Source organism: Ilumatobacter nonamiensis YM16-303, assembly GCF_000350145.1.
Classification (GTDB): Bacteria; Actinomycetota; Acidimicrobiia; order Acidimicrobiales; family Ilumatobacteraceae; genus Ilumatobacter_A; species Ilumatobacter_A nonamiensis.
This window is the reverse complement of the sequence record NZ_BAOL01000080.1, coordinates 1-44,138: the sequence shown is the minus strand read 5'-3', so window position 1 is coordinate 44,138 and position 44,138 is coordinate 1. Positions and strand designations below refer to the sequence as shown.

41 protein-coding genes are annotated in these 44,138 nt (G+C 66.5%); 19 read left to right on the top strand and 22 right to left on the bottom strand.

Annotated elements, in window-relative coordinates; all coding sequences use genetic code 11:
• Positions 1 to 58 precede the first annotated feature (58 nt).
• Positions 59 to 1,321, bottom strand: a complete 1,263-nt coding sequence (locus tag ON45_RS22645; RefSeq protein WP_040493413.1) for an aromatic ring-hydroxylating oxygenase subunit alpha — start codon at positions 1,319 to 1,321, stop codon at positions 59 to 61.
• Between the two features lie 175 nt (positions 1,322 to 1,496).
• On the opposite strand from ON45_RS22645, the gene ON45_RS09510 reads away from it, so the two are divergent.
• The 10 genes from ON45_RS09510 to ON45_RS09465 all read left to right on the top strand — a co-directional run bounded on the left by ON45_RS09510 (position 1,497) and on the right by ON45_RS09465 (position 13,593).
• Positions 1,497 to 3,254 (top strand): PEP-utilizing enzyme, encoded by a 1,758-nt coding sequence (locus tag ON45_RS09510; RefSeq protein WP_051062809.1) that lies wholly within the window; start codon positions 1,497 to 1,499, stop codon positions 3,252 to 3,254.
• The gene (locus ON45_RS09505; RefSeq protein ID WP_083914688.1) at positions 3,251 to 4,024 is read left to right on the top strand and encodes an SDR family NAD(P)-dependent oxidoreductase; all 774 of its coding nucleotides are present in this window, start codon (positions 3,251 to 3,253) and stop codon (positions 4,022 to 4,024) included. The genes ON45_RS09510 and ON45_RS09505 overlap by 4 nt, the downstream gene beginning before the upstream one ends.
• 23 nt (positions 4,025 to 4,047) lie before the next feature.
• The gene (locus ON45_RS21340) at positions 4,048 to 4,470 is read left to right on the top strand and encodes a pyridoxamine 5'-phosphate oxidase family protein (RefSeq protein ID WP_148288612.1); all 423 of its coding nucleotides are present in this window, start codon (positions 4,048 to 4,050) and stop codon (positions 4,468 to 4,470) included.
• Between the two features lie 472 nt (positions 4,471 to 4,942).
• Entirely contained in the window at positions 4,943 to 6,313 is a 1,371-nt protein-coding gene (locus ON45_RS09495) for a sugar transferase (RefSeq protein WP_083914694.1), read from the top strand.
• A 199-nt stretch (positions 6,314 to 6,512) separates the two neighbouring features.
• Positions 6,513 to 7,673: a hypothetical protein gene (locus ON45_RS09490; protein ID WP_148288611.1), complete on the top strand. Its 1,161-nt coding sequence runs from the start codon at positions 6,513 to 6,515 to the stop codon at positions 7,671 to 7,673.
• 14 nt (positions 7,674 to 7,687) lie between these two features.
• Complete coding sequence (locus ON45_RS09485; RefSeq protein WP_040493412.1) at positions 7,688 to 8,896, top strand: hypothetical protein; 1,209 nt, start codon at positions 7,688 to 7,690, stop codon at positions 8,894 to 8,896.
• Positions 8,897 to 8,908: 12 nt separating this feature from the next.
• On the top strand, positions 8,909 to 10,294 hold the full coding sequence (locus ON45_RS09480; protein ID WP_158412320.1) for an O-antigen ligase family protein: 1,386 nt from the start codon (positions 8,909 to 8,911) through the stop codon (positions 10,292 to 10,294).
• Positions 10,291 to 11,214 carry a glycosyltransferase family 2 protein gene (locus ON45_RS09475; RefSeq protein WP_158412318.1) on the top strand — a complete coding sequence of 308 codons (924 nt, stop codon included), beginning with the start codon at positions 10,291 to 10,293 and terminating at the stop codon, positions 11,212 to 11,214. The genes ON45_RS09480 and ON45_RS09475 overlap by 4 nt, the downstream gene beginning before the upstream one ends.
• Before the next feature lie 38 nt (positions 11,215 to 11,252).
• Positions 11,253 to 12,362: a glycosyltransferase family 4 protein gene (locus tag ON45_RS09470; RefSeq protein ID WP_148288609.1), complete on the top strand. Its 1,110-nt coding sequence runs from the start codon at positions 11,253 to 11,255 to the stop codon at positions 12,360 to 12,362.
• The gene (locus ON45_RS09465) at positions 12,334 to 13,593 is read left to right on the top strand and encodes a glycosyltransferase (RefSeq protein ID WP_051062805.1); all 1,260 of its coding nucleotides are present in this window, start codon (positions 12,334 to 12,336) and stop codon (positions 13,591 to 13,593) included. The genes ON45_RS09470 and ON45_RS09465 overlap by 29 nt, the downstream gene beginning before the upstream one ends.
• Positions 13,594 to 13,619: 26 nt before the next feature.
• Here the strand turns inward: ON45_RS09465 and ON45_RS09460 are convergent, their stop codons facing one another.
• Complete coding sequence (locus tag ON45_RS09460) at positions 13,620 to 14,240, bottom strand: sulfotransferase family 2 domain-containing protein (RefSeq protein ID WP_040493408.1); 621 nt, start codon at positions 14,238 to 14,240, stop codon at positions 13,620 to 13,622.
• Between the two features lie 137 nt (positions 14,241 to 14,377).
• Here ON45_RS09460 and ON45_RS09455 point away from each other — a divergent pair, with 137 nt between their 5' ends.
• Complete coding sequence (locus tag ON45_RS09455) at positions 14,378 to 15,745, top strand: lipopolysaccharide biosynthesis protein (RefSeq protein ID WP_040493407.1); 1,368 nt, start codon at positions 14,378 to 14,380, stop codon at positions 15,743 to 15,745.
• Positions 15,746 to 15,802: 57 nt separating this feature from the next.
• On the opposite strand, the gene ON45_RS09450 is transcribed toward ON45_RS09455, so the two are convergent.
• From ON45_RS09450 to ON45_RS23055, 16 genes are all read right to left on the bottom strand, one after another.
• A complete protein-coding gene (locus ON45_RS09450) occupies positions 15,803 to 16,753 on the bottom strand; it encodes a glycosyltransferase family 2 protein (RefSeq protein ID WP_040493406.1) in 951 nt (316 codons plus the stop codon).
• The gene (locus ON45_RS23060; RefSeq protein WP_040493405.1) at positions 16,750 to 18,465 is read right to left on the bottom strand and encodes an alkaline phosphatase family protein; all 1,716 of its coding nucleotides are present in this window, start codon (positions 18,463 to 18,465) and stop codon (positions 16,750 to 16,752) included. The genes ON45_RS09450 and ON45_RS23060 overlap by 4 nt, the downstream gene beginning before the upstream one ends.
• A 38-nt stretch (positions 18,466 to 18,503) precedes the next feature.
• On the bottom strand, positions 18,504 to 19,454 hold the full coding sequence (locus ON45_RS09440) for a sulfotransferase (RefSeq protein WP_040493404.1): 951 nt from the start codon (positions 19,452 to 19,454) through the stop codon (positions 18,504 to 18,506).
• A gap of 74 nt (positions 19,455 to 19,528) precedes the next feature.
• Positions 19,529 to 19,741 carry a hypothetical protein gene (locus ON45_RS09435; RefSeq protein ID WP_040493403.1) on the bottom strand — a complete coding sequence of 71 codons (213 nt, stop codon included), beginning with the start codon at positions 19,739 to 19,741 and terminating at the stop codon, positions 19,529 to 19,531.
• A gap of 110 nt (positions 19,742 to 19,851) precedes the next feature.
• Positions 19,852 to 20,328 (bottom strand): VOC family protein, encoded by a 477-nt coding sequence (locus ON45_RS09430; RefSeq protein ID WP_040493402.1) that lies wholly within the window; start codon positions 20,326 to 20,328, stop codon positions 19,852 to 19,854.
• 15 nt (positions 20,329 to 20,343) lie between these two features.
• Complete coding sequence (locus tag ON45_RS09425) at positions 20,344 to 21,780, bottom strand: dihydrolipoamide acetyltransferase family protein (protein ID WP_040493401.1); 1,437 nt, start codon at positions 21,778 to 21,780, stop codon at positions 20,344 to 20,346.
• Positions 21,770 to 22,846 (bottom strand): NAD(+)/NADH kinase, encoded by a 1,077-nt coding sequence (locus ON45_RS09420; RefSeq protein WP_051062804.1) that lies wholly within the window; start codon positions 22,844 to 22,846, stop codon positions 21,770 to 21,772. The genes ON45_RS09425 and ON45_RS09420 overlap by 11 nt, the downstream gene beginning before the upstream one ends.
• A 4-nt stretch (positions 22,847 to 22,850) precedes the next feature.
• The gene (locus ON45_RS09415) at positions 22,851 to 23,840 is read right to left on the bottom strand and encodes an alpha-ketoacid dehydrogenase subunit beta (RefSeq protein WP_040493400.1); all 990 of its coding nucleotides are present in this window, start codon (positions 23,838 to 23,840) and stop codon (positions 22,851 to 22,853) included.
• Between the two features lie 79 nt (positions 23,841 to 23,919).
• Complete coding sequence (locus ON45_RS09410; RefSeq protein ID WP_040493399.1) at positions 23,920 to 24,909, bottom strand: thiamine pyrophosphate-dependent dehydrogenase E1 component subunit alpha; 990 nt, start codon at positions 24,907 to 24,909, stop codon at positions 23,920 to 23,922.
• A gap of 111 nt (positions 24,910 to 25,020) precedes the next feature.
• Positions 25,021 to 26,160 carry a thiolase family protein gene (locus ON45_RS09405; RefSeq protein WP_040493398.1) on the bottom strand — a complete coding sequence of 380 codons (1,140 nt, stop codon included), beginning with the start codon at positions 26,158 to 26,160 and terminating at the stop codon, positions 25,021 to 25,023.
• On the bottom strand, positions 26,157 to 26,600 hold the full coding sequence (locus ON45_RS09400; protein WP_040493397.1) for a Zn-ribbon domain-containing OB-fold protein: 444 nt from the start codon (positions 26,598 to 26,600) through the stop codon (positions 26,157 to 26,159). The genes ON45_RS09405 and ON45_RS09400 overlap by 4 nt, the downstream gene beginning before the upstream one ends.
• Positions 26,601 to 26,740: 140 nt before the next feature.
• Positions 26,741 to 27,343 (bottom strand): TetR/AcrR family transcriptional regulator, encoded by a 603-nt coding sequence (locus ON45_RS21335; protein WP_083914674.1) that lies wholly within the window; start codon positions 27,341 to 27,343, stop codon positions 26,741 to 26,743.
• Positions 27,344 to 27,415: 72 nt separating this feature from the next.
• Entirely contained in the window at positions 27,416 to 28,186 is a 771-nt protein-coding gene (locus tag ON45_RS09390) for a ThuA domain-containing protein (protein WP_040493396.1), read from the bottom strand.
• A 22-nt stretch (positions 28,187 to 28,208) separates the two neighbouring features.
• Positions 28,209 to 28,964: an SDR family NAD(P)-dependent oxidoreductase gene (locus ON45_RS09385; RefSeq protein WP_040493395.1), complete on the bottom strand. Its 756-nt coding sequence runs from the start codon at positions 28,962 to 28,964 to the stop codon at positions 28,209 to 28,211.
• 143 nt (positions 28,965 to 29,107) lie between these two features.
• On the bottom strand, positions 29,108 to 30,280 hold the full coding sequence (locus ON45_RS09380; RefSeq protein ID WP_040493394.1) for an ABC transporter permease: 1,173 nt from the start codon (positions 30,278 to 30,280) through the stop codon (positions 29,108 to 29,110).
• Positions 30,277 to 31,797, bottom strand: a complete 1,521-nt coding sequence (locus ON45_RS23055) for a sugar ABC transporter ATP-binding protein (RefSeq protein WP_040493393.1) — start codon at positions 31,795 to 31,797, stop codon at positions 30,277 to 30,279. The genes ON45_RS09380 and ON45_RS23055 overlap by 4 nt, the downstream gene beginning before the upstream one ends.
• Before the next feature lie 108 nt (positions 31,798 to 31,905).
• On the opposite strand from ON45_RS23055, the gene ON45_RS09370 reads away from it, so the two are divergent.
• The 3 genes from ON45_RS09370 (at position 31,906) to ON45_RS09360 (ending at position 34,932) form a co-directional block, all read left to right on the top strand.
• Positions 31,906 to 33,204, top strand: a complete 1,299-nt coding sequence (locus ON45_RS09370) for a sugar ABC transporter substrate-binding protein (protein ID WP_148288608.1) — start codon at positions 31,906 to 31,908, stop codon at positions 33,202 to 33,204.
• Positions 33,205 to 33,342: 138 nt separating this feature from the next.
• Positions 33,343 to 34,122 carry an SDR family NAD(P)-dependent oxidoreductase gene (locus tag ON45_RS09365; RefSeq protein ID WP_040493391.1) on the top strand — a complete coding sequence of 260 codons (780 nt, stop codon included), beginning with the start codon at positions 33,343 to 33,345 and terminating at the stop codon, positions 34,120 to 34,122.
• A gap of 27 nt (positions 34,123 to 34,149) precedes the next feature.
• A complete protein-coding gene (locus tag ON45_RS09360) occupies positions 34,150 to 34,932 on the top strand; it encodes an SDR family NAD(P)-dependent oxidoreductase (protein WP_040493390.1) in 783 nt (260 codons plus the stop codon).
• Positions 34,933 to 35,054: 122 nt separating this feature from the next.
• Here ON45_RS09360 and ON45_RS09355 read toward each other — a convergent pair whose 3' ends face one another.
• Positions 35,055 to 36,098: an alanine racemase gene (locus ON45_RS09355; RefSeq protein WP_051062802.1), complete on the bottom strand. Its 1,044-nt coding sequence runs from the start codon at positions 36,096 to 36,098 to the stop codon at positions 35,055 to 35,057.
• Between the two features lie 153 nt (positions 36,099 to 36,251).
• Here ON45_RS09355 and ON45_RS09350 point away from each other — a divergent pair, with 153 nt between their 5' ends.
• Both ON45_RS09350 and ON45_RS09345 read left to right on the top strand, forming a co-directional pair.
• Complete coding sequence (locus ON45_RS09350) at positions 36,252 to 36,788, top strand: pyridoxamine 5'-phosphate oxidase family protein (protein ID WP_158412311.1); 537 nt, start codon at positions 36,252 to 36,254, stop codon at positions 36,786 to 36,788.
• Entirely contained in the window at positions 36,785 to 37,438 is a 654-nt protein-coding gene (locus ON45_RS09345; RefSeq protein WP_040493389.1) for a nitroreductase family protein, read from the top strand. Before ON45_RS09350 ends, ON45_RS09345 begins: the two co-directional genes overlap by 4 nt.
• Before the next feature lie 34 nt (positions 37,439 to 37,472).
• Here ON45_RS09345 and ON45_RS09340 read toward each other — a convergent pair whose 3' ends face one another.
• From ON45_RS09340 to ON45_RS09330, 3 genes are all read right to left on the bottom strand, one after another.
• Positions 37,473 to 37,685 (bottom strand): hypothetical protein, encoded by a 213-nt coding sequence (locus ON45_RS09340; protein ID WP_040493388.1) that lies wholly within the window; start codon positions 37,683 to 37,685, stop codon positions 37,473 to 37,475.
• Complete coding sequence (locus ON45_RS09335; protein ID WP_051062800.1) at positions 37,682 to 39,097, bottom strand: aromatic ring-hydroxylating oxygenase subunit alpha; 1,416 nt, start codon at positions 39,095 to 39,097, stop codon at positions 37,682 to 37,684. The genes ON45_RS09340 and ON45_RS09335 overlap by 4 nt, the downstream gene beginning before the upstream one ends.
• An 83-nt stretch (positions 39,098 to 39,180) precedes the next feature.
• A complete protein-coding gene (locus ON45_RS09330) occupies positions 39,181 to 39,528 on the bottom strand; it encodes a putative quinol monooxygenase (protein ID WP_040493387.1) in 348 nt (115 codons plus the stop codon).
• Between the two features lie 97 nt (positions 39,529 to 39,625).
• Between ON45_RS09330 and ON45_RS09325 the strand changes: the two genes are divergently transcribed.
• The 3 genes from ON45_RS09325 to ON45_RS09315 all read left to right on the top strand — a co-directional run.
• Entirely contained in the window at positions 39,626 to 40,660 is a 1,035-nt protein-coding gene (locus tag ON45_RS09325) for a zinc-dependent alcohol dehydrogenase (RefSeq protein WP_040493386.1), read from the top strand.
• 161 nt (positions 40,661 to 40,821) lie between these two features.
• Entirely contained in the window at positions 40,822 to 42,330 is a 1,509-nt protein-coding gene (locus ON45_RS09320; protein ID WP_083914670.1) for an ABC transporter substrate-binding protein, read from the top strand.
• 149 nt (positions 42,331 to 42,479) lie between these two features.
• Positions 42,480 to 44,138: ABC transporter permease subunit (locus tag ON45_RS09315; RefSeq protein ID WP_040493384.1), on the top strand; the 1,659-nt coding region annotated here is incomplete at its 3' end.

Sequence of the window (44,138 nt, the reverse complement as noted above, 5' to 3'; positions counted from 1 at the left end):
CCATCCGGTGTCAGACACCGGATGGCACCGCAGACACCGGATGGCACCGCAGCCCGGGTCAACGCTCGACGTACGGATCGAGCAACGGCTCCATGCGGAGGTGCTCGGGGATGTTCTCGGTGCCGATGATCCGGTCGATCTCCTCGTGGAGGTGCCAGATCCGACGTTCCTGGTAGTTGATCGGGATGCCGGTCAGGGCCGGCGACTCCATCGATCGCTGCATCGGAGCCATGTTCATCTCGTCTTCGGCCATGATCTGGTTGTAGACGGAACGACGCGACTTCCAGTCGTCGCTGAGTTCGTCGGGGAACCGGTCCTCGCCTCCGGGCGGGAGTGCGTAGTAGATCCAATCCAGTCGGGTGGTGTTCTTGTCGACGGGCCAGAAGATGTTGATCGGAAACCCGATCCGCCCGAGCGGAATGATCGTGTTCGGGAAGATGCTGACGGCCGAGCTGGTGCAGTCGACCATCGCCGGAACCGTGTCGATCGTGCGCATTCCGGGTTGATCGACGTACTTCCAGTCGTCCCACGCCGCCATGCCGGAGCGCTCCACGTTCTGCTTCGAGTACGGCGTGATCATCCGGCTGTGGCCATGCGGGTACAGGCCCATTGCCGCCCCTCGGTTGTCGAGCACGCTGACGCCGTTGTGGGAGTGGATGTGGCGGAAGTGGTACACCTCGAGGAACGCCTCGGCGGTCACCTTCCAGTTGCACGGCACGATGCGCGACTCGCGGTAGACCTCGCGGAGCGCCGTCGTCTGGAACGGATCGAGCATCGGTCGGAGCGGTGCGATCCAGTCGCCGAGCGGTGTCGCGTCGAGGTCGCGGTTGACGAAGATGAACCCGCCGTAGGTGTCGCAGTTCGCACGCGGGAGGCAGCGCTGCTCCCAGTCGAGGTCGACGAAATCGCGTTCGTCGGGGATCGACACGAGGGTCCCTCCGTCGACCTCGTACGTCCACGAGTGGTACTGGCAGCGCAGCCGTCGTGACGACCCCCGTTCTTCTCGGACGACCGGAGCACCGCGGTGCTGACACGTGTTGTAGAAGCAGCGGATCTCGCCGTCCGTGCCCCGCACGATCAGGAGTGGGACACCGAGATCGTCGAACGTCATGTAGTCGCCGGGATTCGGGACGTCTTCGACGCGCCCGCCGATCACCCAGGTTCTCGTCCACAGGTGCTCCCGTTCGAGCTCGTGGAACAGGTCGCTCGTGTGGCGGTCGGTCGAGATGTCGTGGAAGGCCGGGAAACCCTCGGGAGGAGCGGTGCGGTCGAACTCGAACGCCATGTCGCGACGGATCCGCTCGATGAGGGATTCGTCCATTGTTGCGTCCACCGTGGCCTCCACACCGCTCGTCGCTCCGCGTCCTCGGAGATACCGACGACCCGTTAAGTTTCGCTGGTCGGCGGCACGCGCCACGAACCGCACGCCGTCCGGTGGAGCGACGAGAGCGCGTGGACATCACCGTCGACCAGGGGAATTGAGGGGGAACCGACACATGACCGAATCCGTCGACACGTGGATCACCGACACCGAGATCAGCACGCGCTTTCCGTACTACACACGGGCCAACGCCGACGAGGTCGGACCCGAGCCGTTCAGCCCGCTCGGGTGGAGCCTCGGGTGGGCGAAGGGATGCGTTCCCGGCGTGGCGAACGGCTACTGCGCGTTCGGCGTGCTCGAACCGGAAGAGTACGCGGTCGATCCCCCCGAGGTGTTCGGCAACTGGGGTGGCTACTTCTACAACCAACTGTCGCTGCCCCGTGTGATGGGCGTTCGGATGCCCGGCGCCAGCCCTGCGGCGATCGACCTCGCGTACTTCGGCGATCGGCCGGGAGTGCCGAAGTACACGCCGCATCCGGACGACGAGAACGAGGCAGCCAGCCGGAAACTGGCCGAGTCGATGGCGTGGGCGATGAGCACGGCCGAGTTCCCGGCTCAGGAGGAAGCGTCACGCTACGCGCTCGACGTGGTTCGTGATCGTCCGGATCTGTCGGCGATGTCGAACGCCGACCTCGTCGCTCGCGCGCGTCAGCTCGCCGGTCCCGACCTCGACTGGGCATGGACCGCGTACTGTCAGTCGGCGCTCGCCGCGTCCCTCGGGCCCGGTGCCGTCCAGGCGATCTGCGAAGCCATCGGTCGCGGAGACGACGCGGTCAAGGTGATGACTGCGATCGGTGGTGTCGAATCGGCCGATGCCGGGGTCGTCATGTGGGAACTGTCCCGCCGCGTCAAGGACTCCCCGTTCCTGATGGACGAGTTCGATGCCGGGGTCGACGGGTTGCTCGACCGCCTCACCGCTTCGGGGAACGACGACGCGGTGGGCTTCCTCGACGCGTGGGCCGACTTGATCGCCGTTCACGGCCACCGCGGGCCCAACGAATGGGACCTGCGGGCACACTCGTGGACGACGAAGCCGTCGCTCGCGCTCGGGATGCTCGAACGAATGCGACATCAGGACGACGCGAAATCCCCCGGCGATGCCCATGTGCGAGGTGTCGCCGAGCGGGAGCGGTTGACCGCTGAACTGCTCGAGATCGTCGCCGGTGATCCCGAGGCGCACGGCGGTCTGCACGCGGGGATCGCATCGGCTGCGGTGTTCTACGGAATGCGCGAGATGGGCAAGAACGCGTGCATCCGGCTGATCCACGAGGCGAAGCTCGCGCTGACCGAGGTCGGCGCACGGTGCGTCGCCGATGGGGTCCTCGACGATCCGCAGCAGATCTTCATGCTGCTCGACGACGAGGTCGATGGCTTTCTCGTCGATCCCGCATCGATGGTCGCCACGATCCGCGAGCGAGAGACGACGTTCGCGCTGCTGCAGACGCTGGAGCCGCCCTACATCGTCAAACTCGAGGAGGGTGTGCCGCCGATCTCGACGTGGGCGAAGCGGGGCGGGGGAGTGGCGTCGGTCGCGTCACCCGGCGAGGTGCTGCAGGGGACGATGGGTTCGCCCGGAGTCGTCACGGGAACCGCTCGGGTGATCCTCGATCCGTCGGATCCGGGGGCGATCGGACCCGGCGACATCATGGTTGCGCCGACGACCGATCCGTCATGGGTGCCGCTCTTCCTCGCTGCCGAGGGGGTGGTGGTCGACGTCGGCGCCGTCGCGAGCCACGCGGCGATCATGTGCCGCGAGCTCGGCCTTCCATGCGCGGTCTCGGTCGTCGACGCAACGAAGCGAATTCCCGACGGCGCGACCATCGAGATCGACGGTTCGACCGGTTCGGTGAAGGTCGTGGAGGTTCCGGGATGAGCATCCTCGATCGCTTCGCATTGGATGGCCACGTCGCCGTCGTCACCGGCGCCGGACGCGGGATCGGGGAGGGAATCGCGGTCGGGCTCGCCGAGGCCGGATGCGATGTCGTGCTCACGGCGCGTCGACAGAACGAGATCGATGCCGTTGCCGAGAAGGTTCGTGCGCTCGGCCGCCGCGCCCTGGCGATCCCGGGTGACATCACCGACGGTGCGTTCGTCGATGACCTGGCCGATCGCGCCAAGGACGAGATGGGTCAGGTGACGATCTGGGTCAGCAACGCCGGCGGTGCCGACGACCGGACACCGCGACATCTCGCCGACATGCCGGATCGCCAGTGGGACTACCAGCTCGACCTCAATCTGCGCGCGGTCTTCACCGGCTCGCGGGCCGCAGCGCGAGTGCTCGACGATGGTGGTTCGATCATCAACATCTCGTCGGGTGCGGCATTGAAGCCGTCGCCGAACAACGGTCCGTACGCGGTCGCGAAGGCCGGCGTCGACAGTCTCACGCGCACGATGTCGACCGAGCTCGCCCCGCGCGGGATTCGCGTCAACGGTGTGGCGCCGGGACCGGTTCCGACCGAGGTGTTCATGGAGTTCTTCGGCGCGTCGGAGGAGGACATCCCGACGCTCGGCAAGAAGCTCGGTGTGCCGCTCGGCCGGTTGGGAACTCCCGACGACGTCGCGAACGCGGTCGTGTTCCTCGCCTCGGATGCGGCGTCGTGGGTCACCGGACAGACGCTGCTTGTCAACGGCGGCAACCGGTAGTCCGGGCGGCAGTTGTGGCGGCGATGACCCGCGACGAGATCGACGCGTTCCTGGCCGAACCGCGTGACGCGGTGCTGAGCGTGGTGCTGGGTTCGGGTCGAGCGATGGGGACCCCGATCTGGTTCTGCTGGGTCGACGGAGTGGCCCGCTTCCAGAGCCCGACGACCTCGGCCAAGGTGGCCGCATTGAGGTCTCGTGGTCGAGCGAGTCTGTGCGTTCACGAACATTCCGTTCCACTCGCCCGGTACGTCACGTTGGAGGGCCCGGTGCGCGAGGTCGACTTCGACATGGACACCGACATCGGTGCCGCCGCCCGTCACTACCTCGGTGACGGCGCGGACCGGTTCATCGCGGGCATCGACGCCGCCCTCGATGCGGGCCGGCGCTGGGCGAGTTTCGAACTCACGCCCACCTTCATCGAGGGCAAGACGCAGACCCTGGCCTGACGATTCATCACGGTCCGCCCCGGCAACCGGGGCGACCACCCTGCGCGCTGAGGCCACCACCGTACACGCCAGTGGTGTGTCCACGGACACAGCACAATCGAACGTTGCGAATCGGGTGCGTGAACAGAGCGTTACTTCCGAGCCGGCATCTCGATCGACGTACACGTCGGTGCTAGCAAACGTGTCGGGCGGAACGTTGGTACCGCACATTCGAGGTCGAGATGTTGAGGAGCGTGATCGGTGAACGAGTGGCTCGATGCGGTCGGTTGTGACGGCTGACTCGACGACTCGGCGGCGCGTGCTGACGGTCGATCGTCCGCAGGCCAGACACGGCGCTCGACGAACGCGAACCGTCATCCGAGCCGCGGATCGCGACTGGTCGGCGTCAGCGACGCCTGCGCCGCCACGACCGTCCCCACCGGTGGGCCCGGTCGGCGTCGCGGATCGAGCCGTGTCACCGTCGCGTGCACGAATGCTGCTCTTCGTCGCCGACGTGGGTGCCGTCGTCGTCGGCTGTGCGTTGGCTTTTCTCATCCAGGCGATCGCGAAACCCGTCTCGGAACGAAACACCCAGAATCAGCTGATTCTGCTCGTCCTCTCGATTCCGATCTGGATGATCGCGATGGTGGGGTCGCGTCTCTACATCGCTCGAGCGAATCGCGCCGCTGCGGACGAACTCCGGAACATCGCGACAGCGTGCGTGATCGGCGGATTGTCGATCACTTCCTTGGCCTTCGTCCTCAAAGTGATCGAGCTCTCGCGGCTCTGGGTCGTGCTCATCGTGGTGTGCACCATCGCGGCGCTCGGCGCCGAGCGCAGGGTCGCGAATCGTGTGTTCGTGGGACTTCGTGCTTCGGGACGGCTCGTCCGTCGAATCCTCGTCGTGGGGACGGACTCGGACTGCATCAGTCTCGTCCACGCCATGCGCCGAAATCCCGAGCTGGGCTACGAACCGATCGGATTCGTCGGCCCCGACGACCTGGGATCCCGCGGGGGCGTCACGGTGCTCGGTGGCGTCGATGATGTCATGGCGGTGCTCGACGAAACGGGAGTCGACAATGTCATCCTGTCACCCCGAACCATCCGCCCGGCGGCACTCAATGGGCTCGCACGAAAGCTCACCGATCGCGGGGTGCATGTCACGATGGTGTCGTCGCTGACCGACATCGCGAGCCGGCGGATCCGCCTGCAGGAACTCGACGGCCGTGCACTGCTGTACATCGAACCGACGATCCGTGACGGATGGCGCAGGATCGCCAAGCGGACGTTCGACGTCCTCTTTGCCGCGCTCGGACTGCTCGTCACGGCCCCGGTGTTGCTCGCATCGGCGATGGCGATCTGGGTCGAAACCGGTGGGCCGGTGTGCTTCAGACAGCAGCGAGTCGGTCGCGACGGGCAACCGTTCGAGATCATCAAGCTCCGAACGATGGTCGTCGATGCGGAGCAACGTCGCGATCAGCTCGAGGGCGCCAACGAGTCAGACGGTGCGCTGTTCAAGATCCGCTCGGATCCACGCGTCACCTCCGTCGGCCGGGTGCTGCGGAAGTTTTCGATCGACGAGATCCCGCAGTTCTGGAATGTGATCCGCGGCGAGATGAGCGTCGTCGGCCCGCGGCCGGCGCTCCTCTCGGAAGTCGCACAATGGAGCGACGACCTGCACGACCGTTTGCGCGTCCTGCCGGGGATCACGGGCCTGTGGCAGGTGTCGGGGCGGAGCAACGTGTCGTTCGCCCAGTACAAGCGCCTCGATCTCTACTACGTCGACAACTGGAGCCTGCGTCACGATCTGCACATCGTGGCGCGGACCTTCGTGGTGGTCGCGGCGGGCAGCGGTGCCAGCTGATCGGCGCGCCGGTGGAGCGAGCTGCATCGCGCGGGTGCCCGACCGCAGCGACGCAGCACCTCCTCTGGTTGCCGGCACGAAGGACGAGTTCGCGGACGATCGAACGAAGCAGTCACCCTCGTCGAGCACCCGCCGTTCGCGGCGGTCCCGACACTTCATCGCATGGGCGATCGTCTCTTGCAGTGCGGCGGTGGTGGCCGTGACCGCGGCGGCGAGCGACACCGGGCCGGACGCCGGTGTGATCTCGAAGTCGGTGACCCCGGGCGTGACGGCTCCGAGCGTTGGGACCGCTCCGTCCGGAGACGACGTCTCCGACGAGGTGGGGACAGAAGCCGCAGGTGACGTCGTCGACCCCTCGGACGCCACGCCGGAGAATCCTCGTGACGCGTGGCTCCGCCCGTTCGAGTCGACGTCGATCTGGAACGTGGCGATCGGCTCGGGGGCCGACTACGTGCCCGCGGGCTTCACGTCCACGCCGCGTCAGCTACTCGAGGAGTCGACGCTCATGAAGACGTCGGCGGAGGATCCTCTTCGCGAGATCCTGCGCGTCGGCTCGTGGCGCGAACGGTGTGCGAGTACCGAGCGGTCCGGACTGGACATGCACCTACCCGACGGCTGGGTGCCTCCGCCCGTGACGGAGAACGAGACACCGAACAACCCGGGCGTGTTCCTGCAGCCCGACGGTCGGACGATCTACAACCTCAACGTGCTCGCGCGTTGCGATGAGGCCGGTCCACTTCACGCGCAGTGGTTGGACGACGAAATCTTGATCTCGGACATCTACGGGGACGGACGGCTCGGCGCGCACGGTGGGTCGGGCCTGAACCAGCTCGGTGGCGCCATTCGTCCGGGTGAACTGAGCGGCGAATCTCCGATCTCCCACGCACTCGATCTGCTCGTCTCTGCGGAGCATTTGTATTGGGGCGGCACGAAGGAGTCGAGCTATCGATGGCCGGCAGTCACGTCGGACGGATACGCCAGTGCTTCCACGTACCGAGGAGCCAACCCGAACGTCGTCATGGGCTCGCTCGTCGCTCTCCCGCCGGATGCCACGGCCGAGAGCCTCGGGGTCGACACCGACGTCGGACACCGTCTCGTCGAGGCTTTCCGTGACTACGGCGCCTACATCACCGACGACTCGGGGTGGGACGCGACCTATCTCGGTGTCGATGCCGAGGCTGTCGGAACGTTTCCGTGGGGCGACGACGAACGCGCCGACATGGCAACGATCGTGGTCGAGCTCCAGGTCATCGCCAACAACGGCCCGGCGACGGTCGGCGGCGGCGGAACACCCCGTCAACCCCCGCTGCCCGCCCTGATCCCCCCGGCCGAAACAACCGTCAACAACCAATCCGAATAGAGACGAGGTTCCCTGTGACGAGTCCACCACGCTCCCCAGACGATCCCGAGGTCAAGTCCTTCGAACTGGCAGACGCCGTTCGAGGATCGTGGCGCGCGCTGATCGTGATCGTTCCGGTCGTCGCCGCCATCGCAGGCGGGCTCTGGTACTCCGCCAGTTCCGACAGCCAGTTCGAGGCGACCGGCGTGTTGTCGATCACCGAATTCACGCAGGCCGACACGCCGGCTGCCGTCCGGTCGGTCGCCGACGACCTCGAGAGCACCCTGAGCGGGAGCGAGGTCGCTGCGGTGGTCGACGAGATCGCACCGTCCGGCTCGGGCTCGATCACCGCCGCCACCGTCGGGCAGGGGAGCGATGTTCGCGTCGCCTTCGTGGCCTCCGACGCCGAACAGGCCGAACTGGCACTCGATGCCGGCGTGCGCGAAGCGCTGACGATCCACTCCGAGATCGAGCGTCGTCAGATCCAGCGAGCGCTCGAGGCGGCCGACACGGAGTCGAGTGAGTCGATCCAATCCCTCCTCGACATCGAAACCGAGGCCGGGAGCGCGAACCTCGTCGAGGAGGCGGCTCGGCGCAGCGCCGACATTCTCAGCCTCCGCAACCAGATCGCTGCAGCGGTCATCAGTCCGACCGTGCAGGCCGAACTCGTCGCGGTCCTCACGGAGAAGGAGAACGAACTCGCTGCCATCGAGCCGATGCTGCCGCCCTGGTCGGCGCAACAGGTTCGTCTCGAGGAGTCGGTTCAGTCAGGCGCGGCAGCGTCACTCCGTTTGCAGCAGATTTCCGCGATCCAGGAGGACCTGCTGAACGAGCCGCTGCTTCAATCGACGGACGTCGTCGAGACCGGCAGCGTCAACGGCGCCCTTCGCTCCATGGTGGTCGCGGGAATCGTCGCGCTGCTCGTCGTCCTTGCGGCCGCCTACTTCTTCTCGGATCGTTGGCCGGTGCGACGTACGGATACCGACGACGACTCCGCTGCAACCGAGGGCGAGCGACCTGGGGAGCAGGATCACGACGTCGAGACGATCGACGAGTCCATCGAAACCGACCCGATGTCACATGAGGCCACCGAGGCTGACGATCTCGTCGTTGCCGAGGACGAGGTGGTCGGTCTCGATCCTGAAGACGTTGACGTCGTCGTGGCCGCCCAAGCGGAAAGTGAGGTCGCCGATGAGCTCCGCATCACGCGCCGTCGACCCGACCACGCCGACGCCGGCCGCTGACCACTTGGGATGATGACCGTCGACGAAAGGAGCCGCAGCATCGAGACAGCCGTCGAGCCGCAGGCACGCCCGCGGATCGCGATGATGGTCGTGGTCACCCTGGTGGCGCTCGTCGTTGCAGCTTTCGCACTGCTGGCCATCGACCTCGGGTCGAACCTTGGCCGCACCGAGTTGGTCATCGTGCTCGCTGCTCCCGTCGGGCTGGCATTCGGACTGGTCGCAGCGCTCCGCTTCGAGTGGTTCGTACTCGCCGTGCTGGTCGTGCGCCCGTCGCTGGACGCGCTCGGGACCACGGAACTCGGTCCGGGTGCGATGCTCGCTGCAGGATTTCTCGCACTGGCAATCGTCTGGCTTGTCGTCCAGCACCGGGAAGGCGAGTGGCGACGACTGAGCGTCGGAACGCGCGGACTGGTCGTGTTCGGCGCGGCCGTTTGTGCCTCGGTCACCACCTCACAGCTGATCGGCACGTCGGTGGTCGGGGCGCTCGAGATCGCATCCGGCATCGCGATGTTCGTCGTGCTCGAACAACTCCTGGTCGAACGGCCCGACCGGGCGCGCCGGCTCGTCACCGCGGCCCTGTGCAGCGCGATCATCCCCGTCGCCGTCGGCTACGTCCATTGGATCACCGGCAACTACACCGTCACGAATGGCGGGCTCGGTCGAGTCCGCTCGACATTCGTGCACCCCAATCCGTTCGCGACATACCTGGTTCTCATCGGCTTGCTCGCTGTTGCGACTGCTCTCGGGAGTCGGGGGCGCCAACGCTGGCTGAGCAGCGGCCTCGCCATCGCGGCAGCATGTCTCCTGATCGCGACGTACAACCGTTCCGGGTGGATCGCGTTCGCGATCGGTATCAGCTACCTCGCGTATCGCCAGGCCCGCTGGCTCGTGGTCGTGTTGCTCGCCGGGACGCTCGTCGTGGGTGCAGCCGTCCCCTCCGTGCGAGACCGCGTCGCCGACCTCGGCGACAAACAGGACTTCGCCTACATTCCCTCCGACGTTCCGGAGAACTCCTTCGAGTGGCGCGTGCAGTACTGGGAGGAGCTGATTCCGCTCGCCAACGACAGCCCCGTGACCGGGATCGGACCGCAAGTCATCCTCGACACACGCCCCGAGGGGCTCGAACCGCACAACGTATTCGTTCAGGTGTACGTCGAGATCGGCATCCTCGGGCTGGCCTCGCTGTTCGCCGCAGCGGTGGCGATGGGCATCACCCTTCGACGACGCCGTCGGGGTGCGACCGGTGAGTGGGACGCGGCACTGGCAGGTGCAGCAGTCGCATGCTGCCTCGCCATCCTGGTGATGGCGCCCGGTGAGAATCTGCTCAATCAGACGATGTCGTGGTGGTACCTCGCAGCATGCGCGACGTGGGGCTACGGGCAGGTGTCGACCAGATGAGCGCACCGACCGTGTCAACGCCCACGATCACGGCGGTCGTGTGCACCCGGCACCGGACCGATGACCTCCGCAGGTGTCTGCGGAGTGTCCTCTGGCAGGACGGAGTGGTTGCCGACGTTCTGATCATCGACGACGCGGACCCCGATCGCCGTCAGCAGACGGTCGAGCTGTGCGACGAGATCGCGGGCGGCGACCGACGGAACGTGCGCATCGTCACGAAGGACGAACCTGGTCTCACCGCGAGTCGCAATCTCGCGCTCGACCTGGTCGACACCGATCTCATCGTGTTCTTCGACGACGACGTCGTGCTCCATCCGTCGTACATGCGCAGCATCGTCGAAGCCTTCTGGAGCGATGCCGCGCTCGTCGGGGCAGGCGGGTCGATCGACGACGACCACGACTACGAGCTCCCCGTGCTCCGCGGCCTTCTCCTGCTGCCGGGTCGAACCACGGGCCGCGTGTATCGATCGGGCTGGTCGAGTCAGAGTCCTCGGGGCTCCGACCGGCGCGTCGAACACCTCATCGGCTGCAACATGGCGTATCGCATGTCGGTGGTACGTGGACGTCGGTTCAACGACGCCTTCGCCGGATACGCGCTCGGTGAAGACCTCGAATTCTCGCACGCTCTCCATCTGGATGGCCACGCGCTGCGCAGCGTGGGTGATGCGCGACTCTGGCATCTCACGGCGCTCCCACGCCACGACAAGGCGTGGGGCTATCGCGAGGTGGCCATTCGGCCGGTCGTCGCCGGGCGGCGCTTCAGTCGCCTCGCGTTCCTGATCTCTGCCACAGCGTTCCTCGCAGTGAACGCGCGCCGCAATCGCGAACGAGCGAAAGGCAATGTGGCTGCGATCCGCGACGTGCTCGCCAATCGCGTGACCGCTGAAGCACAGACGATCGAGAAGGGCGCGAAGACGTGACCTCGCCGCCGGCGACCACGGCCGGACAACGGCGTCCCATGCGGATTGCCATGATCGGCAGCCGCGGATTCCCCGGCCAGCGTGCGGGGATCGAGCGGGTCCTCGAATCGATCTGTCCGCGCCTCGTCGCATCGGGCAAGGCGAGGGTCAGAGTGTGGTGCCCGACATGGCTCGACTACGCCGGGAACACCTACCGCGGGGTCGAGCTGAAGCGCGCCAACGGCCTGCGCACCAAATACGGCGACACGTTCACCCGGTCGTTGCGCGCGACCCTCGGGGAGCTGGTCTCCGACTCCGACATCGTCCATTACCACGCGATCGGATCGGCACCGCTCGCGCTCCTGCCGCGGTTGTTTCGCAAACGCGTCGTCCTCACCGTCCATGCGCTCGACTGGCAACGAAGCAAATGGAGCGGCGCCGGCAAGCTCTATCTGCGTTTCGCCGAATGGGCCTCGGTCCGGGTGCCGCACCTGACACTGGCGGTTTCGCAGGAACTCAAGGACGATCTCGAGCAACGTCACGGCCGAGCGGTCAGCTACATCGCCAACGGCGCCGAGCCGCGATCGCAGGCGCCCGTCGACGACATCGCGCAGTTCGGGCTCGGCCGAAGAGACTTTCTCCTCTTCGTCGGGCGGCTCGTTCCGGAGAAGGGCGTCCACTTGCTCATCGAGGCCTTTCGTCGTCTCCCCACCGACCTCGACCTGCGACTCGCGATCGCCGGCCCCGCATGGTACGAGTCCGACTACGACCAGCGCCTGCATGAACTCGCCGGCGAGGACGACCGGGTGGTGTTCCTCGGGGAGGCCGACGACGAGCGACTCGCGGAGCTCTACTCGAACTGCCAGGTCTTCGTGCTGCCCTCCGACGTCGAAGGGATGTCGCTGTCGATGCTCGACGCGCTCGCGTACGGATCGGCGATCGTCACCAGTTCGATCCCGCCGAACGCGAACCTGGTGGGCGACGCCGGTGTCGTGTTCGACGCTGGCGACGTCGACGCGCTCGAGGCGGCACTGCTGGCGGTGGTCAGCGACGATCAGCAGGCGGAGAAACTCCGTGCCCGAGCGCTCGCGCGAGCCGGAGGTGAGTTCGACTGGGACCGCATCACCGACCAGTGGCTCGATGCGTACGAAGGCGTCCTGGATCGGTGATCACGTGCCCACGCTGCTGAACGTCAACAACTATCACTACCGGCGCGGTGGCGCCGACGTGATGCATCTCGAACAGAGCCGCCTGTTCCGGACGGAGGGATGGGAGGTCGTCGACTTCGCGATGCGTCATCCCGACAATCTCGACTCACCTTGGTCCGACTACTTCGTCGACGAGATCGAGTTCGGACGGGACTACTCGTTCCGGGAACGCGCCGTCGCTGCAGGACGGGTGGTGCACTCCCCGCAGGCTCGGCGCCGGATCGGCGACCTCATCGACCGAACGCGTCCGGACATCGCTCATCTGCACAACGTGTATCACCACATCTCGCCGTCGATCCTCCCGACGCTTCACCGACGCGGTGTTCCGACCGTGCTCACGACGCACGATCTGAAGCTCGCCTGCCCCGCCTACCGCATGATCACCGACGACGCGATCTGTGAACGCTGCAAGGGCGGGCGGATCCACAACGTGATTCGGCGACGCTGCATCAAGGACTCCGCGGTGCTGAGCTCGGTGGTCTTCGCCGAAACCGCTCTGCATCGCACGATGGGCACGTTTGCCCGGTGCGTCGATCGTTTCATCAGCCCGAGCCGGTTCTACATCGACAAGTTCGTCGAATGGGGGTTCGACGCGTCGCAGTTCGTGCGCATCCCGAACTACGTGCGACCCGACGACTTCATGCCCGCCGAGAAGGCGGGTCGCGACGTCGTGTACCTCGGACGACTCGCACCGGAGAAGGGGCTCGCCACGCTGGTCTCCGCGGTCCACACTGCCGGCGTGGCGTTGACGATCGCCGGGACCGGACCTGATCACGATGCGCTGCGACAGCAGGCCGCGTCACTCGGCGCGGAGGTCACGTTCCTCGGCCATGTGGGAGGCCCCGACCTTCACGACCTCGTCCGCTCCGCGCGGGCGGTCGTCCTGCCGTCGGAATGGTACGAGAACGCCCCGGTGTCGGTCCTCGAAGCGTACGCTCTCGCGACTCCCGTGGTCGGAGCTTCGATCGGTGGTATCACCGAACTCGTGCAGCCGGGGCGGACCGGCTGGCTCTTTCGAAGCGGAGATGTCGGCGACCTCGCAGACGCACTTCGGGTGGTGAGACAGACACCCGACGCAACGATCGTCGAGATGGGCCGAGCCGGACGATCGTGGGTGGAGGAGGAGTTCACCGACCGTCACTACCTCGAGCGAACACTCGATGTCTATCGCTCGATCGGCGTGCAGTGCTGACCCGACCGACGACGCCGGGTCGGTCGTCACCCGAACCCGAACGTCGAGATGTCGTCGCGGTAGATCGACGCGACTCGTGTTCGCGTGGCGGGGGTGTACGGATCGGCGCGCGGTTCGCTGCGATTCCGCTGTTCGAGCTGGGGGCTGGGAAGGTCGAGTCGGGAGCACACGGTCGCGAAGTCGCGCGCCAAATGGTCGAAACGACCCACGAAGTCGATGGTGTCCAGATCGATGAGCGACGTCTGTGCTCGCAGGTGAGGGTCGCACGACGTCACGTCGAGTTCCTCGACGAACGACACGAACTCGTCGAAGTCGTGAAGCCGCTCGCGTTCGGACGGCGTCAGCTCGAAATGGTTCTGGTGGATCACCTTGTCCTGCCATGCCGACACCACCCGTTCGTGGGGATCACGTACGAAGGCAAACGAGAAGACGGAGGCGGCCAGCGACGAGGGAACCGCGACGTCGTAGGGGTGCTCCGCCGCGAAATCGACGCCGGCGTCGCGCAACGAGGCGTAGATCGATCGTGTGGCGACCTTGGCGACTCGGTACCAGACGAATTCCGGCGTCCGACCGATCGTCGCATTGAAGGTGCGCCCTTGTCGGGACAGCTTCAGCGCCGACTGGGAGACCCTCGCGACAGGTGTCATGCGAGATGGCTGTCCGGCAACGGTGGACACCGTTCCGAATGCGAGTCGAGACGCCACCACCACGCACAATCTACCATCGCCGAGAGCGGGGTCGGAACCTCGTCGGGATCGACGTGGACAGCGGTAGGCGCAGAGCGATGACCGTGACGGAGTGGACGCCGACCGAGCGCCGCGTACTGCTCACCGAGCGGCTTCGGTCGCGGTCGATGACGCGATCGATGCTGTCCGGGATGGTGGCCAGCGCCATCGTCCTCGTGCTGCAACTGGGAACCGGAGTCCTCAATGCTCGACTCCTCGGACCCTCGGGTCGTGGAGAGGTCGCGGCAATCATGGCGTGGGTCGTCACCGCTGCGGCCATCGGTGGACTGGGCTTCACGGCCGGCTTGTCGTATCTCCAAGCGACCGCGAGATGGCCGTCCCCATCGCTGCTCGCGGGATCCCTGGTGAGCGTCCTCGTGCTGGGGACGGCGAGCCTGGCCATCACGGAACTCCTCATCCCGATCGGTTTCGGAGAGCAGTCCGACGATGTGATCTCGCTCGCACGCGTGATGATGTTCACGATCTACATCGTGATGGCGGCCAACGCGATGCGATCGCTCGTGTCGTCGAATCGATTCTTCCTGACCTTCGCGGTGCTCGTCGTCAGCCAGCCGTTGGTGTATGCCGTGGGCGCGCTCGTTTTGTGGATCAGCGACAGCTACACCGTCGGCTGGGTGCTCGCCGTGCAGATCGCCGGCTTCGGCGTGACGGCCCTCGGAGGTGTGATCGTGCTCGTGCTCGTCAGTGGACTCCGGGCGGCCGATGTCGGCGAGACCCGCACGGCGATCGGCTACGGCGTACGCAGTTTCGGTGCAACCCTCAGTCGGATCGCGAACGCGCGTCTCGACCTCGTCGTGATGCCCGCCTTCGTCGGCGCCGCACAGATCGGTCTGTATGCGGTTGCCATCAGTGTCGGCTCGATGATGGTTGCGTTGTTCGAGCAGGTGTCTCGGGTCGTGCTCACCAGTACGGCTCAGGCCGAGGAGGACGAACGCGGCCGACTCGTGGAACGAATTCTGCGGATCGTCGCGCTCGGCGCCATCGCGATCGCACTGTTCCTCGCGGTCTTCGGGCCGGATCTCATCAGCCTGGTGTACGGCGCCGACTTCCGCGCGGCCGGCACCTCCCTGCGACTCCTCCTTCCCGGGCTCGTCCTGTGGACCTGCAACATGGTGATCACCGGCTCGTTGATGGGCGCGAACCGGCCCGGTCGTCCGTCGATCGCGCAAGCCCTCGGTGTCGTGGTGACCGTGGTCGGGCTGTGGTGGAGCGTGCCCCGATACGGAGCCGAAGGCGCGGCTGCCACGTCGTCGATCGCCTACGCCAGCGTCTGCAGTGTCAACTACATCTTCCTGCGTGACCGATTCGATGTGTCGCTACGTCGAACCCTGTCGCCGCGTGCACTCGTCGTCGACGTGCGCGGGTTGTGGCGCCGCCTCCTCCCTCGGTTGCGATCTTCGCGCTGAGACCACGCAGGCGGCGCCGTGCGGACCCGATCCCGATCGCGTGGGGGGTGCGTGGTTCTACTTCGGAGCGTGGCGGTCGTCGCGCCAGGCAACCGCGCGGCGCGGGCCGGCGATGCAGGCGAGGGCTCGAACGCTGGTGCTCCCGCTCTGACCCGGGCCCCAGCGGACCGACCGATCCTCGATGGCGGCGCGTAGCCAGACCCGGCGCGCATCGCCGATCCGGTCGGCACGAGCGAGGTCGTATCCGTCGAGCAGTTTGCGCCGCGCCATCAGCCGTCGCAGTGTCGTTTCCACGACCTGGGCCTCGTCGTCGCGGAGCGCGTCGAGCGATCGCAGCACGTCGATGTCGTCGTCGAGGCAACCGTCCAGACTCGACAGCGAGTCCGAGCGTTGCCGGTACAGCACGGTCACGCAGCCGGTCGTCGACACCTCGACACCCTGGCGGATCATCCGGATCCAGAGTTCCCAGTCCTCGTCCTTCCGACGCGCAGAGAAGCCGCCGGCCCGATCGTGATCGTCGCGCGAGAAGAGGGTGCCCACGAAGAGGAAGTTGCGACGCAAGATCTCGAGCCGTTGCTCGGGAGCCGGCGGGACCTCGTTGAGCTCGAACGACGGGGTCGGGTCGATCCGGTCTCCCGGCCACCACCGGAGGTTTCCCGCGGTGACGAGTCCAGGTCGGCGCTCGAACTGCTCGAGCATGACGCCGAGATGATCGGGGAACCACACGTCGTCGCTGTCGAGCAGCGCCAACAGGTCGCCGGACGATGCAGCGATTCCTGAAGCCCGCGCCGCTCCCAAACCCTCGTTGACCGGCTTCTCGACCAGCGTGATCGGCAGCCGGTCTGCCCACCGTCGAGCGATCGACGCGGTGTCGTCGCTCGACGCATCGTCGATCACCACGACCTCGTCGGCGGGTGTCGTTTGTGACGACACCGACGCCAGTGCCGCGTCGAGGTATTCCTCGGCCTGGTACGCCGGGACGATCACCGAGACCGTCGGTGAGGTCATGCCGGGCGCAGGAGCTCGACGAACGAGCGACCCGTATGGTGCGGGCTCGACGGCAGGCCCGCGAGGTCGAGCAGTGTCGGGGCGATGTCGTACGGCCCGAAGCGCTCGGCGTGATCGGTATGGCCATCGGCACGGCGGGCGACCCACCCGGTGGGGGTGTGTTCGCCGGCCCGCATCAACGGGGACGGGCCGATCACGCCGAGATCGGGATGACGGATCGCGTCGGAGGCGCATCGGAACGACGCGACCAGGTCGGACGTGGGCCCGTCGGGATCGTAGGGATTCGCGGCACGGGGTCGCGTGATCTCATCGACGATCGGCTCGCCGGTGCGGGCGTCGGTACACGCGCGGACGAGCGCCTCGGTTTCGTCCAGGACGCGCGCGTAGTCGCTCGCCGCAACCATCCCGTGGGCTTCGCGACCTTCGAGGTTGATCCGGATGTGGGAGTCGGAGAAGGCCGGCAGCACGAACGCAGGCATCTCCGGCCAACGGTGGCGGTACCAGCACGGGATCTGGTAATCGAGGGGCCGACGGGCAGTCGCACGGGCGAGGTCGACGAACGGATCTGCCTCTGCTCGCGGTCGTGGTTCCCACCATGTCGCCCGGTCGCCCTTGCCGGAGAGCTTCCACACCATCTCTTCCGTCGAACGGGTGATGTCAGGGCGCCGCTGGCGGGCCCAGTGCATCGCACGGCGGGTCGCCTCCGGTACGGCGGAGTGGTCGTTCATCGTGCCCCGGGGCTCGACGATCCGGTCGGCGAGATAGTCCGCCGGTTGCAGTTCGTGGGGAAGCACGATCGGGGGATCATCCGGATCGAACGGTCCGAGATCGAGGAGCGGCCGACCGAAATGGTGGCGATGGAGCAGCTCGGCGAGGAGCACGCCCCCGGTCACGTCGCTGCCGTTGTCCTGCATGCCGTGCGCGGCCATCACGACGACTTCCACACCGTCGGGCAGCGAGTCGACGATGCTGCCGACGGCGGTGTCGACGGCGCTCATCACCGTGTCGTGCTGCGCGCCGGCGCGGTCGGCCTCGGGTGTTCCGTGGAGGAGATGCGAAGGATCGACACCGTGCCAGAACTGGTGCCCCGACACGTGCGGCTCGGTGAACACGGTGATGGAGAGATTCCAATCCGGCTGGCGCTCGAGCATCCACGGCACGATCTTGGCCTTGGTCGCGGCGCCGTCGATCAGCGCCTCCGTGAGGGCTGCGTGGTACTGGGGGTTGTGCCAACCTGCGTGGCTGTCGTTGTGAATCGCCCGGTTGACGCCGAAGGTTCGATCGATCTCCGCGGCGACGGGGCTCGGCAGCGACGCGGTCGGAAACTGTGGCGAGTGGGCACCCCAGCCCGTGACCTGCAGGCCACGGGACTCGGGTGAGATCGCGACGTGTGGAAGATCGAGGACGACCGGCACGATGTCAGGTCGGGCGTAGAACGGGTTCCCGCGATACGCGCCGATGACCCAGGTCGCGTACGAGGCCGGGTCGAACAGGGCGGTGGTCCAATAGCGGTTCTCGTCTCGAGTACGCCCGGTGAAGAACTCGGTCCAGATCGACTCCGCCCGGTAGGGCATGTCGGATTCGATGCGTACGACGTTCGAGTTGTCGATCAGCCGTGCCAGGTTCGGGGTCGTACCCTGCGCGATCAACCGTTCGAGATCCCACCACTCGAGTGCATCGAGACCGATGACTGCGACGCGCTGCTGACTCATGGTGCTGACCTCCGGATGGGGATGGGGGGTTGGGAGATTCACAGGGCGACTCCGTAGTGCGTGAGAACGGCGGTGAGGGCTCGGATCTGATCGTCGTCGAGGCGCCGGCGCCAGACGTCGATCTGCTCGCTCGCGACCCGCTGCGTGTCGTATCCGGTGCCGGGGGTGTCGGACTGACGAACCGCAGCTTCGGTGGCGGGACACCACTCGAGTCCGAGACGATCGAACAGCGAACGGAACTCCTCGAGCGGATCGCCGCAGATGCAGTCGTGGTCGGCGACGTGCCAAGACGGGTTCTCCGCGAGCAGTCGATCGACCCGTCGATGCAGGATCGCGTAGCTGATCGCTCGTCGCTCGTCATGGGTCGTGGCCGCGAAGGGTGCGACGTTCTCGAGACCAGCGAGACGAACTTTCTCGGGGTCGTTCTCGAGCCCCTGCGGTGGCCAGTCGAACTCGATCCAGCTGGACAACACGCTGAGCGGGTGGCGCCTGATGACCACGACGGTCGGTGCGGCGAGCTCGACGACCATGTCGGCGGCGAAGAGCGCATGGACCGACTTGACCACGGTCAGCGGGGCGGTCGCAGATGCCGACCGTGGCTCGGCGAGCCGTTCGAGTCCGAACTGCAGGACGCGTCCCCGTCTCGACGGCCGGCCTGACAAGATCTCGTCGCGGATCGGGCGGGGTGACCGCGTCAACAGGGTGTTCGCGGCACGGGCGCGGAGCGTGTCGGGCGACCCGCCGTGTTCGAACGCCGCGCGCCAGAGTTGGCGGTAGGCATCCGGGCATTGCGCGACGGACTCGAGGACGGGAAATCGTCCGAGACCGACCTTGGCAAGGAGCGCGAACGGATCGTTCACCTCGTTGTCGGGTTCGTGCACGAGGCGCGCGCCAGGAGCCGTGCCGACGATCTCGCTCGTCCACGTCGTGCCGCTACGTGGAGTGCCGAGGATGAGCAGTCGTTCTGGAGTCGTGGTGGGGGGAACCACTGATCGCATCGTACTTCATCTCGCACAGCCGAGAGTTCGTTTCGGTTCGGGCGGGAACGAGCGCGAGTCCGGTGTCAGCCGGAGGGGTCCGAGGCGTCTGATGCCGACGCGGGATCGGATGGTTCGGTGTCGTCGGTCCGTTGGCGCCTACTTGCCCCGGCGAAGAAGACCAGGAACAAGGTCAGGAGCGCGAGCCACACGACAGCGGCCGCGACGAAGATCGTCAGCATGTCCCCATCCGAGATCCGCTCGTTCCTGTACTCCTCACCGATGACACCCCTGCTCATCTGAGCGTCTCGATCACGACGCGGGCGGACTGATGGTATCGGGGTGGCGGACTCGTGGTCGGAGCCTCAGACGCGACCTTGGTGGCCGCGGACGACCGCGGCATGTCGGCTCAGGCGGTGCCGGCCCACCACTGTTCGAAGTGAGGGCGCACGGAACTGTCGACGAGTTCGACGATCAGACCGGTCGGTGGCTGGAGGTAGGTGAACATCCCGTAGCCGTTGTGCTCGGCGGGGTCGACCTGGGCACCGACCAGCGTCCACCCCGAGGCGATCAGGCCGTCGGTGTCACTCGCCACATCGTTTGACCACACTCCGACGTGGTGTGCTCCCGTGCACCCGCGTCCGTCCCAGAACGTGTCGGGAGGGCCCTCGAGCAATTCGATGTGTTGTGGGCCCTCCGCGGAGTACACGAACTTGAGGTGGATCTCCTGGAGTCCGTTCTCGGGCGACCAGAGGGTCTGGGCCGGGTTCTCCCGAACGGCTGCCCAGGTGACGCCCATGCTGTTGCCGAGTTCGTCCATCGCGTCGGCGATGTCCGGCACCCGGATCCCGACGTGGAAGAGGTTCTGGTAGTCGACCATCTGCATGCTCCGATCGGCGGCTCAGTCGGCGGGGGTGTCGAGGGCGGCCGGGTCACCGAGGAGGTCGACGATCGCGCGGCAGAACTCCGCGGCGGGCGCTCCGTCGAAGGCTCGATGGTCCCAGGTGAGGCTGAGCGTGAGCCGCTTGATCGACGTGACGTTGCCATCGTCGTCGAGCACCAGGTCGTCCCGAAGGCGGCCGACTCCGAGGATCGCCGTGTTCGGTGGGTTGATGACGGGGGTGAAGCCGTCGACTCCGAACATCCCGAGGGTGCTGACCGAGAACGTCCCGCCCTCCAGGTCGGGGAGCCCGAGAGATCCGGACCGTGCCGCTTCCGCGAGTCGTGACGATTCCGCCGCCAGAGAGGAGAGATCGCGGTCAGCGGTGTCGCGGATGACCGGCACGATCAACCCGCCGTCGAGTGCCACGGCCATGCCGACGTGGACGTCGGGGAGGAGGGCGATGCCGTCGTCCGTGATCTGGGAGTTGACGTGGGGATGAGCACGCAGGGCTCGTGCCGCGGCGGCGATCACGTAGTCGGTGTAGCTCGGTGCGGCACCGTCGGCCTTGCGGCGCGCGCGGTCGGCGACGATCGCATCGAGGTCGGCGTCCATGAACAGCGACAGCTGCGCCATCTGGTCGAGCGATTCGTGCATGCGCTTGGCGATCGTGCCGCGCATCCCACTCAGCTTGGTGACCGATGTCGGCTCCTGCATCGCGGGAGCGAGTGCAGGGACCGACGTCGCCGCTTGCGGGGGCATGCCTGTTCCGGGTGACGTTCCGATCAGCGAGCGCACGAACCGAGCCACGCCATCGCGTGAGACGCGGCCGTCGACGGGATCGGCCGGAACGGCGGAGAGATCGACACCGAGCAGATCGGCGAGCTGACGCGCCGCCGCGGTCGCCGCGACCTGACCGCCCCGTGCGGCGGGTCGCGCCGCGGCCGGTGGGGCCGCGAGCGTCGGAGTGGCCTCCACCCCGTCGAGATCGGCGTTCACGATTCGGCCACCGGGTCCGGTGCCGCGCACGTTGCGCAGGTCGATTCCTCGTTCCTTCGCGACGCGCTTCGCGAGCGGCGACGCGATGATTCGTCCTCCCGCTTCCGACTGGACACTCGACACCGCCGTCGCCCCCATGTCGGGAGTCGACGGTGCTTCGGCCACGGTGGCGGGTGGAGCGGACGCGGTACCGGCGGGCGCGGTACCCGTCGGCGGCGCCTCGCCATCGTCGAGGAACCAGCCGATCCGCTCTCCGCACGCAAACGTGTCGCCGACGTCGGCAGCGATGTGGAGCCGTCCGCTCGAGGGCGCCTCCACGTCGGTCTCGGTCTTGTCGGTCTCGATCCGCAGCACCGCGGCACCGGGTTCGACCTGCTCGCCATCGGCGATCAGCCACTCCGCGATGGTGGCCTCCTCCATCGTGAGTCCGAGCTTCGGCATGAGGAACTCAGTCGCCATGGGTGTCCTTTCGTGAGGGGTGGTCTGCTGCGCAGACGTCGAAGCGTCGATCGAGTGCCGCGAGTCGCAGCACCTCGTCGACATCGATCATGTGGGGGCCGGTCCGGCTGACCGAGACGGAGATGGTGGCCCCGGCTGATACCGGAGTGTTCCGTTCGCCGTCGTATGCCAAGACGCCGCGGCCCGTGAGGACGACCGTGTCGCCGTCGCGGAGCGGCTCCACCGAGGCGATGTCGAGCGTCGAGAACGACCCCGGTGACAACGGAACCCGAACGCGGCGGCTCCCGGGACCGAGGCGGATCAGAACGCCACCCGGATCATCTCGACGGAGCGGGTGAACGCGGCCCGCGATGCCGGCGAGTCCCGTACTCGATGGGCTGGCGATGCATGCGACGACCCAGCGGATCGAGGCAGGATCGGAAACGGCACGGGCACCGACGAACGTCGCGTCGATCAGGGCTGCCTCGACGAGGGCTTCCTCATGGACGAGCGTGTCACGTTGCGGGTCGTCGATCTGCAACGACACTCGCTTCGCCCTGGAGGTGACGTCGGACGACTTCACGCTTCCGGCGGCGACGAGCGCCGCGGCGACACCGGCGGTCGTGCCGTCGACGGACGTGGGGAACACGTTGTTCGTTCCCGTCGAGATGGCGATCAGCGGAGCGTCCGGCCAGCCGGTTGCCACGTCACGACATGTGCCGTCGCCGCCCAGAGCGATGACCGCTCGTGTGTTCTGCTTCCAGAGGGATCGCGCCGCGGCGACGGTGTCGTGGTGCGAACCGGTTTGCGGACTCTCAAGGAATTCGATCGGCCCGTCGAGCCCTTCGACGGCACGCTCCGCGAGGTGATGCGTGTCGGTGCTCATCAGGACGCGATCGGCACCCTGCTCGATGGCGCCGGCGGCGACGCGTCGCATGATGCTGATCTTGACCGCATCGGAGGTCTGCCCAGCGGCGGACACGAGCCGACGGATGTCCTTCCCGGCGTGGGGGTTGACGATGATGCCCACCGTTGCCGCGTCGCCGCTCGGGGCTCGGCCCCTGGAGGTGGCGGCAGCGGTCGGCACCGGATCAGGCCCCGGGACGGGCGACGATGTCCCGAATCGCCTGCTCGATCCGTGCCGCGGACGGCTGGTAGTGCTGTTCGAGCGCAGGCGTGAACGGGACCGGAGAGAACGGAGCCGCGACGCGGGCGACGGGTGCGTCGAGGTAGTCGAACGCCTCTTCCTGGATCTGGGCGGCGACCTCGGCACCCAGACCGGCGAAGCGCACCGCTTCGTGCACGATCACGGCCCGGTTCGTCTTGCGGACGGACTCGACGATCGTCTCGCTGTCCAGTGGCTGGAGCGTGCGCGGGTCGATCACTTCGACGTCGATGCCGTCCTCGGCCAGCTTCTCGGCAACGTCGAACGCCTCGTTGACCATGCGGCCCCATGCCACGACCGTGACGTCGGCGCCTTCGCGCAGCGTGGCCGCGGTGCCGAGCGGGATCATGTACGGCTCTTCGGGGACCTCGCCCTGCATGCCGAGCAACCGCTTGTGCTTGATCATGATCGTCGGGTTGTCCTCGCGGATGCAGGCGGTCATCAACCCCTTCATGTCGTACGGGTTGGACGGGTGGACGACCTTGAGTCCGGGGATGTGGCAGATCAGCGCTTCGAGGGACTGGCTGTGCTGTGCTGCCGCCGACAGGCCACCGCCGCCACCGGTGGTGATCGTGAGCGGGACGGTGGCCGACCCGCCGAACATGTACTTCATCTTCGCGGCCTGGTTGACGATCTGGTCGAACGCGACGCAGATGAAGTCCATGAACATGATGTCGACGATCGGGCGCGATCCGGTGGCGGCCGCACCGACGCCGAGGCCGATGATCGCCTGCTCGCTGATCGGCGTGTCGACGACGCGTTCCTCGCCGAACTCCTCCTGGAGGCCGGCGTAGGTCTGGAACACGCCGCCGAATCCTCCGATGTCCTCGCCGGCACAGAACACCGTCTCGTCGGCGCGCATCTCTTGACGGACGGCTTCGTTGAACGCCTGGACGTAGCTGATCTTGCGACTCACTTTGAGCCCCTTTCCGAATGCGAGAGAGCGAGCGCCAGCGAGCGAGCGGTCGACAGCGGCCTGCGTGGCCGGGGAACGCTCATGACGTCGCTCCTGCCGGCATCTCGGTGTACACGTCGACCAGGAGCTGGTCGACGTCGGGGACGGGACTGTCCTCGGCGAACTGGATTGCCTCGTCGATGTCGGCACGGAGCTCGGCCCACACACCGTCGAAGTCGTCGCGGGTTGCCGTTCCGGCGTCGATCATCCGGTCTTCGAAGGTGAAGATCGGATCGCGCTGCTTCCACTCGGCGACCTCGTCGTCGGTCCGGTACTTCAGCCCGAGGTTCTGGACGCCGTGGTGATTGTAGAAGCGGTACGTCTTGGCCTCGATCAGTGACGGGCCCTCGCCGCGCACGGCACGGTTCTTCGCCTCGATGGTTGCCTCGTGGATCGCGACGACGTCCATGCCGTCGACGATCACGCCCGGCATCCCGTAGCCGGCGGCGCGGTCGACGATGTCGGTGATCGCCATGGTCTTGTCCCGGGCGGTGAACTCGCCGTATTCGTTGTTCTCGCAGATGAACAGGACGGGGAGCTTCAACGCGCACGCCATGTTGGCCGCTTCGTGGAACGCGCCGATGTTGGTGGAACCGTCACCGAAGAACGCGGCGGCGACGTTGCCGTTGCCCTTCAGCTTGTTCCCGAATCCGGCACCGACCGCGATCGGAGCACCGGCACCGACGATGCCGTTCGCGCCGAGCATCCCGACATCGAGGTTCGAGATGTGCATCGAACCGCCCTTGCCCTTGTTGTAGCCGGTGGCCTTCCCCATCAGCTCGGCCATCATCGGCTTGAACTCGCCGCCCTTGGCGACGAGGTGGCCGTGACCGCGGTGCGTCGACGTGATCTGGTCCTGGTCGGTGAGCGCCGTGCACACTCCCGAGGCGACGGCCTCCTGGCCGACGTACAGGTGGAGGAAGCCGGGGAGCTTCGCCGCCTCGGCGAGTTTGCCGGCGGCTTCTTCGAAGAGACGGATCCGCACCATGCGTCGGTGCATGTCCGTCAACACGTCGGTCGAGAGTTCCATGTGTGTCCAGTCGTTCAGGGTCGGTCAAACGGTGTCAGACACCCGATGGTCGAGTCGGTGAGCAGGGTCGCTGTTCGCGAGCCGTGCCATCGGGTGTCTGACACCGAATGGCTAGCGGGAAAGGATGGTGACGCCGCTGATGCCAGGGGCACCGTAGACGTGGGTGTAGGCGACCTTCGGGTCGTTCGGGACCTGCCGCTCGCCGGCGTCGCCGCGCAGCTGCAGCACGTTCTCGTACACCTGGCGCAGGCCGGACGCGCCGATCGGCTCGCCGTTCGCGAGGCAGCCGCCGTCGGTGTTCACCGGCAGGCGGCCGTTGATCTCGGTCTCGCCGTTGGCGAGCATCTGCTCCTGCTCACCGTGCTCGCAGAAGCCGTTCTCGGCCATGTGCATGATCTCCGCACCGGCTTCGGTGTCCTGCAACTGGGCGACATCGACGTCTTCCGGGCCGATCCCGGCCATCTCGAACGCGGCCTTCGACGCGGCGGCGGTCGGGCCCGGATCGTGCTCGATCGCGATCGACGGGGCGAGGACCTCGAACGAACCGAACTTGCGGGTCCGCACGGCCGCGGCCTTGAGGTAGATCGGGCGGTCGGTGTACTCCTTCGCCTTGTCGGCGCGGCACAGGACCATCGCCACGCCACCTTCGCCGGGGGAGCAGAACATGTACTGCGTGAGGGGGTAGGAGAGCATCAGCGACTCGGCGACCTCTTGCTCGCTGAGCGGCTTGCGGCGCCACGCCATCGGGTTCAACGCACCGTTGCGGAACGCCTTCGCCCCGACCTTCGCCAAGGTCGGCTGCGTGATGCCGTACTGGTGCATGTAGCGGTTGATCTTCATGCCGAAGAACTGCGTGGTGAGCGCGAGGCCGGAGCCGCCGTACCAGTCCTTGCCGCGCGGGCCGCGGATCCGGAACGCGCCCTTCTCGTGCTTGTCGAACCCGATCGCGATGCCGAGATCGCCGGCACCGGACTGGATCGTGTTGACCGCTTGGGCGAGGGCGGTTCCGCCCGTGGCGCAGCCGTTGACGACGTTGGTGAACGGCAGGCCTGTGAGTCCGATCCGACTGACCATCGTGTCGGCGGCACCTCCGTCCATCGAGCCGCCGACGGCGAACTCCATGGCGGACCACTGCTGACCACAGTCGGCGAGCGCGCGGCGCACCGCGGTGACGCCCTGGTCCATGCCCGAGATGCCGTCGTGGCGACCGAACTCGTGCATTCCGATTCCGACGATTGCGACGTCGCTCATGACGGGTCTCCGTTCTCGTTCTTGGGTGCGAATGCGTAGGTGACGACCTGGTTGCCGTCCTCGTCGACGGTCAGCGGATCGAGCACGAGCTCCATCGGCATGCCGATCTGCAGCTGGTCGGGGTCCGAGATCGTGAGTCGTCCTTCGACCCGGAGTTGTCCGGGAAGTTCGACGTACCCCACGCCGTACGGGACGAAGTCGTCACCGACCGGGCCGAGATACGGCGGGGACTTCGGCGGGAACGCCTGCACCGTCCACGTCCAGAGCGTGCCCTCGGTGGCGAGTTCGACGTCCTCCTGCTCGTTGAACAGGCACCGGGGGCAGCCGGTCTGGCGGGGGTACATGTGGTTGTCGCAGTTCGTGCAACGGGTCCCCAACAGGACGGGCTTTCCGTCGCGGATCTCGAAGATGCCGTCGGCGACGGCAACGGTGGTGGTCATGTGGCTCCCTCGATGTGCGCCCGGAGCGAAATGCCCTCGGAGTGCACTAACTGAATGGTCGTTCGGGAACGGACAGTAGCAGTCGGATGTCGCCGATCTCCCAGCGGGCGAACCGTGTTCGCCGACGATCTCGTCCCTCGTCAGCGGTCGAGATATCGATCGCCGAGCCACCCCTCGAGCACCGCGGAGACCTCTGCTTCGGTGGCCTCGGCGGAGACGTCGATCCCCTTCACCTGATCGAGGTGCGCGAGACCGATCAGGATCAGGAACAACTGCTGCGCTTGAGCGGTCGTCAGTCCGGCCATGTTCTCCAGCGTGGTCGTGATCGACTGCTGCCACGTGCCCAGCAACTCGGCGACGTCGGGTTGGCGAATCGCAGCGCAGTGGATCTCGGCGACGATGATCCTCGATCGGCCGAACTCCGGTTGGATCCAGAACTGACTCAGTTCGCGGAGCCCCTCCACCTCGCGGAGCTTGCTACTGCTGATCGTGTTCAACTCGCGCTGACACGCCTCGACGAGGAGTTCGGCCTTGCCGGAGAAGTGGCTGTAGATGGCGGGAGTGGACACCTCGGCGCGGCGGGCGATGTCGGACAGCGTGGCGCCTTCGTAGCCGAACTCGACGCACGCGTCGGCCGCCGCGCGGAGCAACCGCTCGCGTGTCGGCGTGCCGTCCCGATCGACCTTGGGCGGTCGCCCGATCCTCGCGGGCGGCCCGTCGTCAGGTGCAGCGGAAGTTGTCATGTGGTCCAGGACTGTAGCCACGCCCGCGCGCAACCTGTCCGAACGCGCCGGACCGGTCGGGCGGTGCGACCATCAGCTGGACTCGCCGCGAGCCCACCGGAGCGACCGGCGGAGAAGCTCGTGATAGGCGGGTTGCTCCCACGATCCACGCTCGATCTGGGGGTAGTAGTCGACGACCGGGACCATGTCGTAGTGGCCGCGACAGTGGCCGAGCGTGTTGTAGAGTACGGCACCCTCGCCGAGCTGTCGCAGATACATCACGAGGTGCTCTTCCGGACCGTCGGTCCAGTCGTGTTCGACGAACCCGCGGGCGTCGCCCTGCCACTTCGTGTGGAGCAACGGCTCCAGCGCGTTCCGGTCGGCATGCTCGGAGAGGTACAGCTCGTCGTCGGTTTCGAACGGCTCGATCCCGGCGACGAGCCAATGGTCGTCGACCGAGCGTTCCACCAGGTACGGCATGATCGGCGGGTGCGCGACGAACTGCGATCCGAGCGTGTCGGCCCACAGCGGGAAGATGCGCGGAGAGTCGACCCCGTTGGGCGTTCCGACGTCGAGTGCCGAGTTCGTGCCGTGCAGTGCGACCCAGCGACCGCCACCTTCGACCCACTCGCGGATCGCTCGCTGCGCCCTCTCGGTCGGCCGCAGGTTGCACGTGTAGCTGACAAGGATCGACCCGGCCGCGATCGCGTCGGTGTCCTCGTAATCGGGCTGCACCCGAACGCGGAACTCCTCGTGTTCGCCGAGCAGCGTCAGCAGTTGCAGCCGCGCGAAGTCGATGTCGTGGTACATCCCGCCGGCGACGAGCGTGACGTCGATCCGGCTGCCCTGGTCGGTGTCGGTCATCGAGTCGTCCGTCCTCGACCGCTCAGAAATCGATGCGCTTGAGGAAGCCGCCGTCGACGGTGACGTTGACACCGTTGACGTGCTTGGCCGCGTCGCCGGCGAGGAACGCCACGACGTTCGCGACGTCCTGTGTCGTGCCGAGTTCTCCGCCCGGATGCGTCTTCTGAGTGGCCTCGTAGAAGTCGCCCATGTGGTCCTTGATCATGTTCCAGTCGCCACCCTCCACGAAGATCGGACCGGGTGACACGACGTTGCAGCGGATGCCCGACTTGCCGAGCACCTGGGCCTGGCCGAGCGTCCAGTTGGTCACCGCCGACTTGAACGCGCTGTAGCTGTTCGAGCCCGACGCGAAGTGTTCCGTGGTGGCGGTCGTGCCGATGCTGATGACCGATCCGCCGCCGTCGGCGAGGGCATCCTGTGCGGCTCCGACCCCGAGCACGAGCGACATCATGTCGATGTTGAAGTTGTTGATCCAGCCCTCGGGCGACTTCGCTCCCTTGCCGGAGGTGTTGTGGACGAAGACGTCGATTCCGCCCAACTGCTCTCCCGACGACGCGACCCACGCCGCGACAGCGTCGCCATCGGCAGCATCGACGGCCGCGCCGACGACGGTGCCGAGCGACGACATCTCCTCGACCGCCGTGTCGACGTCCTCGGCGGTGCGCGCACAGATCGCGACCGATGCACCTTCCGCGAGCAACGTCTCGGCGACGGTGCGTCCGATTCCCTTGGTGGCGCCGGTGATGAGTGCCTTCTTGCCGCTGAGTCCGAGATCCATGTTGTGCTCCTGTTTTGGGTTGGTCGACGGTGCTGTCGAGGTCGATCGGTGGTGTGCTTGCGAGCGAGCCGAACTTACCGAACGGTCTTTCGTGAACTCCCACCGGACGCCGGCCGGGTGGTCCCCGGCCGGCTGGCGGTGGTTCAGACGGTGGGCTCGGCGACCGCGGTGTCGTCGGTGAGCTTGTTCGTCGGCGATGGTTGTTCCGGTGTCGAGTCACTGCCGGAATCCGTGGTGCGACGCCGGTTGACCTTGACCACGGCCTGTCGGCTCGCGACGGCGACGGCGACGATGAGCGTGAGCCCCTCGAACATCGGCTGCATCCAGTCGATCTCGCTGGGGTAGCGGAGGCCGATTCCCTTGATGCCGAACGCCAGCACGTAGACCGCGATGATCGTGCCCCACACGTTCGGACGACCTTTGAGCTGGCTGGCACCGAAGAAGACGGCGCCGACCGCGGTGAACAACAGCGGCGGGCCCACCGAGGAGGTGTAGACCGCGAATTTCCAGGAGTAGATGAGCCCGGCGAATCCGGCGATCCCGGCGGAAGCGATCAGCGACCCCCAGGCCATCCGATCGGTCTTCACGCCCGAGAGCCGAGCTGCTTCGGCGTTTCCGCCCGTGGCGAACATCTTGCGGCCGACCGGAGTGTGTTCGAGGACATACCAGATGATGGTGGCCACGATCAGTCCGAAGAAGAAGTAGTACGGCAGCTCGATCTGCGTGTCCGACCACGGCCACTTGAACGAGAACAGGCTCGACTTGCCGAAGTTGATGTAGCTCTCGCCGAACGCATTGGTGATGTTGCCACCGTCGTGGATCCGGCGGATGATCGCCGCGATCACCTGGCTCATGCCGAGCGTCGCGATGAAGCTGTTCACCCGCAGCTTGACGACGATGAAGCCGTTCAGTGCACCGATCACCAGACACGCGAGCATTCCGAGCAGGGCCCCGACGCCGTCGGGGAGATCGGTTTCGAGCGCGACCTTGTTCACGATCACCAGACTCAACGCCATCGTGGCGCCGATCGAGAGGTCGAACGTCTGGGTGGTGAGTGGGACGAGGAAGGCGAGCGCGAGGAGGACGACGATGACCTTCTCGGTGAGCACGAACTCGATGCTCCCGTTCCAGACGAGGAAGTTGTTCTCGGTGATCCCGAAGAAGATGAAGAACGCTGCCAGCAGGTAGAGCCCGCTGAACCGGTCGAGGCCGATGCGATGGACCCAGCTCGCGGACGGCGCGGAGTGCCGCTCGATCTCGTCCGGTGATTCCTCGGGCACGTCCTCGTTCGGCTCGGCGTTGATCGTGGTGGTCATGAAGTGGTTGCTTTCGTGGATTGGAGCTGGGCTCGTTCGACGTTTTCGGTGGTCATGTCCGCTCCGCTGAGCTCGGCGACGATCGTGCCGCCCACCATGATCAAGATGCGGTGCGCGGCTTGGACGAGTTCGTCGGTGTCGGTCGACACGACGAGCACTGCGGCACCGTCGCCGGCCGCCTGATCGATCAGTTGGAGGATCTGATCCTTTGCCTTGACATCGATCCCACTCGTCGGCTCGTCGAGGACGAGGACCGACGGAGTCAGGCGGAGACTCCGACCGAACAGGACCTTCTGCTGGTTCCCGCCGCTCAGTGCTGCGATCGGAACCCCGGTACCGGCGGTCTTGATCTGGAGTCGATCGATCCATTCGAGACACTCGGCGCGCTCGTCCCGGTGGCGCAGACGACCGCCGCGCCAGTTCCGATCGACATCGGCCAGGGTGAGGTTGTGGGTGACCGACTCGAGCGGGATGATGCCGTGGGTCGCCCGGTCGGCCGGGACGAACGCCATTCCTGCCGAGATCGCGGCGTGCGGGTCGTAGTTCGGGATCGACGTGCCGCACACGACCACGTTCCCGGATTCGCTCGGGGCCTGGCCGGTGATGAACGGGGCGACCAGCTCGCGTCCCGATCCGGTGATCCCGGCGACGCCGACCACCTCGCCGGGCTGCACGACGAGATCGAGGTCGGCGATCGTTCCGCCTCGAATCGACTCGACCGCCAGGCCGGCGGTCTCGCCGACGCGAGCGACCGAGCGATGGTCGACGTGCTCGAGTCGGTGTCCGATCATCAGCTCGATGAGCCGTTCGTGGTCGAGGTCGGAGGTGGACTCGGTGGTCACCCGGACGCCGTCGCGGAGCACGGTGACGTCGTCGGCGATCTCGAACACCTCGTCGAGGTGGTGCGACACGTAGAGGATCGCGACGCCGCGTTCCTTGAGCAGTCGGATCGCGCGGAAGAGCCGTTCGACGTCGGCGCCGGGGAGCGACGCGGTCGGCTCGTCGAGCACGAGCAGATGGGCGTTGTCCTCCCAGCCGTCGAGCGCTCTCGCAAGCGCCACCGCGGTCTTCTCCGACGGGGCGAGCGCGGCGATGGGGACATCGACCGGCACGTCGGTGAAGCCGAGTGCGGCGAGTCCGTCCACCGCTCGTCGCCGGTCGGCCTGCCAGTTGATCCGGCCGAACCGGCCCGTGGTGTAGCCCACGCCCATCGAAATGTTCTCGACGGCGTTCAGCGTGTCGACGAGTCCGAGATCCTGGTGGACGAACCGGACTCCGGCGTCCTTCGCCGCTTCCCCGTCGCCGAGGCGCAGATCATGTCCGGCGAGTCGGGCCGACGAGCCGGGGTCGGGTTCGTGGTAGCCGGCCAGGATCTTGATGAACGTCGACTTGCCCGATCCGTTCTGTCCCACCAGTGCGTGAGTACGCCCGGCCTCGATCTCGATGTCGAATTCGTCGAGCGCGACCTGGCCCGGAAATGACTTGGTCAGGTCGCGGACGACCAGCAGTTTGGACACGAATTTCCCCCACTCGCATCGAACCTCGTCGATGATGCCCCTTCGATGCGAGAAATATACTAACTGGTCAATTAGCTTGTGACCAATACCACAACTACACAGGGGGAAATGATGAAGTCCAGAACACGAATCCTTGCCGCGCCGCTGGCGTTGGCACTCGCCGTCGCCGCGTGCGGGGGCAGCGACGACTCCGACGATTCCGGCGACTCCGGCGACGACGAAGCATCCGCAACGGCGGCTGCCGAAGAAGAAACAACCGAGACCGAGGCCGCCGACGACGAGGTTGCCGAGGAAGAGGCAGCCGATGACGAGGCGTCCGAGGACGCAGCAGACGCCGCCGACGAAGAAGCCGCGGACGACGAGGCCGGCGATGACGAGGCCGCCGCGGAGGGCGGAGACGGCGTCGCAGCAGCGCAGGCGTTCGTCGACGAGAACCTCGTCCCGCCTGCCGACATCGGTCCGACGATTCCGCTCGACTCGGTGCCGGAGGCGAAGACGGTGGCGTGGCTCGACTGCTCGCTGCCATCGTGCGCAGCGATCGGCATCGGCTTCGAAGAGGCCACCGCAGCACTCGGATGGAACCTCGAGACCATCACCTACACCACCGACGCTGCGTCGTCCTTCCAGCAGGCGATCGATCAGGGTGTCGACTACGTCGGGATCTCCGGCACACCGCCGGCGCTGATCCAGGATCAGCTCGACGCGGCGAACGCGGCCGGGATCAAGACGATGAGTTGCTTCGATGCGACCCTGCCCGCCGAGGACGGCTTCGCGATGCAGTGCGGCGACGCAACGTCGGTCGAGGTCGCCGGTGAGATGATCTCGAACGCGATCATCGCCGACTCCGGTGGCTCGGCCAACGTGTTGATGGTCAACATCCCGGACTTCACGGTGCTGGCCGTCGAGAGCGAGGCGTCGCAGGCGACCTACGACGCGAACTGCCCCGACTGCACGTTCGAGGAACTCGCGTTGACGCTCGACCAACTGCTGGCTGGTGAGGTGCCGGGCGCCATCGTGGCGTCGCTGCAGTCGAACCCGGACATCGACTACCTGCACTTCGCATTCGACGGACTGGCCGGTGGCGTCGTCGCCACCCTCCAGGACGCGGACCTGCTCGAGGGCGTCAATCTCGTTGGTGTCGACTACAACGGCCAGATCCTCCAGGAGATCGTCGATGGGACGCAGCAGTTCTGGACGACCAACCCGAAGACCTACGCCGGATGGCTCATGGTCGACGCGATGGCGCGCGACGCGGTCGGAATGGACAACCCGGAAGAGCGCGAGAACGCCATGGTGCCGTCGTTCCTCGTCAACTCGCCCGAGGTGGCCGAGCCGCTGATCCCGACCGATGGTTGGCCGGGGCCGGAGGGCATGGATCAGCAGTTCGCCGAGCTCTGGGGCGTCTGATTCCAGGAGCGAGCGACTGAACGGTTGGCTCCCGCAGCGGCCGTCGGATCCGTCCGACGGCCGCTGCGGTCCAACTCCGATCGGCCGGGCGCAGCCGCGCTACGGTCGCCGCGAACGACAGAAGATCGAGGGGAATTCATGGGAGTACTGGACGGGCGGGTTGCCTGTATCACCGGCGGAACGCGAGGTATCGGCCTCGGAGTCGCCCGAGGTTTCTTGGACGAAGGGGCACAGGTCGTCGTCAACGGGCGCGATGCGAGCAAGGCCGAGCGCACTCTGGCCGAACTGGATGCGGGGGATCGTGTCCACTTCATCGCCGGCGACGTGAAGCAACGTGAATCGTGTGAGGCGATCGTCGACGGCACGGTGGATCATTTCGGACGAATCGACATCCTGGTCGCCAACGCCGGCGGTGCGTCCAACCATGCCCCGATCGCGGAGCTGACCGACGAGGCCATGCAGGACTCGCTCGTGTGGAACTTCTGGCACACGTTCTGGACGATGCGTCGAGCGTTCCACTACATGATCCCGCAGGAATCGGGTCGTGTCATGAGCGTCAGTTCGCTCGAGGGCAAGGTCGGCAAGCCGGGGATCTCGATCTACGTCGTCGCCAAACACGCGATCAACGGCTTGATCAAGTCGGCGTCGCAAGAGGTGGGCACGCTCGGGATCACGGTGAACGCACTCTGCCCCGGAGCGATCGAGACCGACATCATGATGGCGGAGGGTCCCGCCGCCGCGGAGTCGATGGGCATGGACTACGACGGCTTGTTGGAGATGTTCGCCTCCGAATCGGCGATCAAGCGTCTCAACGAGGTCGAGGACGTCGCCGCGGTGGCGACGCTGCTCGCTTCCGACGCCGGGGCCGGGATCACCGGTTCGCTCATCTCCATCGACGGCGGCACGGCTCCCTACTGAGCCGGGAACAGGACGAAAGGAACTCTCATGGGAAAGCTCGACGGAAAGGTCGCCTGCATCACGGGCGGCACACGCAGCATCGGCCGCGGCATGGCCGATGCATTCATCGCGGAAGGCGCCAAGGTCGTCGTCAACGGTCGCAACGAAGCCAAGGGTCAACGATGCCTCGAGGAGATGGACGCGGGTGACAACGCTGCGTTCTACGCCGGTGATGCCTCCAAGCAGGAAGCGGTGGAAGGACTGATCGACTTCACGATCGAGCAGTACGGCCAGCTCGACATCTGCTGTCTCAATTCAGGTGGCGTCCAGATGACCGCGCCGGTCTTCCAGATGACCGACGAGGAGTGGGAACTCGAGGTCGACTGGAACCTGAACCACGTGTTCTGGGGAATGCGCCGCGCGCTGCAACACATGATTCCGCGCGAGACGGGACGAGTGATCGTCACGTCGTCGGTCGAGGGCAAACTCGGCAAGCCCGGCATTCCCGGCTACGCCGCGACCAAGCACGCCGTCAACGGGCTGGTGAAGGCCGCGGCCCACGAGACGGGAACGCTCGGCATCACGGTGAACGCGATCCTGCCGGGAATCATCGAGACCGACATCGTGCGGGCGACCGGTCCGGACTCCGCGATCGCGATGGGACTCGAGAACTACGACGCGCTGATCGAGGCGTTCAGCTCGGAGTCGGCGATCAAGCGACCGAACAAGGTCGAAGAGGTGGCAGCTGTCGCCGTGCTGATGGCGTCGGACGCCGGCAAGAACATGACCGGATGCATGTTCCCCGTCGACGGCGGCACGATGCCCTACTGACCGTCGTTGTGGTTCTCGTCGCGATTCTGCCCGGCGGACGGGCGCAAGCGCGACGAGAACCCTGCCTGCGACACGTCCTCGAGAACGTGCGCAGGTGAAGCCGGCGGCATGACGGGCCGGTGTCACCAGTGGCGGAGATCGACCTCCCACCGGTCGACGATGTCGTCTCCGTCGACGACCCACATGCACTCGTGCTTCGCGATCGTGGGATCGACGTGTGCCGGTTGCAGCCGGACGCGATCGCCGACCGACCAGTTCTCGAAATCGGGCGGGAGCAGAGTGGCGTGTTCGTCGGAGAGGAAGAACACGTCCCCGCCGTCCCACGACGGATTGCCGTGGTCCATCGCCATCGACTTGAGCCCGGTGTCGGCGATGATCCACCCCTTCGGGCTGATCGAGATCACCGTGCCGAGGACGTTCAGCGCGACCTGGAACGGAAGATCGAGCTTGGCGTAATCGCTGTCGAGCAGGGTGTAGCTGCCGGCCTGGATCTCTGTGCACCACGTGTTGGTGTCGAACGTGCCCGTGCCGCCGGCGGAGACGATGTCGCCGCCGACGTCGCCTGCCGCGGCGACGAGTTGCTCCATCGCGGCGCCGACTCGCTCGATGCGCTCTGCTCGATCCTCGACCATCATCAAGTGACCCTCGTAGCCCATCACCCCGCGGACCTCCAGCCCTGCGGATCGGGCGCGGTCCGCCAGTCGTCCAGCGTCCGTCGAATCACACCCGCAGCGCGGAAGGCCGACCTCGACGTCGATCAGCACCGACCGGATCCCGCTGGAGATCACTGCGTCGACCGTCGAGTCGGAGTCGACGGCAGCGGTGATGTTCGCTTCGACGCTGTCGTCCGCCACGAGCACACCGAGACGGGCGAGGTCGAGCGACTCGTTGGCCAACAACACGTCGTGGCCGAGACCGGCGGCAACCAGTCCCTCCACCTCGCGCGGGGTGGCGCAGCAGAAGCCGGTGTGGCCGTCGGCGGCGAGACGAGCGGCCAACGCCGTCGACTTGAACGCCTTCACGTGGGGGCGGAGCTCGGTTCCCGGTCGCACGGCATCCATCGCAGCGAGGTTCGATTCGAAGATCGATTTCTCCACGACGAGCGCCGGAGTCGGGAGGTCGTCGATCGTGGTCGGATCCGGTCGAGTGGGTCGATCACTGCTCATTCCCCGAGTGAACCACGCCCACGCCCGGGTCCCCGGTGTTTCCGGGGACTTCTGCAGACGAAAGCACCCGATGGGACGGAGATGTCCGGATGGACTCGCTCGGTGTGGTGGTCCGCATCGTTTCGTGCGTCGCCGTCGCCGTACCGTTCGGACATGAGCGAACCAGCCGACAATTACGAAGACGTGACCGTATTCGGCCTCGATGACGACGACGAGGCGCAGATGCTCGACGCACAGAACGAGTGCACCTTCATCTGGTCGAACAAGGAGGGCTGGCCGGTCGGGGTGATCATGTCGTACGTGTATCGCGAGGGCCGGTTCTGGCTCACGGCGTCGAGTCAGCGAGCACGAATCAGCGCAGTGAAGCGCGACCCGCGGGTGTGCATCGTGGTCACGTCGACCGGATCGAGCATGGCGCGCAACAAGACGGTCACGTACAAGGGCACGTGCACGTTGCACGACGACGACGCGACGAAGGAGTGGTTCTACCCGGCGCTGGCCGGTGCCATCCGCCCCGACGACGCCGATGCTGCGGCGCTCTTCGTCCAGTTCCTCGACTCCCCACGTCGGGTGATTCTGGAGGTCGAGCCGACGCAGCGAATCGGATACGACGGAGCGAAGATGGGCAAAGCCACCGCGGAATGGATGGCCGCGCAGGCACCGGCGGTCGATGCCGGGACGGGCGCATGACCGAGCGCGCGCCGCACGCCACACTCGGTCTCAGCGCCGACGAGGTGCTGACGACGACGCGCAGTGTCCGCAAGCGTCTCGATCTCACCCGCGACGTCCCAGGCGACGTACTGCTCGACTGCATCGACATCGCTCATCAGTCGCCGACCGGATCGAACTCGCAGCGTTGGCGGTGGATGATCGTCGACGACGTGGACAAGCGTGGCCAGATCGCCGACATCTACCGCGCGAACTTCGAAGCCGCCTATGCGGGTGCTCCCGAGCCCGAACCGGGCTCGCAGGCCGATCGCGTGAACCAGTCGGCTCGACACCTGGCGGAGCACATGCACGAGGTTCCGATCCTCGTGATCCCGCTGCTCGCGGATCGAATGGGGGAGGGGACGCCGTCGGGTCGCCAGGCGTCACGCTGGGGCGGGATCCTCCCCGCGGTGTGGAGTTTCATGCTGGCGCTGCGTGAGCGTGGACTCGGCTCGGCGTGGACGTCATTGCATCTCTCGAACGAGCGCGACGTCGCCGAGATCCTCGAGATCCCGTACGACGACTACAGCCAGGCCGGCTTGTTCCCGGTGGCGTACACGATCGGCACCGACTTCCAGCTCGCCAAACGTCCACCCGCCGAAGAATTCGTCCGCTGGAACACCTGGTCCTAGAACCTGCGCGTCGGTGCCTGCCACCAACGCGCGGTCAGGCGTCGGGCGCGGGGTTGACGCGGTGGTTGGTGACGATCGGGCCGCCGACCCAGCCGCACAGTTGGGGGTCGCACTCGCGGAGTTCGCCGGAGATCCAGTGTCCGTCGGTGCCGAAGATGCCGACCTTGTCGCCGAGCGTGACGCGGATGTTGCCGTTCCCATCCTGCTCGTGGAGGGCGCCGGTGAAGGGATGCACGATGCCGTTCACGACTGGCGCGCTTTCGCTCCGGTGCCGACACTGACCGGCACGTCGTCGTTCACCCACTCGCCGAGCAAGGTGTGCAGCCAGCGGATCTTCGACTCCTGGTAATTGGAGAACGTCGCCCCCGGCTTCCGAGTGGTCTCGAGACCCTTCTGCACCTTGGCCATGTTGAACACGTCCTGCTGGAAGACCTTGCCGAGCATTCCGAGCACCGGGGCGTCCGTCCAGGGGTCGTCGACGCCCAGCTTGATCTCCTCGGCCGGCGGCGGTCGCTCACCCTTGAACGGCGAGAGCAGGAAGCACTCCATGATCGCCGAGCGGTGGTCGTCGCCGTTCGGGCGGAACCGGTACACGATCCGGTTGAACGCGCCCCAGGGGTGGAAGTTCGGAAACGCCGTGTAGTCGAGCGAGTCCATCATCTCCGAGTCGCTCATCTGATCGACCGCGTCGCCGACGATCGGGCGCCAGCGCTCCCGCGTCATCTGCGACAAGGTGGCGCGCGCCGTGTGTCCCTCCTGAATCGACACGGGGGATTCGTGGTCGACACGGACGTCGAGCATCGCCCGTGCAAGGTCGGTCTCGGTGAGGTCGACGTCGCCCAGCAGCGGGCTCGGCGTGCCACCGGGCGTGATCACCCGTGAGCAGTTCTCGAACACGTCGACCTGGCTGTTGACGTCGCCGAGGTACGTGAGGATCTGCGGGTGTGTGGCGTTGACGTGGTACGCCTCGCAGAACGCCTCCTGCGCGATCTTCCAGTTCGCCTCGATGATCCGCGACACGTGCCCTTCGACGTAGCGGTCCTCCAGGTTCCACACCTCGAAGTGCTCGATCAGATCACCGAGCTGTTCGGCGAGCGGCGAGGCATCGGGGTCGGGGTTGATGAAGACGAACCCGGCCCAGGTGTCGACGCTGCACTCGGGCAAGGTGAAGTCGTCAGGGCGCTGATCGACGTGTGGGAAGTCCCACGCCGCCGGCACGTCCTGCAGGTTGCCGTCCAGCTTCCACGCGAATCCGTGGAACGGACAACGGATCTCGGAGCAGTGTCCGTCGTACTCCTTGAGTTGGCGGCCGCGGTGGAGGCAGGCGTTCGGATACGACTTGATCGAGCCGTCGTCCTGACGCACGACGAGGAACGAGAGTTCCGCGATCTCGTAGATGATGTAGTCGCCGGCCTCGGGGATGTGTTCCTCGCGGCATGCGAACTGCCACACCTTCGACCACATCTGGTCGACCTCTCGTCGGTGCCATTCCCGCGAGGTGTACCGCTCGATGGGGACGTCCTCGCTGCCGAGGTACTTGGGAGATTCGAGGCGCAGGACCTCGTGTACCGGATGGGTGTCGGCGTCGAGCAGGTCCTGATAGGAGAGGCCCGGCGAGCGTGCTCCGGTGTCGAGTTCGGAGTTCTCGGTCGCTGTCATCTGCCCATTATTGATCAGACGATCACTTTTCGACGTAGCGGGAGCGATCCGACGTCGCGTCGAGGTCGGAACCGTCGCTCGTCTCAGTCGAATGCAGCGCTCGGCGTGCGATCCGCGTTGTAGACCGGCGCGGTGGCGTCGATGCGATGTTTCCGGCTCACCGCGCTCACGAGTCCTCCGGCACCCAGCATGTCCCGCATGGCGTGGTAGTTCGGGTGGTCGAAGTGCGCCTGGAGAGATTCCTCGGACTCCCACAGTTCGTACACCTGGATCAGGTCGTCCTCGCACGGATCGGCCGCGAAGCAGTAGACCACGCAGCCGGGCTCGTCGTCACGGGTCGCCTGCTGGATCGGAATCGATCGGTCGATCAGGGCTTGGCGGGTGGAGGGGTCGGCAACGGTGATCGCGGCTTCGACGGCGATGAGGCTCATTGGGTGTTCTCCGGTTCGGACTCGTCGGGAGGGAGCGGACGCGGGTCAGTATGTCCATGCGCTCGCACCCGACGACGAGCCGGAGGAGAAACCGAACATGCACGCTGCCCTCATCACCGGAACCGAAACAGTCGAACTCGTCGAGTTTCCCGACCCGACTCCCGCACCCGCCGGAGTCGTCGTCGACATCGCGTACTGCGGGATCTGCGGTACCGACATCCACGCGTACCAGTCGGGCCGCCCGTACAACCCGGCGATCTGTGGCCACGAGTGGTCGGGCACGCTGTCGGCGATCGGTGCCGAGGTCAACTCGTTGTCCGAAGGTGACCGCGTCGTCGTCGCTGCCGCTCCGGCGTGCGGGCAGTGCACGGCGTGTCGTCGTGGGCAAGCCGATCGGTGTCAGGTTTCGTTCCTGTCGGCGGTCGGCCGCGACGAACTGGCTCCACCGCACGGTGGCTTCGCTCCGAGGCTCGCGGTCGCCTCGAGCCGTGTCGTGCGGACCGACTCCGGTCTGACCGACCTGCAGGCAGCTCAAGTCGAACCGATTACCGTGGCGTTCCACGCGGTCCGCACGAGCGCGCTGCGACTCGGCGACATCGCCGTCATCCAAGGTGGCGGCCCGATCGGGCTCGCCACCATGCAGTGGGTGCGCGCCGCCGGCGCCGGCAAGGTGGTCGTGGTCGAACCGAACGCGCAGCGTCGCGAGCTGGCGTGCGCGCTGGGCGCGCATCATTCCGTCGCTCCGGGCGAGGAGACCGACACGTTGATCGCCGAACTCACTCACGGCCTCGGTGCCGACATCGTGTACGAATGCGTCGGGCGTCCGTTCGCCGTGCAGTCGGCCGTCGACCTCGCGCGCCGGGGAGGCGCGATGTGCCTGATCGGACTCGCCGAGGGCGACGCGCCGATCTCGCCCGGTGCGTGGCTGGTGAAGGAGATCGCGGTGACATCCTCGCTCGCGTACCTGCACGAGGAGTTCGAGATGGCGATGGGGATGATCGCCGATGGGCGGATCCAGGTCGAACCGCTCCACACGTCGACCACCGGCCTCGACGGGTTCGAAGCAGCGTTGGCCGATCTGGCCAGTGGAACGAGCGAACAGGTGAAGGTGCTCGTCGACCCGAACCGGTGACGAGGCGTCGCAGCCGGCCTCACCCCCTGATCGAGATTGGTCCGCTCCGCCTCGTTTCCTTAATGGTCGTTCGGTTACTTTCCGACGCAGCGGAGAGCAACCGCTGTTCGCAGGGGGCGGCCGATGGCCGCATGCACGATTCACAATGGGGGAATGTTGAAATGACGACTCGATCCAATCGGCGCACTCGCCGTGTTACCGCTGCGGTGTTCAGCTTCGCGCTGATCGCGGCAGCGTGCGGGAGCGACAGTGACAGCGACGACGGAAGCGACGGTGAAGCGGCCAGCACCGAGGCGGCCGAGGAGGCGTCGGACGACACCGGCACCGACTCGGAGGAGGCTCCGTCCAGCGATGCGGCCGGCGACGATGCCGGTGAAACCGAAAGCAGTGAGGCCGACGACGGTGGTGGCGACGAAGCAGCCGCCGAACCAGCGGGTGAAGCCACCGGCGAGCCGATCCGAATCGGTGTGCAGAACGCCGAGGGGGACCCCGCAGGCTCGTTCCCCGAGTACTCGATCGCGATCCAGGCGGCGGCTGACTACATCAACGCCGAACTCGGTGGGCTCGGTGGACGTCCGATCGAGATCGAACTCTGCAAGATGGTCGTCGCACCCGACGACTCGCAACGGTGCGCCAACGAGTTGGCGGCCAGCGGAGTCGAACTCGGACTGTCCACGTTCAACTTCTTCGGGAATCACTTCTCGATCTACCAGGGTTCGGACATCCCGGTGATCGTGGGGACCCCGGTGACCATCGCCGACTTCACGTCCGAGGGCGTGTACTCGATCGGCGCCGGCGGTGGATGCCTCGGCGCCCACACCGGACTCGTCGAATTCGCCACGAACCAGATCGAGGAGTTGGAGGGCATCGAGGTCAACACGGTCTCGGTGCCATGGGCCGACACGCCTCCCGGCGTGGTCTGCTACAACGACCTCGAGGCCAAGCCGCTCGACGTCCTGAACGGATCCGAGCCGGCAGCGAGCGAGCGTGCCGGCGAGAAGCCCGACCTCACCTACATCGGCGTGCCGATTGCCCCGGCCGCCCCGGACGTCACTCCGCAGGCGACCGAAGTGCTCGAGAACGATCCGGACGTGATCATCTACTCGGCACAGGGTTCCGATTGCTGGAACTTCGTCGACGCTCTCGGGCGCCTCGGTTGGACCGTGGAGGAGACCCCGTTGGTTCTCTCGAGCTCGTGCACCGACTTCGAAGCCATGCGCGCCGCGGGTGAAACCGCCGAGGGCATCTACATCGTCGGCACCTCCAGCGGCCTGCTGTCCCCGCTCGACAGCCTCGAGGGCAAGCGTCTCGAGGAGGCCACGACCTATCAGGAGAAGGGTGCCGAGTACGGGATGTCGGAGGACGACATCTTCAAGACGTTCGCCAGCGCCGGCTTCGCCTCGATGATGAACATCTGGGAGTTCTCCCAGAACGTGGAGGGCGAAGTGACCGGTCAGGCGATCGCGGACGCTCTCGCCGCCACCGACGGCACGCAGGAAACCTTCGGGAGCACGCCACTCGACTGCTCGGGAGCACCTGAGCCGTACGTGGCGGTCTGCAACGCAACCGTGGGGGCCAACCAGTGGGACGGCGAACAGCTCGACCTGGTCGTCGAGGAGTTCACCGGCCTCGATCTGGTCGCCGGCACGGAGCTTCGCCCCGGCGGCTGAGCACCACGAATCGATCCAGTCGCCGCCCGGCCGTGACGGCCGGGCGGCGATCGGACGAATCGATCGGAGTCACGGCGTCGATGGGGAGGGACGCCGTGAACTCGAATCTCTGAACCGACAACCGCACATCAACACGACCGGGGGACGGCGTGAATGACATCATCTTCGATCTGATCGGTGGGCTGGGCCTGGGCGCACTGTTCGCCATGCTCGGCGCAGGCCTGGTCGTGTCCTACAAGGGCTCGGGCGTCATCAACTTCGCACACGGCGCACTCGCCATGTACGGCATGTTCACGTTCGACACGGCGTGGAACCGGGGCGAACTGTTCCTGCCGTGGCTCGATTTCCTCCCGACCCACACGCTCAACGTTCCGGTGCGGATCACGCTGAGCGATTCGGGGGGATGGCCGTTCCTTCCCTCGTTGATGATCGCGCTCCTGATGGCCGCCTTCCTCGGGTTGGCGGTGCACTTCCTGGTGTTCCGTCCGTTGCGCAACGCTGCGCCGCTCGGCAAGGTCGTCGCATCGGTCGGCATCCTGCTCTACCTCCAGGGGGTGGCGCTGCTCAACTTCGGCACGGCGTTCCCGCAGCCGCGCAGCGTCGTTCCCGACGAGGTGGTGCAGAACTTCCTCGGGCTCGGAAAGCCCTTCCCCCGCAACTCCATCTACGCGTTCTTGTTCAGCCTGCTGTTCGGGCTCGTCCTGTGGGCGGGTTACCGCTACACGCGATTCGGACTCGCCACCCGCGCTGCGGCCGGCAACGAGAAGGGGGCCATCCTCCTCGGCTACTCGCCGCAGACGCTGGCCGCTGTCAACTGGGTGATCGCCTCGGTCAGCGCCACCCTGGCCGTGATCGTCGTCGGTCCGATCCAGGGCACGATCACGCCGATCGGACTGACTGCCCTGATCGTCCCCGCGCTGGCGGCTGCGTTGATCGGCAGCCTGCGCTCGATTCCACTCGCGATCGCGGGCGGCCTCGCGCTCGGAGCGGTTCGCAACCTGCTCGAACTGAACAAGGCGGACTGGTTCGATGTGTCCGGCCTCACGTGGCTCCAGAACGGGGTCAGCGAGGCGATTCCGCTGATCGTGATCGTCATCGTGCTCTACGTGAAGGGACAGTCGTTGCCGATCCGCGGCACGATCAAGGAGCGGCGTCTCCCGCTCGCTCCCATGCCGAAGCGAATGTTCGAGCACGCGCTGGTGTGGGTCACCGTGATCTCGCTCCTCGCGTTCGTCTTCGAGAATTCCGGCGGGCGCACCCGCTTCGCCGGGTCGCTCCAGCAAGGCTTGATCTTCGCGATCGTGAGTCTGTCGCTCGTCGTGCTCACCGGGTACACCGGCCAGATCTCGTTGGCGCAGATGTCGTTCGCCGGCATCGCCGCCTTCATCACTGCACGGATGATGGCCGACGGCATCGGCCGCGGGTCCAACCTCGTGCCCGTCGACGGACCGGGACTCCCGTGGCCGATCGCAGGAGCCATCGGGGTGGTGGTCGCCGTGATCGTCGGTGTGGTCGTCGGCCTGCCAGCCGTACGAATACGCGGCGTCCAACTCGCGGTCGTCACCATCGCCGCCGCCGTCGCGATCCAGTCGCTGTACCTCGAGAACGAGGTGATCACGCAGCTGCGCGCCGGGGTCCCGGCGTTCGTGAAGGAACCGACGTTCTTCGGCGTCGACATCGCCGCGCGAAGCGTTCGCCAGCAGAACGAGAATCCGGCATTCGTCATCTTCGGCGGCATCGTGCTGGCTCTGCTCGGGATCGCCGTGGCGAATCTGCGCCGCACCGGGATCGGTCGACGATTCCTGGCG

Bases quoted from the DNA above. Each gene is read 5' to 3' on its own strand.
- ON45_RS09350 (WP_158412311.1), top strand. From the start codon at position 36,252: ATGAGCGAACCAGCCGACAATTACGAAGACGTGACCGTATTCGGCCTC.
- ON45_RS09330 (WP_040493387.1), bottom strand. From the start codon at position 39,528: ATGAGCCTCATCGCCGTCGAAGCCGCGATCACCGTTGCCGACCCCTCC.
- ON45_RS09435 (WP_040493403.1), bottom strand. From the start codon at position 19,741: ATGAGCAGGGGTGTCATCGGTGAGGAGTACAGGAACGAGCGGATCTCG.
- ON45_RS09405 (WP_040493398.1), bottom strand. From the start codon at position 26,160: ATGAGCGACGTCGCAATCGTCGGAATCGGAATGCACGAGTTCGGTCGC.
- ON45_RS22645 (WP_040493413.1), bottom strand. From the start codon at position 1,321: ATGGACGAATCCCTCATCGAGCGGATCCGTCGCGACATGGCGTTCGAG.
- ON45_RS09510 (WP_051062809.1), top strand. From the start codon at position 1,497: ATGACCGAATCCGTCGACACGTGGATCACCGACACCGAGATCAGCACG.
- ON45_RS09365 (WP_040493391.1), top strand. From the start codon at position 33,343: ATGGGAGTACTGGACGGGCGGGTTGCCTGTATCACCGGCGGAACGCGA.
- ON45_RS09425 (WP_040493401.1), bottom strand. From the start codon at position 21,780: ATGGCGACTGAGTTCCTCATGCCGAAGCTCGGACTCACGATGGAGGAG.
- ON45_RS09480 (WP_158412320.1), top strand. From the start codon at position 8,909: ATGACCGTCGACGAAAGGAGCCGCAGCATCGAGACAGCCGTCGAGCCG.
- ON45_RS09465 (WP_051062805.1), top strand. From the start codon at position 12,334: ATGCGTACGAAGGCGTCCTGGATCGGTGATCACGTGCCCACGCTGCTG.
- ON45_RS09450 (WP_040493406.1), bottom strand. From the start codon at position 16,753: ATGACCTCACCGACGGTCTCGGTGATCGTCCCGGCGTACCAGGCCGAG.
- ON45_RS09460 (WP_040493408.1), bottom strand. From the start codon at position 14,240: ATGACACCTGTCGCGAGGGTCTCCCAGTCGGCGCTGAAGCTGTCCCGA.
- ON45_RS09355 (WP_051062802.1), bottom strand. From the start codon at position 36,098: ATGAGCAGTGATCGACCCACTCGACCGGATCCGACCACGATCGACGAC.
- ON45_RS09325 (WP_040493386.1), top strand. From the start codon at position 39,626: ATGCACGCTGCCCTCATCACCGGAACCGAAACAGTCGAACTCGTCGAG.
- ON45_RS09505 (WP_083914688.1), top strand. From the start codon at position 3,251: ATGAGCATCCTCGATCGCTTCGCATTGGATGGCCACGTCGCCGTCGTC.
- ON45_RS23060 (WP_040493405.1), bottom strand. From the start codon at position 18,465: ATGAGTCAGCAGCGCGTCGCAGTCATCGGTCTCGATGCACTCGAGTGG.
- ON45_RS09345 (WP_040493389.1), top strand. From the start codon at position 36,785: ATGACCGAGCGCGCGCCGCACGCCACACTCGGTCTCAGCGCCGACGAG.
- ON45_RS09470 (WP_148288609.1), top strand. From the start codon at position 11,253: ATGCGGATTGCCATGATCGGCAGCCGCGGATTCCCCGGCCAGCGTGCG.
- ON45_RS09370 (WP_148288608.1), top strand. From the start codon at position 31,906: ATGATGAAGTCCAGAACACGAATCCTTGCCGCGCCGCTGGCGTTGGCA.
- ON45_RS21340 (WP_148288612.1), top strand. From the start codon at position 4,048: ATGACCCGCGACGAGATCGACGCGTTCCTGGCCGAACCGCGTGACGCG.
- ON45_RS21335 (WP_083914674.1), bottom strand. From the start codon at position 27,343: ATGACAACTTCCGCTGCACCTGACGACGGGCCGCCCGCGAGGATCGGG.
- ON45_RS09430 (WP_040493402.1), bottom strand. From the start codon at position 20,328: ATGCAGATGGTCGACTACCAGAACCTCTTCCACGTCGGGATCCGGGTG.
- ON45_RS09360 (WP_040493390.1), top strand. From the start codon at position 34,150: ATGGGAAAGCTCGACGGAAAGGTCGCCTGCATCACGGGCGGCACACGC.
- ON45_RS09495 (WP_083914694.1), top strand. From the start codon at position 4,943: ATGCTGCTCTTCGTCGCCGACGTGGGTGCCGTCGTCGTCGGCTGTGCG.
- ON45_RS09320 (WP_083914670.1), top strand. From the start codon at position 40,822: ATGACGACTCGATCCAATCGGCGCACTCGCCGTGTTACCGCTGCGGTG.
- ON45_RS09400 (WP_040493397.1), bottom strand. From the start codon at position 26,600: ATGACCACCACCGTTGCCGTCGCCGACGGCATCTTCGAGATCCGCGAC.
- ON45_RS09390 (WP_040493396.1), bottom strand. From the start codon at position 28,186: ATGACCGACACCGACCAGGGCAGCCGGATCGACGTCACGCTCGTCGCC.
- ON45_RS09475 (WP_158412318.1), top strand. From the start codon at position 10,291: ATGAGCGCACCGACCGTGTCAACGCCCACGATCACGGCGGTCGTGTGC.
- ON45_RS09455 (WP_040493407.1), top strand. From the start codon at position 14,378: ATGACCGTGACGGAGTGGACGCCGACCGAGCGCCGCGTACTGCTCACC.
- ON45_RS09335 (WP_051062800.1), bottom strand. From the start codon at position 39,097: ATGACAGCGACCGAGAACTCCGAACTCGACACCGGAGCACGCTCGCCG.
- ON45_RS09410 (WP_040493399.1), bottom strand. From the start codon at position 24,909: ATGGAACTCTCGACCGACGTGTTGACGGACATGCACCGACGCATGGTG.
- ON45_RS09380 (WP_040493394.1), bottom strand. From the start codon at position 30,280: ATGACCACCACGATCAACGCCGAGCCGAACGAGGACGTGCCCGAGGAA.
- ON45_RS09385 (WP_040493395.1), bottom strand. From the start codon at position 28,964: ATGGATCTCGGACTCAGCGGCAAGAAGGCACTCATCACCGGCGCCACC.